Origin of the sequence: Micromonospora sp. C95 (assembly GCF_018070465.1) — a bacterium.
In the GTDB taxonomy this organism is placed as follows: Bacteria; Actinomycetota; Actinomycetes; order Mycobacteriales; family Micromonosporaceae; genus Micromonospora.
Map to the genome: position 1 here is coordinate 1 of NZ_JAGPXT010000036.1, position 41,662 is coordinate 41,662.

Below are 41,662 nucleotides of genomic sequence, written 5' to 3' on the forward strand. Positions count from 1 at the left end.
GGGGTGGGGCGGGGGCGGGAGGCTGTTTTGGCCTGTTCGAGGCGACCTGGTAACCTGGCTCTTCGCGCAGCGATGACGCATGCTCGTCGCGCGCAACAAGCTGACCAACCCGAGCTATCAAGACGAGGCTGTCGCGTGGCGAACATCAAATCCCAGATCAAGCGCAACCGGCAGAACGAGAAGCGCCGGCTGCGTAACAAGTCGGTCAAGTCGTCGCTGAAGACCGCCATCCGCAAGTTCCACGAGGCCGCTGAGGCCGGTGACGTCGAGAAGGCCACCGCCCTCATGCAGGACGCCACGCGCAAGCTGGACAAGGCGGCCAGCAAGGGCGTCATCCACGGCAACCAGGCCGCGAACCGCAAGTCCGCGATCGCCAAGCGCGTCGCGTCGCTCGCTTCCTGAGTTAGCGCCCCAGTCCTGACGGAAGCCCCGAGGCACCGCCTCGGGGCTTCCGCACGTCCGTCCGCGGGTTGTGCTCCGTCTTCGTCCGGCGATCGCCCTGATCAGGACCCGGGCTCGGTGGTACCCGGTCGAGACCCGGTGTCATCCCGATCCGCTGGCGGCCCGCCTCCCTCCGCCGGCTCGGACCGCACCACGACGCCGGGCACGCTGTGCCGCAACCAGTCCACCCGGGCACGCCCGACCACCGGCTCCATCTGCTGGCGGAACCGGTCCCGTTCCTGCTCGGGTACGGCTGCGGCGGAGCGCACCACGGCGGCGGCCACCAGGTCGTTGAGCTTGACCATCACGGCCACCGCGGCGGGTAGCACGAGCACCGCCCACCAGGTCACCAGTTCCGCGAGCGCGAGCAGCGCCGCCAGCGCGACCGACCCCTCGAAGAAGATGAAGCAGAGCACCCCGCCCGGGTTGACGAACCGCAGGCCGAGCGCCCGCGCGTAGAACGGCCGGTACCGCTCCTCGTCGGCCGGGACCGTGGCCCACGAGCCACGGAGGGCTCCGCTCACCTGGCGCCGCCCTGCCGAGCGGCCGCCACCGAGAAGACCGCCTTCTCCAGCGCGTACGCCCGGTCGTCGGAGCCGCCCTTGACCGCCGCGTTGCACTCCGCCGCCGCCCGCATGGCCAGGACCAGACCGTCGGGGCTCCAGCCACGGGCCTGCCGTTGGGCCCGTTCGACCTTCCAGGGTGGCATGCCCAGGCTGCTGGCGAGTTGGTACGGGCTGCCCCGGCCGGCCGAGGCGACCCGGGCGACCGTACGGATGCCGTCGGCGAGGGCGTCGGCGATCGGCACCGGATCCACCCCCACGTGCAGGGCCCAGCGCAGCGCCTCCAGGGCACCCGGGAGGTCACCGACCATCGTGGCGTCCGCCACCGTGAAGCCGCTCACCTCCACCCGGCCCCGGTAGTAACGCGCCACCGTGTCGGCGCCGATCCGGCCGTCGGTGTCGGCGATCAGCTGCGAGCAGGCCGCCGCGAGTTCACGCAGGTCGTTGCCGACCGCGGCGAGCAACGCCTCGGCGGCGTCGTCCGTGCACCGCCCGCCGGCCCGGCGGATCTCGTCGCGGACGAAGGCCACCCGATCGCGGTGGCCCTTCAGCCTGGCGGCGGGCACGACCCGGGCACCCGCCGACTTCAGGCCGTCGGCGAACGCCTTGCCCTTCGCACCGCCGAGATGCGCCACCACGAGCAGCACCTCGGGGTCGGGGTTCTTCGCGTACGCCAGCAGGGCGGCGACCAGGTCCTTGCGGGCGTCCTGACCGGACCGGAGCACCAGCACCCGACGCCCGCCGAACAGCGACGGGCTGAGCATCTCGTCGATCTCACCGACGGTGAGCTGGCTGGCCTGGTACTCACGCACGTCGGCGCCGGAATCGGCGGCACGGGCGGCGGCAACGGTTTCGGACACCGCGCGCGTGGCGAGCAGCTCCTCGTCGCCGAGGACGAGCACAATAGGAGCGGCACTGGCGGCGGTCACGCCGCCCATATTCGCACGCTCGGCCGGTCGGTCCAGTCTGCTCGTCCCTACTCTGTCGGCAGACCCCGCACTCAGCGCAAATCCAGACATACGCCTTATCTTCCGCTTTTCGCGGTAAATCGCCGTCGATTCATCACGGTGGACGGACCCGGTCCACACCAGCAATCACCACCGCCAGCCCTCGGGGCGACCGCACCACCGCCACGTCACCGCCGACATCGGTACGCAGCACCCGCGCCCCGCCCCGGGCCAGCCGGGCCAGCACCGCCTCGTTGGGGTGGCCGTAGCTGTTTCCCGCGCCGACCGGCACCAGCGCCACCGCCGGCCGCACCGCGTCCAGAAAGGCCGGATCCTGGTACGCGCTGCCGTGGTGGGCAACCTTCAGCACCTCGGCCTGCAGCCCGTTCGGTGGCAGCCGTTCCCGCAGCGCCCGCTGTTCCTCCACCTCGGCGTCGCCGGTGAGCAGGATCCGCACCCGGTCGACGGTGGCGAGCAGCACCAGGGAGTTGTTGTTCGGGTCCGAACGGGTTCCGCGCATCGGGTACGGCGGGCCGAGCACGGTCAGGTCGACCGCGCCGGCCCGGTAGCGCCAGCCCGCCGGTGCGGCGACCACCGGTGTGCCGTGTGCTGCGGCGGTGCCACGCACCAGGTCCCGGCCGGCCACCGGCTCCGGCCACTGCGGAACCAGCACCGTGTCCACCCGCCTGCCCCGGAATATCCCGGCCACCCCGCCGGTGTGGTCCACGTGGAAATGGCTGACCACCAGCAGCGACACCCGACGTATGCCGAGCCGACGCAGGCAGGCGTCCGCCGCCGCCGGATCCGGGCCGGCGTCCACCACGACCGCCCGACCGGCCGCCACCGGCAGCAGCACCGTGTCGCCCTGACCCACCGCGCAGGCCGTGACGACCCAACCGTCCGGCGGCCACCCGGGCGCGACCACCCGCACCGGCAGGGCACCCAGCACGACCGCGACGGCGCAGACCGCCACCAGGCGGCGTACCAGCGGGCGCCGGGCCGCGACCAGCAACGCCACGGTCAGCACCGCCAGCAGCAGTGCCCCGGACACCCCGCCGGGCCAGGGCAGGTTGCCCGCCGGCAGCCGGGCGCCGTACCGGGCGACAAGTACCAGCCACCACGCCGGCCAGTGGGCCAGCCAGGCGAGCAACTCCGCGCCGCCGGGCCAGATCGGCGAGAGCGTCGCCGCCGCCACGCCGAGCACCGTCGCGGGCGCGATCGCCGGCACCGCGAGAAGATTCGCCGGCACCGCAACCAGGCTGACCGTGCCCGTCAGGCCGGCGACCACCGGCGAGCAGGCGAGTTGTGCGGCGGCCGGCACCGCGAGCGCCTCGGCCGCCCCCGGCGGTACGCCCCTTCGACGCAGAGCGTCCCGCCAACCCGGTGCGAGCAGCAGCAGACCGCCGGTGGCCAGTACGGACAGCGCGAAGCCGGGATCGCCGGCCAGATCCGGGTCGACCAGCACCAGCACCGCCACGGCCGCGGCCAGCGCGGGTACTGCCGCCCGGGGTCGTCCGGCGGCCAGTGCGGCGAGCCCGATCGCGCCCATGGTGGCGGCGCGTACCACGCTCGGCGACGGCCGAACCAGAATGACGAAGCCCACCAGGGCCAGCCCGCAGAGACCGACGGCCAGCGCGGGACCGGCTCGGGCCCAGCGGGCCAGCAACAGCACCGCCCCGACGACGATCGCGACATTCGAGCCGGAGACAGCGTTCAGGTGAGTCATCCCGGTGGCCTGGAAGTCCTCCTCCACCGGGTCGGGCAGCCGACTGGTGTCCCCGACGACAAGGCCGGGCAACAGGCCACCCGGATCGTCCGGCAGCGGTGCACACGCCTGCTGGAGACCGGCGCGGAGCCGACCGGCCGCACGTTGCAGCGCCGAGGGGGTATCCAGTCGCACCGGCGCACCCACGGCCTTCACGACCGCCCCGGTGAGGTCGCCGCCGCGCGGCTGGGCCAGGCGGCCGTCGGCGGTGAGCCGTTGCCCGGGCAACAGCCCGCGCCACGCCGGATCGTCGGCGAGCACAAGTACCCGCGTGGGTACGGCGATCCGCTGACCCTGCGGCCCGGTCAGGGTCACCAGCCTGGCCGGCACCAGCAGGGTCGGTGGACGCCCCACGATGCCGCCGCGTACCGGCCGGGGATCGTCCCGGACGATCAACTCGGCGGTGACCCGGGCCCGCTCGTCCACCAGGGCACGCAGCGGGGCCGCGTCCCGTACGGTCAGCCGCGCCGAGGTGGCCGCCCCGCCACACACCACGCCGATCAGGATCGCCACCGCGACCCAGCCGTGGCGACGCACGGCCGGGCCGGGTCGCCCGACGAGACCGCTCAGGTGCAGTGTCGCCATCCCCGCGAGACCGGCCGCGACGGCGGCGAGCAGCAGCGTCCGTCGAGCATCGAGATGCAGTCCCGCCAGCGCGGTGAGCCAGGCCGCCACCGCCAGCCCTGCCGTGCGGAGGTCGGGTGCGCCCCCGCCGGTCACGACAGCGGGGATCCCGGCCGGCGGCGCGACCGGGGCGGGCGACGCCCTCACACCGTCACCAGGTCCTTGAGCTGTTCGTACCGCGCGTCGCCGATCCCGGTCACCTGACGCAGGTCGCCGACGGACCGGAAGCCGCCGTGCTGATCGCGATACTGGATGATCCGCTGGGCGAGCACGGGACCCACCCCGGGTAGCGACTCGAGCTGCGTCGACGTCGCGGTGTTCAGGTTGACCCGCCCACCCGGGCCCGGTCCGCCACCCGGCAGCGGGCCGGTGCCGACGCCGGGACCCGCCGCGCCCGACGGTGCTGGTACGCCGACCAGGATCAGTTCGCCGTCGCTGATCCGACGGGCCGGATTGAGCATCGCCACGTCCACCCCCGGCAACGCGCCTCCGGCGGCGTCGAGGGCGTCTGCCACCCGCGCGCCGGCCGCCAGCCGCACCAACCCGGGCCGGCGGACCTTGCCGGCGACGGCGACCACCAGTTCCCCGGGCGACTCCGCCGCCGGTCTGCCCGGCTCGTGGCCGGCCTCGACGGACGGATCCGGTGTCCCGGCGGCACCGGTCTCGGCGACGACCGGCTCCAGCTGAGGACGGGATCGCCAGGTCCAGATGCCGGCGGCCAGCACCACCAGCACGGCGACGGCCGCGAGCGCCCGCACTCCCCGCCGCCCCGGGTCGAAGGCACTCGGCCCCGGAAGGAGCTTCGGCGTCGCCTCGTCGACCGTCCGCCCCCGCCCGGCGTCGACCGGTACCTCGTCGCTGAACCGAAGCGGACCATCGGCCCGGGCCAGCCCGCCGTGGCTTACCGGACCACTGGGCCGGGTCGGCCCGCCATCGCTGACCGGACCACCGTCACCGACCCGGTCGGCGGCCTGGACCGGCAGCAGCACGGTCGGCCACTCCGCGGCCGGCGGCGGCCCGCCGGACACCCCGGAGGTCGGGGGCAGTTCGACGGACGGGGGCCGCCCGACGCGCGGGGGCAGGTCAACGGACGGCGGCCACCCGGTGAGGGCCGGCGTCCGGTCGCCGCCCGACAGCGGTGGTGCGGCAGCGTGCCCCGGCAGGTCTAGCGTGCCGGGCATCAGTTGCCACAGACGCCGCCGGACCACCATCTCCTCGTCCTCGTCCTTCGACACGGCGCGACGTTAGGGCGGCCAGGCCCGGTCGAGCGCGCCGCGCCGGGCCGTCTGTGGACAGCCCGAGGCACTGTGGACAACGCCCTGATCATGCACCCGATCTGCTATGGCCTCCGCGCGTTGCCGGGCCGCCGCCCGTCGTCACCGAGACGCCCGCACGGGCCCGATCCCACCGACACGTGCCACGCGGGTCCCCGAACCGCCGGTTCAGTCGGTGCGCGCCTGCGGATCCGGACCGAGGACGGCGCGCCCGCCGTCGACCGGCAGGGTCACCCCGTTGACGAAGCCCGCCGCCGGCGAGAGCAGGTACGCGACCGCCTCCGCCACGTCCTGCGGCTGCCCGATCCGGCCCACCGGGTGCAGCCGGGCCAACTCCGCCTCGATTCGCCGCGCCTGGTCCGGCTCGGCCTCGGCGAGAAACGCCTCGTGTCGCTCGGTGGCCACCGAACCGAGGGCGATCGCGTTGGCTCGGATGCCGTGCCTGCCGTACTCGACGGCCAGTGCCCGGGTCAGCCCCTCCACCGCCGCCTTGGCCGTGGCGTACGGCAGGCAGCCTGGCACCGGCCGGCTCGCCTGGTGAGACGAGACGTTGACCACGGCGCCAGCGGTGCCGGCGGCGAGGAAGCGGCGCACCGCGGTGGCGGCACCGACCACGGTCGGACGCAGGTTGCGGGTGATCAGGTCGACGACCTCGCCGACCGGCGCGTCGTGCACCGAGGCGTCGCGGAAGACAGCGGCATTGTTCACCCACCCGGTGAGCGGGTCGAAGCGCTCCGCCCGGTCCGCGGCCCGTCCGGCGACGCCCTCGTCACCGGCGTCACCGACCACCGCCGCGAGCTGGTCGGCCCGGTCATGGCCGTCCACCCAGGACAATGCCCCCGGATCGCGTTCGACCACCACCACCGTCCAGCCTCGGGCGAGCAGGCACTCCACGATGCCCCGCCCGACCCCGCGCCCCCCGCCGGTCACCACACAGGACATCCGCCCGCACCTCCCCAGCCCGGCCCACGATCAATCCTCGCCCACCGAGGCCACAAGCGGCGAGCGGGTCAGCCGGCAGGGTCCGCCGCACGGTGGATCACCACACAGGCGAGGCCGGGCCCGACGTGCACAGCGACGGCGGCACCGGCCTCCGAGACGTACGTGTCACGCAACCGGTCACCGAGCCGGGCGGCAACCGCGCCGACGAGTTCCTCGGCTCGCTGCGGTGCGTCGAGATGGTGTACGGCCAGGTCCACCGGGCCGTCGCCGGCCGCCTCGACGGCAAGGTCCACCAGACGCGCCATGCCCCGACTGGCGGTGCGGACCTTGTCCCGCAGCACGATGCGTCCCTCGGGCATGTGCAGGATGGGCTTGACCGACAGGGCGGTGCCGAGCAACGCCTCGGCCGCGTTGATCCGTCCGCCGCGACGGAGGAACTCCAGCGTGTCGACGTAGAAGTGGATGCTGGTACGGCCCACGGCCGCTGCTGCCGCGGCGCGTACGCCGGCCAGGTCGCCGCCCCGCGCGGCGGCCCGGGCCGCCGCGATCGCCGGGAAACCGAGACCCATCCCGCAGGAGCGGCTGTCGACCACGCTGACCCGGTCGTCCAGGTCGGCGGCGGCCAACTCGGCGGCCTCGACCGTGCCGGAGAGTCCGGCCGACAGGTGCACCGATACGACGCCCTCCGCTCCGGCCGCCAGCAGTTCCCGATAGGTGCGGGAGAACTGCTCGGGCGACGGGCGGGAGGTGCTCACCGACACCCGCCGCGCGCGAAGCGCCCGAGTGGCGTCCGCCGGGAAGGTCTCGACGCTCTCCAGTCCTTCGACGCCGGCCAGCACCACGGTCAGCGGTACCACGGTCAGCCGGTGCTCCCGCACCAGCTCGGGCGGCAGGTAGGCGGTGGAGTCGGTGACGACCGCGACTGGCATGCGGGCACCGTAGCGGATCAAGCTGGGCGGCTGCCTGACCGCGTCCGCTCAGACCGGCTCGGCGGAGACCGGGACCGCGGTCGCGCCGGCACCGGCCCCGGCGGCCGGAACGTCCATCGGGCCGACGTTGTGGGCGCGCAGGTGCCAGCCGCGGTCCACGTCGTGGCGCAGTTCCGTCCAGTGACAGTTGCGCAGCGAGCCGACGGCCCGCAGCACGGCGTGCTCCCAGCCGAGCAGGTGGCCGCAGCCCTGGCGGGCGGCGCCGCCGTGGGTGGCGATCACCACGGTGCCCCCGGGCAGTTGGTCGGCGGCCTCCTGCAACGCGGTGCCGATGCGTTTACCCAGCGTGTCAAGTGGTTCGACGTCCGCGCCCGGATCGGGGTCCCCGGCGCGCCAGCGGGCGTACTCCGCGGGGAACCGCTGCGCCACCTCAGTCAGCAGCAGCCCCTGCCAGGCGCCGAAGTGCCGCTCCCGCAGGCGGGCGTCGGAGCGTACCGGCAGGCCGGTGAGCGCGGCCAGCGCGGCGGCGGTGTCCGCGGCGCGAGTCAGGTCGCTGGCAACCAGGGCGTCCGGGCGCAGCGCGGCCAGCAGCGGCGCGGCCGTGCGCGCCTGTTCCCGGCCGCGATCGTTGAGCGGCACGTCGGTCTGTCCCTGAACCCTGCTGGCGGCGTTCCAGTCGGTGTTGCCGTGCCGCCAGATGATCAGCCTGGTCACTCGCCCGATCCGGCGGCGGCCTCGGCGCGGGCGAGGTCCCGCTCGACGAACGGGATGGTCGGGCAGTCCTTCCAGAGCCGGTCGAGGGCGTAGAACTCGCGTTCCTCGGTGTGCTGCACGTGCACCACCACGTCGACGTAGTCGAGCAGCACCCAACGGCCACCGCGCTCGCCCTCCCGGCGCACCGGCTTCGCCTTCTCCGGCAGGTCGAGCAGGGCTTCCTCGATGGCGTCGACGATGGCCAGCACCTGGCGCTCGTTCGGGGCCGCGGCGAGCAGGAACGCGTCGGTGATGGCGAGTTGGTCGCCCACGTCGATGATGACGATGTCCTGAGCCTTCTTGTCGGCCGCGGCCTGGGCAGCGACGATCGCCAGCTCGTGGGCGCGTTCGGAAACTGTCACCGTTCTCCTTCGATCAACCGTGCGAGGCTTCCAGCCTCTCACACGGCCCGGATTCCCGACTCACCAGTTTCAGCCGGAAAGAGGCATGAAACGGTCGAATCACGCCCGGTATAGGCACCGTTTCGCGATGTACTGCACCACACCGTCGGGCACCAGATACCAGACCGGTTCGCCCCGGGCGACCCGGGCCCGGCAGTCGGTGGACGAGATCGCCATGGCCGGGACCTGGACCAGGCTGACCGTGTCGGCGGGCAGGTGCGCGGCGGTCAGCTGGAAGCCCGGCCGGGTGACCCCGACGAAGTGGGCCAGCTCGAAGATCTCGTCGAGGTCCTTCCAGCTCAGGATGCGCTCCAGGGCGTCCGCGCCGGTGATGAAGAACAGTTGCGCCTTCGTCCCGTACTGGGCGCGCAGGTCACGCAGGGTGTCGACGGTGTAGGTGGGCCCGCCCCGGTCGATGTCGACCCGGCTGACCTGGAACCGGGGGTTGGACGCGGTGGCGATCACCGTCATCAGGTAGCGGTCCTCGGCCGAGCTGACCGGGACGTCGGCCTTCTGCCATGGCTGCCCCGTGGGCACGAAGATCACTTCGTCGAGGCCGAATCGGTCCGCCACCTCGCTCGCGGCCACGAGGTGCCCGTGATGGATCGGATCGAACGTGCCGCCCATGATGCCGATCCGCCGGATGTCTTCCTCCACCCCGTGATCCTAGGGCGTGCCCGCGCGGAGCCGGGCCGGGCCGACACCATGCGGCCCGGCACGGCTCCGGTCGTCATGCGGTGGTGGCGGCCACCGCCGTGCGCGCCACCAGGGCCCGACGCAGATCGTCGTCGGCGTCGGTGACCACCCGGCGCAGCCCTGGCGTGAGGTCGTCGCGGGCCAGCAACGCCGCAGCCGCCTCCCGGGTCGGCTGGGACACCGCGTGGCGGGGAAAGGCCAGCTTGGCAACCTCGTCGGCCACCCAGGGCGTACGCAGCCGCGCGGCAGCCGGCATGTCGGCGAAGTAGCTGTCGACGTAGCCGCTCGTCAGTTCCACCTGCTCGGGCTGCCAGAAGCCCTCCGCCGTCGCCTCGACCAGCCGATTCGACAACTCCGTGTTCGACACGATGATCTCCCACGCGGCCTGCTTGGCCGCGGGTTCGGGCAGGGCGGCCCGGCACCGGGCGGCCCGCTCGGCACCGGTGGCGCTGGGGTCGGCCGCCGCCTCGGCCGCGATCTCGGCCGCGCCGGCGGCATTGAGGACCACCAACCGGCCGAGCAGTGCCCACCGCAGCTCGGCGTCCACGGCCAGCCCGGCGGGGACGGCCCGGCCGGCGAGCCAACCGGCGAGCAACTCGGCGTCGGTGCTCGCGGCGATCAGCCCCCGAGCGGCGGCCAGTTGCAACGACTCCCCCGGCGCGGCGTCGTCCAGCAAGCGTCGGCAGGATTCGGCGACCCGGGCCAGGGCGGACTGTCGCGCCAGCGGATCGAGATAGCGATCGATGAGCGAGCGACTCATCGCCAGCACGTCCTCGACGATGATCACTTCCCGCTCGGTGGGCAACGCCGCGACGATCAGATCGACAAGTCCGGTGACCGGCCGGTCCCCGTCGGTCGCGGCGTCCATCGCCTCACCCCAGAGCAGGGCGCGGGCCAACGGGTCGGTCAGGCGGGGCAGCAGCAGTGGCACCGCGTCGGCCGAGGCGGCGTCGAGGCGGATCTTGGCGAAGGTCAGGTCGCCGTCGTTGGGCAGCAGCACGGCGGCTGCCGGTTCCCCGGCCAACCCGTCGAGCCGGGTACGGCCGTCGTCGGTCTTCGGATCGAGGTCGACCTCGATCCGCTCGGCGGTGCCGTCCACGGCGTACCGGCCCACGCCGATGCGGTGCGGGCGCAGCGCCGGGTGCGTCGGCGGCGCGGTCTGCGCGATCACGACCTCGTCGTACCGGCCCTCGGCGTCCACCGTCACCTCGGCCCGCAGCGTGTTCACCTGCGCGGTCCGCAGCCAGGACGCCGCCCAGTCGGTCAGCTCCCGGCCGCTGCTGGCGGCCAGACTCTCGAGCAGGTCGGCGAGGGTGGCGTTGCCGAAGCGGTGCCGGGCGAAGTGGTCGTTGAGGCCGGCCAGGAACGCCTCGTCACCGAGCCAGGCCACCAGCTGCCGCAGCACGCTGGCCCCCTTGGCGTACGAGATGCCGTCGAAGTTGAGCAGCCCCTCCGCGGCGTCGGTGACCTGCTCGGGCGCCACCGGATGGGTGGAGGGGCGCTGGTCGGCGGCGTATCCCCACGCCTTGCGGCGCAGCGCGAACGTCGTCCACGCCCGGTCGAACCGGGTCGCCTCGGCGGTGACCCGGGTGCCGAGGTACTCCGCGAACGACTCGTTCAACCACAGATCGTCCCACCAACGCATGGTGACCAGGTCGCCGAACCACATGTGCGCCATCTCGTGGGCGATCGTGGTGGCCCGCAGCTCGCGCTGGCTGTCGGTGACCGCCGAGCGGAACACGTAGTCGTCGCGGAAGGTGACCAGGCCCGGATTCTCCATGGCACCGGCGTTGAACTCGGGCACGAACGCCTGGTCGTACTTGCCGAACGGATAGCGCTCGTCGAACAGCTGGTGAAACCGGTCGAGACACTGCTTCGTGACGGTGAGGATCTCCGCCGCGTCGGCGTCGAGATGCTCGGCGAGGGAGCGCCGGCAGTACACACCGAGCGGAATTCCGTCGTGGGTGTCCCGGCGGACGTGCCAGGGACCGGCGATCAGGGTGAAGAAGTACGTGGCGATCGGCAGGGTGGGGGCGAACTCCCAACGACCCGGCTCGGGGTTGGCCGCCAGCTCCGCGTTGGCCGCCACCGTCCAGTGCTCCGGCGCGGTCACCGACAGCGTGACCGGTGCCTTGAGGTCCGGTTGGTCGAAGGCGGCGAAGACCCGCTGCACGTCGTCCAGGAACGACATCACGTACAGATAGGTCTCGCCGTCGGCGGGGTCGACGAAGCGGTGCATCCCCTCGCCGGTGTTCGTGTACGCCATCTCGGCGTCGACGGTAAGCGTGTTCCGCGCCGCCAGGCCGGTGAGCGGCAGCCGGTTGTCATCGAGGGTCGCGGGATCGACATCGGTGTCGTTGAGGCGTACGGCGAGCAGGGCCGCCGGCTTGACCTCGACGAAGGTCTCGGTGCCGGTGGCCCGGAACCGGACCGTGACATGGGATCGGAACCGCTCACCGTCCCCGGTCAGGTCAAGGTCCACCTGGTAGGACTCGACGGTGATCGACGCGCCACGCGCGGTCGCCTCTGCACGGCTCAGGCTCGGCATCCGCTTATCCTGCCCGATGAGGGAACGAACCGGCTTCCTCATTTCCCCTGGCACTGGAGGACGGGACCATGACAGCGCACCCCAAGGGTGACTTCGACCTCTCCCGGGCGGTCTGGCAGCGGGCCGAGGGCGACACCTCGGAGGCCGCCGTGGAGGTCGCCTTCGTCGACGATCTCATCGGCATGCGCAACTCCGCCGAGCCGGACGGCCCGGTGCTGGTGTTCACCCAGGCCGAGTGGGACGCCTTCGTCGCGGGCGCCCAGGACGGCGAGTTCGACCTGGATTGAGCGCGGGTGCGGCGGTGGCCGCGAACGTGTACCGGTCGCGCCCGGACCGAGCGACGACCGATGGCGTCCCCGGCCGCCGCGCTAGCCGCGGTCACCGTCGCCCCAGCCGAGGCCACCGGGGCCGGGCGCGTGATGGAAACCGGCGTGGCCGGCTACATCCACACACCGTTCGGCGTCCGGCCCGAGGGCACCGCAGAACAGCCGCTCGGCGTGCTGCCAGGCGTCGGCCGGCGACAGCGCGGAGGCACCGATCGCCAGCTCGGGCCGGAGCACGCTCAGCGCCTCGGCGTACCCGACCGCCACCTCGCGCGCGGCGACGAGATCGGCAGCGGTGAAGCCGAGATGGACGGTGAAGTGACGGTCGGGCCGAGCTGGCCGGCGCGGCTGCCCCACCAGCGGTAGCCGATCCCCGCCGGCCGCCCCGGCCTTCCAGCGGCGCCAGTACGCCGCACGGTTGTCCCGCATCCGTCCTCCCCGTGGCACGCCGAACCCCTGCTGTGGCGACGCACCGACCGTGCCGTTCGGGCCCGGTGGCTGGATCACCGCCGGACCGGTCGACGCCGCCCGATCAAGCAAACCAGGCTTCCCCGATGCGGGGAGGGGCCAGCAGCCGCTCCACCTGACCGGCCTGGCGTCACTGCCGCCCGTCAGCGCGGTTCATCGGCCCCTGACCTGGGTAGATATCACCTGCGACGGTTGGACGGCCGGTCGGCGACGGCCGCGCCCCGGCAGCAGGGACCCCGATGGCGACCATTCCGACGGACCGCAGTCCGGACAGCACCCTGGCCTTCCTGCGGGCCGGCTACCGGTTCGTCGGCACGCGGTGCGAGCGGTACGGCACCGACATCTTCCAGACCCGCCTGCTGCTGAAACCGACGATCTGCCTGCGCGGCAGCGCCGCCGCCGAACTCTTCTACGACACCGACCGGTTCGTGCGCGAGGGTGCCATGCCGGCTCGCGGTCAACGGACGCTCACCGGCCGGGGCGGCGTCCAGGGTCTCGACGGCGACGCCCACCGCGACCGCAAGGCCATGTACCTGTCGCTGATGACGCCGATCGCGGTACGGCGGCTCGGGCAGCTCTTCGCCGACGAGTGGCAGGCCCGGCTGCCCACCTGGGAACTGTCCGGCACGGTGAACCTGCACACCGAGGTCGCATCGATGCTGACCCGAGCTGTCTGCGCCTGGGCGGGGGTGCCGCTGAGCGGCGGCGAGCTGGACCGGCGTACCGCCGATCTCCAGGCCATGATCGACAGTGCCGCCGCGATCGGTCCCCGGCACTGGCGTGGTCGGCTGGGTCGTCGGCGCGGCGAGCACTGGGCCGGTGATCTCGTCGAGCGGGCACGCGGCGGGTCGCTGTCCCCGCCCGACGGCAGCGCTCTACGTGTGATCGCCGAGCATCGCGACGGCGCGGGGCATCGGCTGCCCCGCCGCGTCGCCGCGGTGGAACTGCTGAACGTGCTCCGCCCGACGGTGGCGGTGGCCCGGTTCGTGGTCTTCGCCGCGCTGGCCCTGCACGACCATCCCGCCTGGCGGCAGCGGGTACGCGACGACGAGGACGCCACGCAGTTCGTGCAGGAGGTTCGCCGCTACTACCCGTTCTTCCCGGTGACCACGGCCCGGGTCCGTCGGGACTTCGACTGGCAGGGTTACCACTTCCCGCAGGGCCGACGGGTGCTGCTGGATCTCTACGGCACCGATCATCACCCCGAGGTGTGGCCGGAGCCGGAGCTGTTCCGACCGGAGCGCTTCGCTGGCTGGTCAGGGGACCCGTTCACGCTGGTGCCCCAGGGTGGCGGAGGCCATCTCACCGGCCACCGCTGCGCCGGCGAGTGGATCACGATCGAGCTGATGAAGCGGGCGGTGACACTGCTCACCGAGGACATCCGCTACGACGTACCGCCGCAGGATCTCGCGGTGGACCTGAGCCGGATGCCGGCACTGCCGGCCAGCGGCTTCGTGGTCACCGCCGTGCGGCGCACCGGCTGAGCCCGGCTTAAGCGGTGACCGATTGGCCATTCTTCTGCGAAAACGCCGCCGACGCTCAAGGATTGGAGGAAGGTCGGCGTCTCACGGACGGTGATCGGTCACAGTCGGACGGATCGCCCGCGCATCCTCGGAGGTGACACCGATGTCACATCGGTCAGGCGACCGCACCGTACGCGCGCGGGTCCAGCTCGCCGCCATGATCGTGTCGGGGATCCTGCTGCTGTTCGGCGTGCTCGGCTTCGTGCCCGGCATCACCACCGACTACCACGAGCTGACCTTCGCCGGACCCCGGAGCCGGGCAGAACTGTTCGGGCTGTTCCAGGTGTCCGTGCTGCGCAACCTGGTGTTCATGATCAGCGGCCTGATCGGTCTGGTGCTGGCGCGGCGGCTGACCGGGGCGCGGGTCTTCCTCGCTGTCGGCGGCGCGCTGTATCTCCTGCTCTGGATCTACGGCCTGGCGACGGCCGACGAGAGCACCGCCAACTGGCTGCCGGTGAACGGCCCCGGTGACTGGTTGCATCTGGCTCTCGGCCTGTGCATGCTGGCCCTCGGCCTGCTGCTGTCCAACCGGGTCGGTACCGCTGGCCGACTGGACGAACCGATCGACAGTCCCTGATCGAGCTCAGGCCGGAACCGGAAGTCGCTTGGCGAAGCAGGCACGATACGGCCGGCCACCGGGCGCACCGTCATCGGCAACCAGCTCGTAGCCGCAGGCCCGGAACAGTGCCGCTGCGGGAAGATGCGAACCGGCCTCCACCCGCACCACCGAGTACCCCCGCTGGTACGCCAACTCCTCCAGCGCGGCGACCAATTGGCGGGCGACACCCCGGCGGCGGTAGGCCGGACGCACGTACAGCTGCGCCAGCTCGCCGGTGTCGTCGTCGCGCACCCGCATCCCACCGCACGCCACCGCCCGGCCGGCGAGTACGACCGTCAACCAGCAGGTGTCGCCGCGCGTGCCGACGTCCCGCCCGGCCCCGCCGGCGATGTCGCCCAGCTCGCGCTCACCGGCCGCGGCGAGTGCGGCGACCTCCGGATCCGTCAGCGGGCGGGACTCGATAAGCATCACCCCACGCTAGGGCGACGAAATTTCGCGAAGGTTTCCAACAGTTGTCCCCATTTCGGAGCGCATCGAGCTATTCGGCGTCAGTCCCGTCGGCGGGTGCCGACTCGACCTCGTCGGCCGGTCGCTGCCGGCGTGCCTTGCGGGCCGCCAGCCGCTCGGCCGCGCTGGCCCGGGTCGGCTTCTCCTCCAGCCGGACGTCACGGCCCCGGGTACCCGGGACGAACTCGGCACCGGCGTAGAGCGTGGGCTGCCAGTCGAACTCCCGCTCACCGATCCGAACCAGGTCACCGGGCTGCGCGCCCGCCTTGGCCAACTGCTCCTCGACGCCGAGCCGGGCCAACCGGTCGGCGAGGTAGCCGATCGCCTCGTCGTTGTCGAAGTTCGTCTGACGCACCCAGCGCTCGGGGCGGACACCGCGCACCGTGTACGAGCCGTCCTCCTCGGCCTCGATGGTGAAGCCGGCGTCGTCGACCGCCTTCGGCCGGATCACGATCCGCGTCGGTTCGACCGGTGGTGCCGCCGCTCGCGACTGTTCCACCAGTTCCGCCATCGCGTAGGTGAGCTCCTTGAGCCCTTCCCTCGTGGCTGCGGAGACCTCGTAGACCCGCAGACCACGCGCCTCCAGGTCGGGTCGGACGATCTCGGCGAGGTCGCGGCCGTCCGGCACGTCGACCTTGTTCAGCGCGACCAGCCGGGGGCGGTCGGCCAGCCCGCCGTACTCGGCCAGCTCCGCCTCGATGGTGTCGATGTCGGCCAACGGGTCCCGCCCCGGCTCCAGGGTGGCGGTGTCGATGACGTGCACCAGCACCGCGCAGCGCTCGATGTGCCGGAGGAACTCCAGCCCCAGCCCCTTGCCGGTGGCCGCGCCCGGGATCAGCCCGGGCACGTCGGCGACGGTGAAGGTGTGGTTGTCGAGCCGGACCACGCCGAGGTTCGGCACCAGCGTGGTGAACGGGTAGTCGGCGATCTTGGGCTTGGCGGCGGAGATCACCGAGATGAGCGACGACTTTCCGGCCGACGGGAAACCCACCAGGCCGACGTCGGCGACGCTCTTCAGCTCCAGCACCACGTCCAGTTGTTCGCCCGGCTCACCCAGTTCGGCGAAGCCCGGGGCCTTGCGGCGCGAGTTGGCCAGCGAGGCGTTGCCCCGGCCACCGCGACCGCCCCGGGCCACCTCGAAGGTGGTGCCGGCGCCGACCATGTCGGCCAGCACGGTGCCGTCGCTGGTCTGCACCACCGTGCCGTCGGGCACCTTGAGCACCAGGTCGGCGCCGTTGCCACCGTCCCGGTTCGATCCCGCGCCGCCTCGCCCGTTCTCCGCCTTCACGTGCGGTCGGAAATGGAAGTCGAGCAGCGTGTGCGCCTGCGGATCGACCACCAGCGAGACGCTGCCGCCGTGCCCGCCGTTGCCTCCGTCCGGGCCGCCGAACGGCTTGAACTTCTCCCGGTGGATCGAGACACAGCCGTGCCCGCCGTCGCCGGCCTGCAGATGCAGGACGACCCGGTCAACGAACGTCGTCACGACGTAATCCTTCCAGCGGGGCCCGGCCCCGCGTGAGAAAAGGCGAAGCGGGCCGGGACATCAGGTCCACGGCCCGCTTTCGCCGGACAGCTACTGCTGCGGCACGATGCTCACGGTCTTGCGACCGCGCCGGGTGCCGAACTGGACCGCACCGGCGGCCAGCGCGAAGAGCGTGTCGTCTCCGCCGCGGCCGACCAGGTCACCGGGGTGGAACTTGGTGCCACGCTGACGGATGAGGATCTCACCCGCGCTGACGACCTGACCACCGAAGCGCTTCACGCCGAGTCGCTGGGCCGCGGAGTCACGACCGTTACGCGAGCTGGACGCACCCTTTTTGTGAGCCATTGGAGGACGACCTACTTCCCGCTGGAGATGCCGGTCACCTTGACCTGGGTCAACGGCTGGCGGTGACCCTGGCGCTTGTGGTAGCCGGTCTTGTTCTTGAACTTGTGGATCCGGATCTTCGGGCCCTTGGTGTGCGCGGCGATCTCGCCGGACACCTCGACCTGAGCGAGCTTCGCCGCGTCGGTCACCAGGTCGTCACCGTCGACGAGGAGCACCGCGGCGAGCTTCACCGCGTCACCGGGGGCACCGGTGAGCTTCTCGACCTCGATCACGTCGCCCTCGGCGACCTTGTACTGCTTGCCGCCGGTCTTGACGATCGCGTACATCGGAGGCGGACTCCCTGTCGTTGAGGCTGCTAGCGTCTTTTCCCACCGTTGCCGGTCGGTCGTCCCCACGGCGGCTCGCCAGGCAGCAGAAGCACGGCGGCGCGGGCACGCGGGAACTCGGCACACCAAAGTGCGCCGCAGGTTAGCGTACGCCATCCTCGGGCCGGGACCCAAACCGGGCCTGGCCGGTCACCGGCCGCAGAGCCGGTCGAGGCGCTGCTGCAATCGGTCGAGCGAAGCGCCCTCAAGCGCCTCGATGTCGGTGCCGAGCCGGCCGACCTCGGTCGACAACTCCGTCAGCAGTTCCTTGAGCTGCCGGTCGTCGGCGCGGGCCGCCTGCGCTCTGAGCGCCTTCTCCCAGTCGGCCAGGGCTGCCTCGGCCCGCCGGCCGGCGGCCTGCGCGTCGGCGGTGTCGCCCGCACCGGTCGCCGTGACCATCGCGGCGAGGTGCTCGACGTACTTCTTGCCGGCCGCACCGCTCGCCTGTTGCGCGGCGGCGCAGACCTCCGGGGCGTTTCCGCCTGCCGCCCCGGGAGCGGGGGTCGCCACCGGCTGCTCCGGGGTGGGCGTCGCCGGACCGGCGGTGGCCTCGACGCGCGTCGAGGCCGGGGCGGTCGGTTCGGTCGGACCGCCGCGCTCGGCCGAGCAGGCGGTGCCGACAAGCAGTGCGGCGGCGGCGGCCACGGTGACGGCGAGCGGTCGGCGCATCGTGTCCTCCTTCGGGCGGCCGGGTCGAGGCGCCCAGTGCCCAGGGCACCCGGACGGACCCGCCGTGCCCGGACCGGTCCGGGCGGCCGCTCATCGACGATACGGGACGGCCCCGCCCGGCGGACATCACCACCGGACGGGGCTCGTCGACCGTCGAGCGCAGCTGGCCCTACCGGCCACCCCTAGGGCCGGGTACGGCGACGCGCACCGCCACGACGGGAACGACGCCGACCGTTGCCGCTCTCGCCACCGTCGTCCTCGTCGGTCTCGCCGAGTGCGTCCGGGTCGTCCGGGGCGGCGAGCCGGGCCGACTCACCCTGCTGGCTGTCGGCGACGTCCGGCGCGGCCGGGGTATCCGTCTCGTAACGCGACAGGTCGTAGCCCATGGTGTCGTGGAAGTCGGCGTCAGCGGTGCTCGTGGTGTCGGTCTCGGTGACCTCCACCACGGTCCGCTCCGCCGAGGCGGCGCCCTTACGCGCTCGGCGCCGGGACGAACCAGTCGTCTGCTCGGCCGCCGGGGCACCCGCCGAGGCGACCGCCTTGACCTTGTCCCCGCCACCGGAGCGCGGCTTCTCCGGCACCGGTTCGGTGTGGATGACCAGGCCCCGACCCTTGCAGCACTCGCAGGTCTCGCTGAACGCCTCCAGCAGCCCGGCGCCGATCCGCTTGCGGGTCATCTGCACCAGACCGAGTGAAGTGATCTCGGTGACCTGGTGCTTGGTACGGTCCCGGCCCAGGCACTCGGTCAGCCGGCGCAGCACCAGTTCCCGGTTCGACTCCAGCACCATGTCGATGAAGTCGATCACCACGATCCCGCCGATGTCCCGCAGCCGCAGCTGCCGGACGATCTCCTCGGCCGCCTCCAGGTTGTTGCGGGTGACCGTCTCCTCCAGGTTGCCCCCGGCACCTGTGTACTTGCCGGTGTTCACGTCGACCACCGTCATCGCCTCGGTCCGGTCGATCACCAGGTGGCCACCGGAGGGCAGGAAGACCTTGCGGTCGAGGCCCTTGAGGATCTGCTCGTCGATGCGGTACTCGGCGAAGACGTCCGCGGTGCCGACGTGCCGGCGCAACCGCGCGACCAGGTCCGGCGACACGTGCGACAGGTACGACTCGACCATGTCGTACGCCTCGTCGCCCTCCATGACCAGCTCGCGGAAGTCCTCGTTGAAAAGGTCGCGGACCACCCGGATCACCAGGTCGGGCTCCTGGTACAGGAGCACCGGCGCACCGCCCTCGGCGGCCTTCGCCTGGATGTCCTCCCACTGTGCCTGGAGCCGCTTGACGTCCCGGGCCAACTCGTCCTCGCTGGCGCCCTCGGCCGCGGTCCGGACGATCACCCCGGCGCCGTCGGGCACCAGCTTCTTCAGCACGTCACGCAGCCGCTTACGCTCGGTGTCCGGCAGTTTGCGGCTGATCCCGGAGGCATTGCCACCGGGTACGTAGACCAGGTGCCGGCCGGAGAGCGCGATGTGGCTGGTCAACCGGGCGCCTTTGTGCCCGATCGGATCCTTGGTGACCTGCACCAGCACCGAATCACCGGACCTGAGGGCCTGCTCGATCGAACGGGCCCTCCCCTCCAGGCCGGTGGTGTCCCAGTTGACCTCGCCGGCGTACAGGACCGCGTTGCGTCCCCGGCCGATGTCGACGAACGCCGCCTCCATGCTCGGCAGCACGTTCTGCACCTTGCCGAGGTAGACGTTGCCGGCCATCGTCCCGGCGGAACTGCGGGTGACGTAGTGCTCGACCAGGACGCCGTCCTCAAGCACGGCGATCTGGGTCCGGTCGCCGCGCTGGCGGACCGCCATGACCCGGTCGACCGCCTCACGGCGGGCCAGGAACTCCGACTCGCTGAGGATCGGCGGGCGGGTTCGGCGCTGCTCCCGGCCGTCCCGACGGCGCTGCCGCTTGGCCTCCAGACGGGTCGAGCCGGACACACCCTGCACCTCGTCGACCGTGCGACGCGGCTCCCTGATCTTCACCACGGTGGGCACACCGTCGTCGGCGGCGCCGTCGGTGTCACCCGCCCCCCGCCGACGCCGCCGGCGGCGTCGGCGGGTCATCCCGTCGCCCTCGGCCTCGTCGCTCTCCTCGGAATCGGACTCGGAATCGGACTCGGAATCGGAATCGTCCGTCCCGGCCTGAACGGCTTCCGCAGCCTCGCTCTCCTCGGCCTCCTCGCCGTCCTCGGCGCCACCCTTGCCCCGGCCCCGTCCCCGGCGACCGCGACGACGGCGACGCCGGCCGCCTGCGGTCTCCTCGTCGTCCTCGTCCTCGGTGGCCTCCTCGGCCGCCACCGCCGGTTCCTCCTCGACCTCGGTCGCCACCGCTGGCTCAGCCTCCCGCCGGCCCCGGCGACGCCGCCGGGACGGCTCGGCCGGCTCCTCGGTGGGCTCCTCCTCGGTGGGCTGCGCGGCGGCGGCGCGGGCGGCGACCACCTCTTCCGGCGCCATGAACAGCACCGTCGGCGCGGTGAGTGCGGCCTTACGACGGCGGGACCGGGTCTCTGGTTCGGCCGACGCAGCCTCCGTGCCCACCGGCCTCTCGGTGCTCTCCGGCGCGACGGCATCCGGCGGCTCAGCGGTCGCCGCCGCCTCGACCGTCTGCTCCGGGTCGGCGGCACCCTCGGCGGGCAGCGCCGCGGAGCCGAAGTCGGTGCCGGCCGCCGGTGCGAGCTCGACCTCGGCGGCGGGCTGCGTCGGCTCGGCCTCGGCGGGCGGCTCGATCGTGGCTTCGGCCGCCGGCTCGGCGGGCCCGGACGCGGACTTTCGGCGACGGGTACGGGTCACCTTGACCGGCGGGACCACATCGCCGTCGGCGGCCTCCGCCGCGGCCACGGCCAGCGGCTCCTCGACGGCCTTCTGCCCGGTGGTCGCCTTGCGCCGGCGTCGCGGCGTCTTCGCGGCCGGGTCGAGATCACCGGAGACCGGGGCGAACACCTCGGCCTGGGGCGCTTCGCCGCTGCCCACCGCCGCGGCTGCGGACGCTTCCACCGGCGCGTCGGTCTGCTCGGGCCGACTGACCGAGGTGGCCCGGCGGCGAGTCGTCCGGCGCCGCGGGGCCGGCTCGGCGTTCGGCGCACCAGCCAGGTCGGCGGTGCCACCCAGGTCGGCGGTGCCACTCACGGCACCGGCGATCTCCTCCGGCGGGTCTGCGACCGGGTCGGGTTCGGCCGCGTCCGGCGGCTGTGATCCCGTCGCCGCTGCGGTGCTGTTCTCGGCGGTGTCGTCGGCCGGGTTGATGCCGGCTCGTTCGCTGCCCTCGGGCTCGTTCTCGAGCATGGACGTTCTCCAGTTCTGGCTTCCCCGGGCGCGGGTGAGCGCTGCCACGCAGGGTTGCCGCAAAAGGTGTTTCCCCGGGCGCACGAGGTGCGCGCCGGCGAAGTCTGCCTGCCTGGACGCCGACCGTCGGTCAGCGCCCGCCGATGGTTGCCCCGTCGCGGTCCGCGTCCAGCGGGTCCACGATCGCGCCCTGCGCGGTCAGCGTGCCCTGAGCCAGCCGGATCACCTTCGGGGCCACCGGCGGCTCCAGGCCGGCCACCACGCGGAAGCCGGAAAGGACGTCATCGGGCCGCACGGACGGGGTGACCTGCCGCACGACCAGTTCGAGTATCGCACACGGTACGGCCGGGTCCCCGGAAGGCGTCGCCGAAGCGGGACTCACATCGATGTTCACGACTGCGGCGCGTGCGTCGAAGGTGCGCCGCCCCTGCTTGGTCATCCGCTCGACCAGCACCTCGTCGGCGGCGGTGAAGACGGCCACGGCCTTGGCCAGTACGTCGGGATCCACCTGCGGAAGTTCGATCCGCCAGCGGGACGCCTCGATCCGGTCGGGCAGGCTCGCGCCGCTGGCCACCACGGCGTCGAGCACGTCGAGGCCGGGCGAGAGTGCCGCGTCCAGCGCCAACCGCAGTTGCTCCGGATCGACCGGCTCACGCAGGCCGATCTCCAGATACTCGGCCTCGCTGGCCACCCCGGTCGGTGCCGCGCTGGCGTACGAGATCTTCGGGTGCGGGGTGAAACCCTGGGAGAAGGCCACCGGTACGCCGGCCCGGCGCAGCGCCCGCTCGAAGGCCCGGGCGAAGTCCCGGTGCGAGGTGAACCGCAGCGGGCCACGCTTGGCGTACCGGATCCGGACGCGCTGGACGACCGGTGCCTGGCCGCCCTCGGGCTGTGGTTTCCTACTGATCGTCGTGCTCCTCGGTGTCGGGCCCCACCCGTGCCGCCGGACTACTGGGCGCCGGCGGACAGCTTCATGCCGTTGACCGGGGTCAACGGGAGCAGCTTCCGGCCGGTCGGGCCGATCTGGATCTCGGTGTCCATCGCCGGGCAGACGCCGCAGTCGAAGCAGGGCGTCCACCGGCAGTCGTCCTGCTCGTACTCGCCGAGCGCGTCCTGCCAGTCCTGCCAGAGCCAGTCCTTGTCCAGGCCCGAGTCCAGGTGGTCCCAGGGCAGGACCTCCAGTTCGTCGCGCTCCCGGGTGGTGTACCAGTCGAGGTCCACCCCGAAACCGGGCAACACCTCGGCCGCCGCGTCGACCCAGCGCTGGTACGAGAAGTGTTCGCTCCAGCCGTCGAACCGTCCGCCGTTCTCCCAGACCCGACGGATCACCGCGCCGACCCGACGGTCACCCCGGGACAGCAGGCCCTCGATCAACGACGGCTCACCGTCGTGGTAGCGGTACCCGATCGCCCGGCCCAACGAGCGATCTGCGTTGATGGCCTGCTTGAGCAGCTTCAACCGGTGATCGATGACCTCCGGCCGCTGCATGGCCGCCCACTGGAACGGGGTGTGCGGCTTGGGCACGAACCCGCCGATCGAGACCGTGCACCGGATGTCCTTGGAGCCGGTCGCGGCGCGCCCGGCCCGGATGACCTCGTGCGCCATGTCGGCGATCTCCAGGACGTCGGCGTCGGTCTCGGTCGGCAGACCGCACATGAAGTAGAGCTTCACCTGACGCCAGCCGTTGGTGTACGCGGTGACCACCGTACGGATCAGGTCGTCCTTGGACACCATCTTGTTGATCACCTTGCGGATCCGCTCCGACCCGCCCTCCGGGGCGAAGGTCAGGCCGGTCCGCCGGCCGTTGCGGGACAACTCCTGGGCCAGCTCGATGTTGAAGGCGTCCACCCGGGTCGACGGCAACGAGAGCGAGACATTCGTGCCCTGGTACTGCTCGGCCAGGCCGGAGCACATGTCACCGATCTCCGAGTGGTCGGCCGACGACAACGACAACAGCCCCACCTCGTGGAAGCCGGAGAATTCCAGCCCCTGCTGCACCATCTGCCCGACCGTGGTGATCGAGCGCTCCCGAACCGGACGGGTGATCATGCCGGCCTGGCAGAACCGGCAACCCCGGGTGCAGCCCCGGAAGATCTCCACCGCGTACCGCTCGTGCACCGTCTCGGCCAGCGGCACGAGCGGCTTCTTCGGGTACGGCCAGGCGTCCAGGTCCATCGTCGTGCGCTTGTGCACCCGGAACGGCACGTCCGCCCGGTTCGGCACGACCCGCTGGATCCGGCCGTCCGGCAGGTAGTCCACGTCGTAGAAGCGCGGCACGTAGACACTCTCGGTACGCGCCAGCCGCAGCAGCAGTTCGTCCCGGCCCCCCGGGCAACCCTCGGCCTTCCACTCCCGGACGATCCCGGTGATCTCCAGGACCGCCTCCTCGCCGTCGCCGAGCACGGCGGCGTCGACGAAGTCGGCGATGGGCTCGGGGTTGAACGCGGCGTGCCCGCCGGCCACGATCACCGGGTCGGCGTCGGTGCGGTCGGCGGCGAGCAGCGGGATGCCGGCCAGGTCGATCGCGGAGAGCAGGTTGGTGTAGCCCAGCTCGGTGGCGAACGACACGCCGAACAGATCGAAGTCGCGGACCGGGCGGTGCGCGTCGACGGTGAACTGCGGCACGCCGTGGGCGCGCATCAGCTTCTCCAGATCCGGCCAGACCGCGTAGGTGCGCTCGGCGAGGGTGTCCGGCAGCTCGTTGAGCACCTCGTAGAGGATCTGCACACCCTGGTTGGGCAGTCCCACCTCGTACGCGTCCGGGTACATCAGCGCCCACCGTACGGTCGCCGCGTCCCACTCCTTGACCACCGCGCCCAGCTCACCGCCGACGTACTGGATGGGCTTGGTCACCTGGGGCAGCAGCGGCTCCAGGCGGGGCCACACGGAGTTGGCCGCCACGGGACGCGAAGTGGTGGACGGGACGCTCATGATGCCCAAGGGTACGCGGTGCTCCACCGCCAGCCGCGCCGACGGGGCGAGTGCGACCGGTCAGGTTGTCGTACGCAGACGCGACCGCCCCCGCCGGACACCCTCGCTCGTCACCGCGTGGAAAAAGATCATGACGCCGATGCCGACCAGTCCGATGACCGGGCTGACGAACCAGCCCAGCGCCCCGCCGATGAGATAGAGCGCCATGCCGACCACCGGCCGGATCCGTTGGCTGGACACGAAGGCCCGGCCGATCCCCTCCCCGAGCAACATCGGGTGCCGACGGAGGTAGGCGAAGAAGGCGAGCCAGGGTGCGGACATCGCGGCGGCGACGAGGGCATAGAGCAGCACGGCGACCCGGCGGTCGCGGTCGGTGCCGGCGTGGGCGAAGGCCTCGGCGAGCACCGAGGTCGGGAACGGGATGATCACCACGCCGAGCAATAGCCACAGGTTGATCCAGTTGAGGCCGAGCGTGGTTCCGCGGATGAGGCGCAACAGGGTGTGGTGGTTGAGCCAGAGCACGCCGACGTACCCGAAGGAGAGCAGGAAGGCCAGGTACGCCGCAGCCTGTTCGAGCAGGGCGTGGAGCAGTTCTCCCGGCGCATGGTCGGGAACCTGGAGTTCGATCACCAGCAGGGTGATCACGATGGCGAAGACCCCGTCGCTGAAGCCCGTCATCCGGCCGATATCGCTCACCGGTGACGTACCGGGCTTCGTCTGCGATTCGGACATAGGCCGAGACTAAGGGCATCCGTCCGACCACCATCGGTGAACGGCAGCTGCCGGCGCACCCGCTCGGATCAGCTGTCCTGTCATCCCGGGTCGGTCCCGGTGGCACACCGGTACTAACCTCGGACCGGCGCGAGAGGAGATTGCCGCGATGCCGGAGCCGCAGCCGGGAGCCGACCGGCCGGTCGACGGGAGCCGTCCGGATGAAAACCGGGGCGGGGAGCCGGCGGTCACCCACGAACTGCCCAACGACCCCGCAGCGGCCGACGGTCAGTCGGCCAGCTCGGACGAGACCAAGCAGGCCGACAACGAGCCCGTCGACGTGGCACCCACCGAGGCGGGCCCGCCCGCCGACGTCGCGGCACCCACCCGGATCGACCCACCCGCCGACGCCGACCCCGACGGCAGGCAGCCCTCCGTCCCGCCGGAACCGCCTGTCGGTCCGCAGGGCACCCGCGTGCTGCCCGAGTCCGCGCCGGAGACGGCGACCCCGCGCTGGAGCGGCTCGGCACCGGTACCGCCGGCAACACCGCGCCGACGGGGCTGGGGCGAGTCGGCCGAACCCACCCCGGCGCCGGCCCCCCCGGTGCCGCAGCCGGAGCACCAGACGCCTGTGGATCCGTGGGCCGGCGTCGACACGAGCGGCTGGGATCTTCCCTCGACCGATTTTCCCGCCCTGCCGCCGACGCTGTCCTACCCGAGCCCACCGCCGACCCGGCCGTACTCCGGCCCCCCGACGCCGGTCTCGCCGGTTCCGCCGCCCCAGCCCGCGCCACAGCACCAGCCCGCGCCACAGCACCAGCCCCAGGCCGCGCCGCAGCACCAGCCCCAGGCCGCGCCGCAGCACCAGCTCCCACCCGGGGTCGGGCCGCGGCAGCAGCCACAACCGCCCGGCCCCTACCCGCCCGGCCCGGCCGGCCCACCGGCGTCACCACCGCCGCGTGGTCGGCGGGGCAGGAAGAAGGCCAAGGCTGGACCGGTCGTACCTCCCCCGGGTTGGCAGCCACCCGCGGGGTACGTCCCGGTGCCGGTCCGCAAGCGTCGTCGTTGGCCCTGGTTGCTGCTGTTGACCCTGGCCTGCTGCTGCGGCTGCCCGGCCTACTACGGCGTGCCGATGGCCAGCCAGTACCCGGCCAACGCCGCGTTGCCCCAGCAGGTGGCCGACCTGCGGCTGCGCGAGGACCCGCGCAGCACCCGCGACGCGCGGCAACTGGAGACCCAGATGCGCCAGTCGCACTGGCTCGCCGAGGACACCTTCGCCGGGATCTACCACACCAGCAACGGCAAGCGGGTGACCGTCTTCGGCGGCACCGGCTTCCGGTTCACCCCGTCGGCGGATGCCGACGCCGAGATCGAACGACTCAGAGACCAGTACGCACTCGGCGAGAAGCAGATCATGGAGACCGGCGTCCGGGGTCGCCACGAGCGTTGCGCCGTGGGCCGCACCGACGGTGTCGGCGCGGTGGTGTGCACCTCGGCCGACCACGGCAGCATCACCACCGGTGTCTTCACCGGGCTCTCCGTGGACGACAGCTCCCGGCTGCTGGGCACCCTACGGGACCAGATCGTCACCACCGACGGTTGACCGAGGTGGCCGGCCACCCGCCCCAGCCACGTGTCAACCGGCGGGCGGCGGCTCGGGCGCCGTCGGCTCAGCCGGCGTCGGTCTCTCCGCTGACCGGCGGATGGGCCCGCGGCGGGGCGTAGCGAGGCACGTACTCCTGGCCGGTGAGCTTCTGGATCTCACCCATCATCTCGTCGGTCAGCTGTCGCAGCGACAGTCGGTCGTCGGAGCGACCGGTGTAGTCGAGCGGCTTGCCGAACCTGATGGTGATCTCACCGGTGAAGGGGCGCGGCACCCGGGCACCGATCGGCTGTACCTTCTCGGTGCCGATCATGCCCACCGGGATGATCGGCACGCCGGCCGCGATGGCGAGCCGGACCGCTCCGGTACGCCCCCGGTACAGTCGCCCGTCCGGCGAACGGGTGCCCTCCGGGTAGACGACCACCAGGTCCCCGCCCTTGAGCGCCGGGATGGCGGCGTCGAACGCGGCCAGCGCGGCCCGCCCGCCGGCCCGCTCCACCGGGATCGCGCCGAGACCGGTGAGGACGAACTTGGAGAAGCGGCCCTTGACGCCAGTGCCGGTGAAGTACTCGGACTTGGCCCAGAACGCCAGGTGCCGGGGCACCACCGTGCCGAGGAACAGCTCGTCGGCCACCGACAGGTGGTTGCCGGCGAAGATCGCGCCGCCCTGGTCCGGGATGTGCTCCAGCCCCTCCACCGTCGGACGGAACGCCAGCCGCATCGCGGGCCCCACGGTGAGCTTGCCGATGGTGTAGAGCAGCGGCACTGGTCCTCCGGGCGGATCGAGTGAGGTAAGAGGCGGTGTCACCGTAGCGGACCGCCCCACGCCGGCGAGCGTGAGGTCGGCCGCGTCCGCTGGCTGAGTGCGGGGGCCCTTCCGGTCGGAAGGGCCCCCTTCGGACAACTCAGACCCGACGCACCACCACGGTCACGGGTACGCCCTCGCCGACCTCACCGGCGAAGCCGTCGATCCCCTCGGCGAAGTCGACGCTGTCGGCCAACACCTCCCGGACCACGAAGTCACGGTGCCCGGCCACCGCCGTCCGGACCTCGTCGGAGCCCGACGCCGTCACCACGATCCGGTCGGACACGTCGAGATCGGCGTCCCGGCGCGCCTGCTGCACCACCCGGACGAAGTCCCGGGCCAACCCCTCGGCGGCGAGTTCGGCGGTGACCGTGGTGTCCAGCACCACCACCCCCTCGCCGCCGGGCAGCGGCGCCGAGTGCTCGGCGTCGGCGGCGACCAGGCGCAGCTCGTACTCGCCGTCGGCGAGGGTGACGCCGGCGGCCACCGGGGCACCGTCGACCAGCTCCCACTCGCCCGCCTTGACCGCCTTGATCACCTGTTGCACCTGCTTGCCGACCCGGGGCCCGAGCGCTCGCGGCACCACCGTCAACACCTGCTGGCAGTACACCGACACCTCGTCGGTGACCTCGACCTCCTTGACGTTGACCTCGTCGGCGAGCAGGTCGGCGAACGGCCGCAGCTGCCCGGCCGCCGGGCTGGCCACGGTCAGCTTCGCCAGCGGCAGCCGTACCCGCAGCCCCTTGGTCTTGCGCAGCGACAGCGTCGCGGAGGCCACCGCCCGCACCGCGTCCATCGCGGCGACCAGCTCGTGGTCGGCCGGAAACTCCTCGGCCACCGGCCAGTCGGTCAGGTGCACCGACCGCTCGCCGGTCAGCCCGCGCCAGATCTCCTCGGCGGTGAGCGGCGCCAGCGGCGCCACCACCCGGCAGAGCGTCTCCAGCACGGTCCACAGCGTGTCGAACGCGTCCGCGTCGCCCGCCCAGAACCGGTCTCGGGAACGACGCACGTACCAGTTGGTCAACGCGTCCAGGTAGGACCGGACGGTGGCGCAGGCGCCCGAGATGTCGTACGCGTCCATCTGCGCGCCGACCGTCGACACCAGCTCGTTGGTCTTCGCCAGCACGTACCGGTCGAGCAGGTTGCCGGCGGCTCCGCCGCCACCAGCCGGCGCGGTGTCGGTCTTCCGCTTCGCCAGGTGCGAATCGGCGTTGGCGTAGAGCGAGAAGAAGTACCAGACGTTCCACAGCGGCAGCAGCACCTGCCGGACAGCGTCGCGCACGCTCGACTCGGTGACCGGCATGTCCCCGCCCCGCAGCACCGGCGAGGACATCAGCATCCAGCGCATCGCGTCCGACCCGTACGAGTCGAAGACGTGGTAGACGTCCGGGTAGTTGCGCAGGCTCTTGGACATCTTGCGCCCGTCGGAGCCGAGCAGGATGCCGTGGCTGAGGCAGTTGCGGAACGCCGGTCGGTCGAACAGCGCGGTGGCCAGCACGTGCATGGTGTAGAACCAGCCCCGGGTCTGCCCGATGTACTCCACGATGAAGTCGCCCGGGTAGTGGTGCTCGAACCACCCGGCGTTCTCGAACGGGTAGTGCACCTGGGCGAACGGCATCGAGCCGGACTCGAACCAGCAGTCCAGCACCTCCGGCACCCGGCGCATCATCGACTTTCCGGTCGGGTCGTCCGGGTTGGGGCGGACCAGGTCGTCCACCGCCGGCCGGTGCAGATCCGTCAGCCGTACCCCGAAGTCCCGCTCGATCTCCGCCAGCGACCCGTACACGTCGACCCGCGGGTAATTGGGGTCGTCGGACTTCCACACCGGGATCGGCGAGCCCCAGAACCGGTTACGGCTGATCGACCAGTCGCGGGCGTTGGCCAGCCACTTGCCGAAAGAGCCGTCCTTGATGTGCCCCGGCGTCCAGTTGATCTGCTGGTTCAGCTCGACCATCCGGTCCTTGAACTGCGTCACCGCGACGAACCACGAGGACACGGCCTTGTAGACAAGCGGCGTGTCGCAGCGCCAGCAGTGCGGGTACGAGTGGGTGTAGGTGTCCTGCTTGAGCACCACCCCCCGCTCCTTGAGCTGACGGATCACCGGCTTGTTGACGTCGAAGACCTGCTCACCCTCGAAGGGCGGGACCAGCCCGGTGAACCGGGTGTGATCGTCGACGGTGACGATGGTCGGGATGCCGGCCGCGTTGCAGACGTTCTGGTCGTCCTCGCCGAACGCGGGGGCCAGGTGCACGATCCCGGTGCCGTCCTCGGTGGTCACGAAGTCCGCGCCGAGCACCTGATAGGCGTTGTCACCGGCGTGGGCGACCAGGAAGTCGAACAGCGGCGTGTAGCGGCGACCGACCAGGTCCGCGCCGCGCACCGTGCCGACCTGCTGGTACCCGTCGAGTTCCGTGGCGTACGCACCGAGCCGCGCCGCGCCGACCAGGTGCCGGACGCCGTCACGCTCCAGCACCGCGTACTCGATGTCCGGGCCGACGGCGAGCGCCAGGTTCGACGGCAGGGTCCACGGGGTGGTCGTCCAGACACCCAGCCGCACCGGCCCCCGGAGCAGTTCCGGTGCCGAGTCGTCGGCGGTCAGCTCGAACCACACCGACAGCGTCGGGTCGTGCCGGTCGCGGTAGACGTCGTCCATCCGGGTCTCGGTGTTCGACAGCGGCGTCTCACACCGCCAGCAGTACGCCAGCACCCGGAAGCCCTCGTACACCAGACCCTTGTCGTGCAGGGTCTTGAAGGCCCACATGACGCTTTCCATGTAGTCCAGGTCGAGGGTCTTGTAATCGTTCGTGAAGTCGACCCAGCGGGCCTGGCGGGTGACGTAGCGCTCCCAGTCCTGGGTGAACTCCAGCACCGAGGCGCGGCATGCGTCGTTGAACCGGGCCACGCCGAGGTCGAGGATCTCCGCCTTGCTGGTGATGCCGAGCTGCTTCTCGGCGACCACCTCGGCGGGCAGGCCATGGCAGTCCCAGCCGAAGCGCCGCTCCACCCGTCGGCCTCGCATGGTCTGGTAGCGCGGCACCACGTCCTTGACGTACCCGGTGAACAGGTGGCCGTAGTGGGGCAGACCGTTGGCGAACGGCGGGCCGTCGTAGAAGACGTACTCGTTGTCGCCGTTGCGGCCGGCCTCGCGGCTGTCGACGCTGGCCTCGAAGGTCTTGTCGGCCGTCCAGTGCTCAAGGACCCGGCGCTCGACCGCGGGCAGGTCCGGGCTCGCCGGTACGCCGCCGGCGGTCGGGTCGTGCAACGGATAGGCCATCGCCTGTCGCTCTCCTCGCTGACGCTCACTGTCGTGGGTCTGCGAGGACGAGCCCTCCGGTACGCCGTCACCGGCGCCCCGGGTCGGACCCGCGGTACCACCCCGCTTGACGGTCAGGATCGACCGCCCGCTCGTTAGGTCGGCGATAACGGGCCGCCCCGTCCGGTTCTACTGAGCCGGTCGCCCGGCCGTTCTTCCGGAAGCTCCCCGGTGATAGCCGGATCATCGCCGCCCTCCCATGATACCCACCCCACCTCCCACCCCTCCCCCCAATAACCCCGACGCTCCCGCCCTCCGCGATCTTGCAGTTCTGGTCCCCCATTCACGGCTTCTACACCGTTATGCGCGGACAGAAAGTGCAAGGTCGCGGCGGGCGGGGAGCGGGGGTGTGGTCAGGGGGTGGGGAGGGTGGTGGTCCAGAGGGAGTGGCCCTGGCGGTTGCGGAGGTGGACGGTCAGGGCACGGGTGTCGGCGTCGATGTGGACCTCGCCGAAGTGTTGGAAGCCCTCCGCCGGGGACGTGTTGGCCCGCGGCGGGGCGTTGACGAAGACCGCCTTCGGGCCGAAGGTGCCGTCCAGGGCGTTGGGGCCGAACGCGCCGGCGTGCGCCGGCCCGGAGACGAACTCCCAGAACGGGGTGAAGTCGGCGACCGCCGCCCGGGCCGGGTCGTAGTGGTGCGCCGCGGTGTAGTGCACGTCGGCCGTGAGGAAGACGATGCCGGTCACCCCGGCCCGGTGGGCCGCGCCGAGCACCTGGGCGAACTCCAGCTCCCGGCCGGCCGGCGCACCCGGGTCGCCCTGCGCCACGCCCTCCTGCGCGTCGGATCCGTCGGGCCCACCAGTCCGAGCGGCAGGTCGATGGCGATCACCTTCCAGGTGGCCCGGGACCGGGCCAGCTCGCGGATCAGCCAGGCCCGCTGCTCGGCGCCGAGCAGGCCACGCTCCCGGTCGGCGTAGGTGTTGCCGTCGTTGGGGTCCTTGTAGGTCCGCATGTCCAGCACGAAGAGATCCAGCAACGGGCCGTACGACAGCCGTCGGTAGCCCGGTCCGCGTGGCGGCGTGGGCAGCCACTCGTCGAAGGCCCGCCGGGCCCGCGCGGCCAGCACGTCCACCCGCCGCTCGGTGTAGCGGCTGTCGGTCAACACCTCGCCCGGGTACCAGTTGTTTGTCACCTCGTGGTCGTCCCACTGGTTGACCTGGGGCACCTCCGCGACGAACGCCCGCAGATGCTCGTCGAGCAGGTTGTACGCGAACTGCCCACGGAACTCGGCCAGCGACTCGGCGACCTTGAGCTTCTCCGGCACGACCAGGTTGCGCCACTCCCGCCCGTCGGGCAGCGTCACCGTCTCGGTGAGCGGATTGTCGGCGTAGACCGTGTCGCCGCTGCACAGGAAGAAGTCCGGCCGACGCTCCCGCATCGCCCGGAAGATCTCCATGCCACCGAAGTCCGGTGCGATGCCCCAGCCCTGTCCCGCGATGTCCCCGGTCCAGACGAACCGCACGTCACGACGGTGGCGCGAGGACGGCGCGGTGGTCAGTGATCCGGTCGACGGCGCGCTGGCCAGGCCCGGCCGGTCCAGGCTCTCCACCCGCACCCGGTAATGCAGCCGCTCGGCGCCGGGCAGCCCGCGCAGCCGCACCTTGCCGGTGAAGTCGGTGCTCGGGGTCAGCAGCGGCCCGCGTACCTGACGGGCACCGCGGAAGTCGGGCCGGCGAGCCACCTCCACCAGCATCCGGCCCGGACGGTCGGCTCGGGTCCAGAGCACCGCGCAGTCCGTCGTGGCGGCCCCGCTCTGCACACCGTGGGTCAGCATCGGCCGCCCGGAGGGCCGCCAGGCCGGTCCGGCGAGCGCGCCCGGTCCGCCCAGCAGCGCACCGCCGGCGACACCGGCACCAGCGACCAGACCGGCGCGCAGCAGGGTACGTCGATCGAGTTCGGTCATCGTTCCTCCTGGAATGAGGGGACTGACCGCTTCGGTCTACCGGGCGGACGTGGCCATCGACGTCTGCGCGGATGACCGCCACCGGAACGGTGCATGGCCGCCGTCACATTCCCCGCCTGTCACGCGGCGACCCCGGTGATCCGTCGTGGTGGTGTCATACCGATCTACCGGGAGGTTGTCATGCAGCGGATCAACGTGGCCGAGGTGGCGCCGGAGGCCTTCAACGCCGTGCTGGGGCTGGAGAAGTACGTCCGGGCCAACGTCGAGCACACCGTGCTGGAACTGGTGAAGCTGCGCGCGTCGATGCTGAACGGCTGCACGTACTGCGTCGACATGCACAGCCGGGAAGCGCTCGGCACCGGCGAGTCGAGCCGGCGGCTGTTCGCGGTGGCCGCCTGGCGGGAGGCGCCCTTCTTCGACGAGCGGGAACGCGCCGCGCTCGCACTGACCGACGCGGTCACCCGGCTGGGCGAGCATGGCGTGCCCGACGACGTCTGGGACGCCGCGTCGAAGGTCTGGTCGGAGAAGGCCCTCGCCGACCTGGTTCTGGCAATTGCCACAATCAACGTGTGGAACCGGATCGCGGTGACCTTCCGCAACGAGCTGCCGACGGACGTGTGAGTCCGGTCGAGGCGGCGGAGGCGGCCGGTGCGCTCGACGCGCACCGGCCGATGCTGCTCGGGCTGGCCTACCGTCTGCTGGGCAGCCGGCACGACGCCGAGGACGTCCTCCAGGAGGCGTACCTACGCTGGTTACGGGTCGACCGCGCCGAGGTGAGCGAGCCACGTCGCTACCTGTCCCGGGTGGTGACCCACCTGTCGATGGACCGGCTGCGGGCCCGACAGGCCGCCCGCGAGACGTACGTCGGGCCGTGGCTACCGGAGCCGGTGCCGACCGCGCCGTCGCCGTTCGGGCCGCTGGAGCGTGCCGAGTTGCGCGACTCGCTCTCCACCGCGCTGCTGCACCTGCTGGAGCGGCTCACCCCGCCGGAGCGCGCCGTCTACGTGCTGCACACCGCCTTCGAGCTGCCCTACGCGGAGATCGCCGAGCTGCTGGACCGCTCCGCGGAGGACTGCCGTCAGTTGCACCACCGGGCGAGCGTGCGGATCGGGGGCGACAAGCGCCGGTTCACCGCCGACCGGGCGGAGCAGGAGCGGCTGCTGGAGGCGTTCATCGCCGCCGCCACCGAGGGTGACCTGGCCGCGCTCACCGATCTGGTCGCCGCGGACGCGACCGCGTGGAGCGACGGCGGCGGCCGGGTGCGGGCCGCCCGCAACCCGGTCACCGGCGCCGACCGGGTGGGCCGGTTCCTACTGGGCATCCGCGACAAGAGCTGGCCACTCACCGTGCGGCGCACGGAACTCAACGGCCAGCCGGCCGCCGTGGTGACCACCGCAGGCGGTCTCGCGTACGCGGTCACCCTCGGCACGGCCGGCGGCCGGATCACCGACATCTTCCTGGTGGCCAACCCGGACAAGCTGCCCTGGGCGGCCTGAACCGACCGGCCGGCTCAGCCCAGCTCGGGGAACCAGAGCGCCAGCTCGCGCTTGGCGCTGTCGGCCGAGTCGGAGGCGTGCACCAGGTTCTCCCGGTTGGACAGGGACAGGTCGCCCCGGATGGTGCCGGCGACGGCCTTACGCCCGTCGGTCGCACCGATCAGGCCACGCACCACCTCGATGACCTGGTCGCCGGAGAGCACCAACGCGACCAGCGGACCACCGGTCATGAAGGCCTTCAGCGGCGGGTAGAACGCCTTGTCGACGTGCTCCGCGTAGTGCTCGTCGGCCAGCGTGGCGTCCATCGTCCGGGACACCATCGCGTCGATCCGCAGCCCCTTACGCTCGAACCGGGAGATGATCTCGCCCACCAGTCCTCGACGAACCGCGTCGGGCTTGATCAGGACGAGCGTGCGGTCGTCCGGGCTGCTGCTGGACACGCTGGGTTCCTCCTCAGAGCGGAAGCCGGTCGGGCTGGGTACGGTCAGCCTAGCGACCCGGTCCCGGCGCCGGCGCGGTGGCCGGCCTTCCCCCGGCCCCCGATCCGGCCTAGCCTGGCCCTGACCCCCGGGAGGTCCACTGTGGCGAATGGTGGCGGCAACCGACCCATCGCACCGGTACGCAAGTTGATCGCCGCGGTGCTGGGCACCGTGGCCACCTTCGTCATCCTCTTCGGCCTGGGCATGACCAGCTGGGCGATCGTCGCACTCGGTGCCGCCCTGCTCGCCCTGGCGATCGCGCTGGCCACCGTGCGCGGCGGCGGCCGCACCTGGGTCGTCGGCGCCGGCCACGTGCACAGCGCCTCCGAACCACCGACCCAGTACGCCTTCGGTCGCTGCGAACTCCAACTGGTGATCGACGCACCCGGGCTACCGCCCCGCTCGAAAAAGATCATCGAGCCGAGGGTTCCGGTGTCGAAGTGGCCGTCGCTGGGGCAGACCCTGCCGATCCGGGTGGCGTTGGACGACCCGCGACACGTCCGGGTGCTCTGGGACGAGGTGCTCACCCATACCGAGGCCGGCAGCACCGCCGACCTGCCTCCCGAGTTCGCCACGGTGCCGCCGGACGAGGTGCTGATCGGGCAGGAGGCGCCGCCCTGGGCCGGCCGGACGCCGGAGGACGACTTCCACGACCCCTCGGCCGATCCGCCTGACGGCCCGCCCGGCGGTCCGCCGGACAGCCAACCGCACGACGCCCCGGTCGAAACCGTGGAGCACGTGGAGCGCCACGAGACGGTGCGGGTACGCCAGCGGCCGGGCCGTCCGGTCGTGCTGGAGGGGACCGTGGTGGAGCGCTCCGACGAGCATCGGCTGCCCCGCCGAGCCACGCCCGCCCCACGTACACCGGCCGAGGAACGACTCGCCACCGCGGCGACCTCCGTCGGCGACGAATCCGCCGACCCGATAGCCGATCCGGTGACCTCGGGGCGACCCCCGCAGCCACCGACCGGCCCGAGCACGGGCCTGACCGACCCGATGGCTCCCCTCGACCCGCTCGACCTGCCACTCGACGACCCGGAACCGGGCCCGGCGGCCGCCGCCGACCTGCCGGCAAGCGGCCACCCGCAGCCGGCGGCCGATCGGACGGGCACGGTCGACGCGGGGGAACTGGACGAGGCGATTTTCGGCTTCGATCCGGACGCCGCGGATCCGGCGGCCCCGATCAGCGGAGTGGGCATCACCCTGCTGGTGACAGATTTGTCCCGTTCCCTGGAGTTCTACCGGGACCGGCTCGGTTTCACCGAGGTCGACCGGGGCGCCGCCAATGCGGTGCTCTCCTCGGGGACGACCCGCCTGGTACTACGCGAGGTGACCGGGGCCCAGCCGATCAGTCGCCGGCTGGTCCACGTCAACCTGGACGTGGACGACATCCAGCCGGCGTACGAGCGACTGCGGGAGTCCGGCGTCCGGTTCACCTACCCACCTCGGGTGGTCAACCGTGGCAGCAAGCTGGAGGTGTGGGCGGCGGCGTTCCGCGACCCCGACGGACACGGCATCGCGCTGACCCAGTGGCGGGAACTCGCCGAGGCCTGACGGCCTCGGCCTGCGGGAGGAGCCTGACGCACCCGCCGAAGCAGCCGGGTCAGCCCAGGATCACCCGGCGCACGTGCAGCGCGTACGCCCACACCAGTGCGAACATCACGCCGAGCACGAACAGCGACCAGTGCAGCAGGCCGGACAGTAGCAACAGCCCCTGCACCACGGTGCCGGCGTGCCAGGCCCACGGGCGGCGCATCAGGCCGGCGAGCACGATGGCGACCACGGCCAGCGCCACGATCACGGCGATTACCGCACCGCCGAGGTCACCGCCGACGGCCCGGATCGGCTGGATCGCCAGCAGCAGCACCAACGCCTCCAGGGCGAGAGCAGCCGCACCGAGACCGCGTACCGCCCGCTGCGGGTCGCGCAGACCGGACCGGCGCGGCTGGCCGTCGCCGTCGCCGGTCATCGCTTCAGCAGCCGGCGGGCGTCGGCCACGGTCACCACCGAACCGGTGATGAGCACCCCGACGCCGGCCAGCTCGCCCGGCACGTCCTCCTCGGCCAGCGCGACCGCAGCCTCGATGGCGTCCGGCATCTCCTCGGCCACCTCGACCCGGTCTGGGCCGAACACCTCCGCGGCCAGCGCGGCCAGTTCCTTGACCGGCAGGGCCCGGGGTGAGCTGTTCCGGGTCACCACAAGCTGGTCGACCACCGGTTCCAGCAGCTCCAGCAGGCTTGCGGCGTCCTTGTCGGCGAGAGTCCCCAGCACCGCCACCAACTTGCTGAACGCGAACTCCTCCTGCAACGCGGTGACCGTGGCCGCCATGCCCTGCGGATTGTGCGCGCCGTCGAGCAGGATCGTCGGCGCGGTACGCACCCGCTCCAGCCGCCCCGGGGAACTGGTGGCGGCGAAGCCTTCCCGTACCGCCTCCACGTCGAGCTGCCGGCGGGCACCCGCACCGAGGAATGCCTCGACGGCGGCCAGCGCCACCGCCGCGTTCTGGGCCTGGTGGGCACCGTGCAGCGGGACGAAGACCTCCTCGTACACCCCGCCCAGCCCCTGCAGGGTGAGCACCTGGCCGCCGACCGCGACGGCCCGGCGCAGGACGCCGAACTCCGAGCCCTCCCGGGCCACGGTGGCGCCCACCTCCGCGCAGCGTTGCAGGATCGGCCGGGCGGCCTCCTCCTCCTGCGCGGCGGCGATCACGGTCGCACCCTGGTGAATGATGCCGGCCTTGGCCACCGCGATGTCCTGGAGCGTGTCACCGAGCCACTCCGTGTGGTCGAGCCCGATCGGGGTCAGTACGCACACCCCCGCCTGGATGACGTTCGTGGCGTCCTCGGCGCCACCGAGACCCACCTCGACCACGGCCACGTCGACCGGAGCGTCGGCGAAGGTGGCGAAGGCCAGAGCAGTGGTCATGTCGAAGTAGGTGAGCGGCTCGGCCGATCGGTCGTCGACCAGCTCGGCAAGCGGCTTCACCTCCTGGTACACGGCGGTGAACCGGGCCTCGTCCACCGGCTCGCCATCCAGGCTGATCCGCTCCCGCACCGTCTCCAGATGCGGGCTGGTGTACCGCCCGGTGTGCAGCCCGAAGGCCCGCAGCAGCGAGTCGATCATCCGGGCCGTGGAGGTCTTGCCGTTGGTCCCGGTCAGGTGGATCGACGGGTACGCCCGCTGCGGGCTGCCCAGCAGGTCCAGCAGGGAGGAGATGCGGTCCAGCTCGAAGACCATCCGGGTGAAGCCGCGCGCGGCCAGCTCCGCTTCCACCTGCGCGAAGGCGGCGTGCTCCGCCCGGCCGACGCGCTCACCGCGCGCGCCCGCCCGATCGTCGGTACGGGCGCGTTCGGTCCGTTCGCCGGCTGCTGCACCGGCCCGCTCGTCACGGCGGCGATCGGTGCGGTCGGTGCCATCGGTACGGTCGGTCACGAGGAAAGCGCCTCCAGGGCGGCGTCGATGCGGGCCAGGTCCGCCTCGGCGACCGCCAAGCGTTCGCGGATCTTGGAAACGACGTGCTCGGGGGCCTTGCCGACGAACGCCGGGTTGCCCAGCTTCGCCCGGGCCTGCCCCGCCTCCTTCTCCGCCGCCGCGCGGTCCTTGGTCAACCGGGCCCGCTCGGCGGCAACGTCGATCGAGCCCCGGGTGTCCAACGCGACACTGACCTCACCCGGCATGGCCAGCGTCGCGCTGGCCTGGAAATCGTCGCCGGCCGGGTCCAGCCGGGCCAGCGACCGGATCAACGGCTCGTGCGCCGACACACCGGCACCGGACAGCCCGTCCAGCCGGGCCGCGACCCGCTGGGCCGGGCGCAGGCCCTGGTCCGAGCGGAACCGGCGAACCTCGGTCACCACCCGCTGGAGGGTCGCCACCTCCGTCTCGGCCGCGTCGTCGAGCAGCGCCCGGTCGGCCGTGGGCCACGCCGCCGTCAGTACGGTCTCCCCGCCGGTGAGCGCCGTCCACAGCTCCTCCGTGACGAACGGGATCACCGGGTGCAACAGCCGCAGCAGCCGGTCCAGCACGTGGCCGAGGACACGGCGGCTGACCTCGGCCGGTTCGCCGCCGCCGGTCAGCACCGGCTTGCTCAGCTCCACGTACCAGTCGCAGACGTCGTCCCAGGCGAAGTGGTACAGCAGGTCACAGACCTTGGCGAACTCGTACGCCTCGAACTGCTCGTCGACCTCGGCGGTGACGTGGGCCAGCCGGGACAGGATCCACCGGTCGACGGTCGACAACCGCCCGGCGTCCGGCATCGGGCCGTCGGTGTGCACACCGTTGATCAGCGCGAACCGGGTGGCGTTCCAGAGCTTGTTGCAGAAGTTGCGCGAGCCCTGGCACCACTCCTCGCTGACCGGCACGTCGCCGCCGGGGTTTGCGCCCCGGGCCAGGGTGAACCGGGTGGCGTCGGCGCCGTACCTGTCGATCCAGTCCAGCGGGTCGACCACGTTGCCGAACGACTTGGACATCTTCTTGCCGTGCTCGTCGCGGACCATCCCGTGCAGGGCGATCACGTCGAACGGCTGCCGGCCATCCATCGCGTACAGGCCGAACATCATCATCCGGGCGACCCAGAAGAACAGGATGTCGTACCCGGTGACCAGCACGCTGGTCGGGTAGAACTTCGCCAGATCAGGAGTCTGCTCCGGCCAGCCGAGCGTGGAGAACGGCCAGAGGCCGCTGGAGAACCAGGTGTCCAGCACGTCCTCGTCCTGATGCCAGCCCTCGCCGGCAGGCGGTTCCTCGTCGGGCCCGACGCAAACCACCTCGCCGGCCGGGCCGTACCAGACCGGGATCCGGTGGCCCCACCAGAGCTGCCGGGAGATGCACCAGTCGTGCATGTTGTCGACCCAGGCGAAATAGCGCTTGGCCAGCTCCGCCGGCTCGATGCGCACCCGGCCGTCGCGCACCGCGTCGCCGGCCGCCTTGGCCAGCGGCGAGGTGTTGACGAACCACTGCAGCGACAGCCGAGGCTCGACGGTGGTCCGGCACCGGGAGCAGTGGCCGACGGCGTGCACGTACGGCCGCTTCTCGGCGACGATGCGTCCCTCGGCCCGCAGCGCGGCCACGATCGCCGGACGGGCCTCGAACCGGTCCAACCCCTCGAACGGCCCGTGGGCGGTGATGACCCCCCGCTCGTCCATGATCGTCAGAGCGGGCAGGTCGTGCCGCTGCCCGATCTCGAAGTCGTTCGGGTCGTGCGCCGGAGTCACCTTCACCATGCCGGTGCCGAACGACGGGTCGACGTGGGAGTCCCCCACGATCGGGATCCGCCGCCCGGTCAGCGGCAGCTCGACCTCGGTGCCGATCAGGTGGCGGTACCGCTCGTCGTCCGGGTGCACGGCGACCGCCGTGTCACCGAGCATCGTCTCCGCCCGGGTGGTGGCCACCACCACGTCGTCGCTGTAGCGGATCGAGACCAGCTCGCCGTCGTCGTCGGTGTGCTCCACCTCGATGTCGGACAGGGCCGTCAGGCAGCGCGGACACCAGTTGATGATCCGGTTCGCCCGGTAGATCAAGCCGTCGTCGTAGAGCTTCTTGAACATCGTCTGCACGGCCCGGGACAGGCCCTCGTCCATGGTGAAGCGTTCCCGGTCCCAGTCGACCGAGTCGCCGAGCCGCCGCATCTGGCCGAGGATGGCGCCGCCGGACTCCGCCTTCCACTGCCACACCCGCTCGACGAACTTCTCCCGGCCCAGGTCGTGGCGGGACAGCCCCTGCGCGGCGAGCTGCCGCTCGACCACGTTCTGGGTGGCGATCCCGGCATGGTCCATCCCCGGCAGCCAGAGTGCCTCGTAGCCCTGCATCCGCTTGCGGCGGACCAGGGCGTCCTGCACCGTGTGGTCGAGCGCGTGCCCCATGTGCAGGGAGCCGGTGACGTTCGGCGGCGGGATGACGATGGTGAACGGTTCCCGGTCACTGTCCGCGGCGGCCCGGAAGCGACCGTCGGCTACCCACTGCTCGTACCGTCGCTGCTCTACCTCGCCCGGCTGGTACTGGCCGGCGAGGGTCGGGGCGTCGGGGCGTCGGGCATCCAGTCTCTCGGTCACCCTGAAAGTCTACGGAGCGCTTCGACGGACCCGACGTGCGCCACCTGTCGTTCGCGTACGGTGTCGGCTATGTCCGACGCACATCTCAGTCCCCGTCAGCTCGACGAGGGCGCTTCGCTGGTCGAGCTGACCGACGAGCCGATCGAGCTGGGCGACCGTGAGCCGACCGACGACACCGACCGGCGCCACGTGCGGTCCCGGCGGCGGCGCCTGGTCGTGGTGGTGCTCGCGATCATCGCGCTGGTGGGTGTCGGTGCGCTCGGCACCTGGGCTTGGCGGATCGTGCAGCAGAAGGACGCCCGGATCACCACCCCCGACCAGGTCGCCGGTCTTCGGCTGGACAGCAGCGACCGGGCGGCCAGCACCGCCGACTACCTGCGGAGCGGGCTGGCCGCCGACATTCAGCTCGACAGCAGCTTCGGTGCCGTCTACCAGGACCCGGCCGACGCACAGCGATCGGTACTGATCTTCGGAGGCACCACCCTGCTGTGGCAGCCGGAGCAGGATCTGGAGAGCCTGTTCGAGTTGATGGCCGACGAGACCGCAGCCGTGACCGGGCTTCACGGCGTGTCACCGGGCCGGCTGGGCGGCGTGATGAAGTGCGGCAGCACCGGCGGCGAGGGCGGGGATTTCGCGGTCTGCGGTTGGGCCGACCACGGCAGCGTGGTGCTGGCCATGTTTCCCGCCCGTTCGGTCGACGAGTCGGCCGGCCTGCTGCGGCAGATCCGGGAGAGCATGCAGACCCGCGACTGACCTCGCTGCCCACAGCAGCACAGTTGCCGGCCGGGCCCGGGCCGACCGGCCGATCAGTCCAGGAGCGTCCGCTGCCGGACCGTAGCGCGCACGGTGATGCTTGTGGAAACGCGTTCAGGGCCACCCTGTGGGTGGCCCTGAACGGGAAGTGTGTCCGGCGGTGTCCTACTCTCCCACACCCTCCCGGGTGCAGTACCATCGGCGCTGGAGGGCTT

35 protein-coding genes and 1 pseudogene are annotated in these 41,662 nt (G+C 72.1%); 9 read left to right on the forward strand and 27 right to left on the reverse strand.

The genetic code is table 11. The features are described 5' to 3' along the window. Positions 1-135 precede the first annotated feature (135 nt). Positions 136-402, forward strand: coding sequence for a 30S ribosomal protein S20 (rpsT, locus tag KBX00_RS26410; protein WP_210830771.1), 267 nt, complete (start codon positions 136-138; stop codon positions 400-402). A gap of 101 nt (positions 403-503) precedes the next feature. On the opposite strand, the gene KBX00_RS26415 is transcribed toward rpsT, so the two are convergent. The 10 genes from KBX00_RS26415 to pepN form a co-directional block, all read right to left on the reverse strand. Then, the gene (locus tag KBX00_RS26415; protein WP_210830772.1) at positions 504-965 is read right to left on the reverse strand and encodes a hypothetical protein; all 462 of its coding nucleotides are present in this window, start codon (positions 963-965) and stop codon (positions 504-506) included. After that, complete coding sequence (gene holA / locus KBX00_RS26420) at positions 962-1,942, reverse strand: DNA polymerase III subunit delta (protein WP_210830773.1); 981 nt, start codon at positions 1,940-1,942, stop codon at positions 962-964. The genes KBX00_RS26415 and holA overlap by 4 nt, the downstream gene beginning before the upstream one ends. Positions 1,943-2,066: 124 nt before the next feature. Continuing rightward, positions 2,067-4,487: a ComEC/Rec2 family competence protein gene (locus tag KBX00_RS26425; protein ID WP_374225369.1), complete on the reverse strand. Its 2,421-nt coding sequence runs from the start codon at positions 4,485-4,487 to the stop codon at positions 2,067-2,069. Next, positions 4,484-5,329 (reverse strand): ComEA family DNA-binding protein, encoded by an 846-nt coding sequence (locus KBX00_RS26430; RefSeq protein WP_374225370.1) that lies wholly within the window; start codon positions 5,327-5,329, stop codon positions 4,484-4,486. The genes KBX00_RS26425 and KBX00_RS26430 overlap by 4 nt, the downstream gene beginning before the upstream one ends. 453 nt (positions 5,330-5,782) lie before the next feature. After that, positions 5,783-6,556 (reverse strand): SDR family NAD(P)-dependent oxidoreductase, encoded by a 774-nt coding sequence (locus KBX00_RS26435; RefSeq protein ID WP_210830774.1) that lies wholly within the window; start codon positions 6,554-6,556, stop codon positions 5,783-5,785. Positions 6,557-6,624: 68 nt separating this feature from the next. Continuing rightward, positions 6,625-7,485, reverse strand: coding sequence for a DegV family protein (locus tag KBX00_RS26440; protein ID WP_210830775.1), 861 nt, complete (start codon positions 7,483-7,485; stop codon positions 6,625-6,627). A 48-nt stretch (positions 7,486-7,533) separates the two neighbouring features. Beyond that, on the reverse strand, positions 7,534-8,199 hold the full coding sequence (locus KBX00_RS26445) for a histidine phosphatase family protein (protein ID WP_210830776.1): 666 nt from the start codon (positions 8,197-8,199) through the stop codon (positions 7,534-7,536). Continuing rightward, complete coding sequence (rsfS, locus tag KBX00_RS26450) at positions 8,196-8,600, reverse strand: ribosome silencing factor (protein WP_210830777.1); 405 nt, start codon at positions 8,598-8,600, stop codon at positions 8,196-8,198. Before rsfS ends, KBX00_RS26445 begins: the two co-directional genes overlap by 4 nt. A 99-nt stretch (positions 8,601-8,699) precedes the next feature. Next, positions 8,700-9,296 carry a nicotinate-nucleotide adenylyltransferase gene (nadD, locus tag KBX00_RS26455; RefSeq protein WP_210830778.1) on the reverse strand — a complete coding sequence of 199 codons (597 nt, stop codon included), beginning with the start codon at positions 9,294-9,296 and terminating at the stop codon, positions 8,700-8,702. Positions 9,297-9,369: 73 nt separating this feature from the next. Then, positions 9,370-11,883 carry an aminopeptidase N gene (gene pepN, locus KBX00_RS26460; RefSeq protein ID WP_210830779.1) on the reverse strand — a complete coding sequence of 838 codons (2,514 nt, stop codon included), beginning with the start codon at positions 11,881-11,883 and terminating at the stop codon, positions 9,370-9,372. 68 nt (positions 11,884-11,951) lie between these two features. Here pepN and KBX00_RS26465 point away from each other — a divergent pair, with 68 nt between their 5' ends. Continuing rightward, on the forward strand, positions 11,952-12,170 hold the full coding sequence (locus KBX00_RS26465) for a DUF397 domain-containing protein (RefSeq protein WP_093407559.1): 219 nt from the start codon (positions 11,952-11,954) through the stop codon (positions 12,168-12,170). 81 nt (positions 12,171-12,251) lie between these two features. On the opposite strand, the gene KBX00_RS26470 is transcribed toward KBX00_RS26465, so the two are convergent. Then, a complete protein-coding gene (locus tag KBX00_RS26470) occupies positions 12,252-12,635 on the reverse strand; it encodes a hypothetical protein (protein ID WP_210830780.1) in 384 nt (127 codons plus the stop codon). Positions 12,636-12,913: 278 nt separating this feature from the next. Here KBX00_RS26470 and KBX00_RS26475 point away from each other — a divergent pair, with 278 nt between their 5' ends. Then, entirely contained in the window at positions 12,914-14,158 is a 1,245-nt protein-coding gene (locus tag KBX00_RS26475; RefSeq protein ID WP_210830781.1) for a cytochrome P450, read from the forward strand. Between the two features lie 142 nt (positions 14,159-14,300). Further along, complete coding sequence (locus tag KBX00_RS26480) at positions 14,301-14,774, forward strand: DUF4383 domain-containing protein (RefSeq protein ID WP_210830782.1); 474 nt, start codon at positions 14,301-14,303, stop codon at positions 14,772-14,774. A 6-nt stretch (positions 14,775-14,780) separates the two neighbouring features. Here KBX00_RS26480 and KBX00_RS26485 read toward each other — a convergent pair whose 3' ends face one another. From KBX00_RS26485 to KBX00_RS26525, 9 genes are all read right to left on the reverse strand, one after another. After that, on the reverse strand, positions 14,781-15,224 hold the full coding sequence (locus tag KBX00_RS26485; protein WP_210830783.1) for a GNAT family N-acetyltransferase: 444 nt from the start codon (positions 15,222-15,224) through the stop codon (positions 14,781-14,783). A 70-nt stretch (positions 15,225-15,294) separates the two neighbouring features. Beyond that, on the reverse strand, positions 15,295-16,746 hold the full coding sequence (gene obgE / locus KBX00_RS26490) for a GTPase ObgE (RefSeq protein ID WP_210830784.1): 1,452 nt from the start codon (positions 16,744-16,746) through the stop codon (positions 15,295-15,297). Positions 16,747-16,836: 90 nt separating this feature from the next. Continuing rightward, positions 16,837-17,091, reverse strand: coding sequence for a 50S ribosomal protein L27 (gene rpmA, locus KBX00_RS26495; protein WP_091197044.1), 255 nt, complete (start codon positions 17,089-17,091; stop codon positions 16,837-16,839). Positions 17,092-17,102: 11 nt separating this feature from the next. After that, positions 17,103-17,417, reverse strand: a complete 315-nt coding sequence (rplU, locus tag KBX00_RS26500; RefSeq protein ID WP_093407572.1) for a 50S ribosomal protein L21 — start codon at positions 17,415-17,417, stop codon at positions 17,103-17,105. Positions 17,418-17,606: 189 nt separating this feature from the next. Beyond that, positions 17,607-18,125: a hypothetical protein gene (locus KBX00_RS26505; RefSeq protein WP_210830785.1), complete on the reverse strand. Its 519-nt coding sequence runs from the start codon at positions 18,123-18,125 to the stop codon at positions 17,607-17,609. A 182-nt stretch (positions 18,126-18,307) separates the two neighbouring features. After that, positions 18,308-21,406 carry an Rne/Rng family ribonuclease gene (locus KBX00_RS26510; protein ID WP_210830786.1) on the reverse strand — a complete coding sequence of 1,033 codons (3,099 nt, stop codon included), beginning with the start codon at positions 21,404-21,406 and terminating at the stop codon, positions 18,308-18,310. Positions 21,407-21,536: 130 nt separating this feature from the next. Further along, positions 21,537-22,256, reverse strand: coding sequence for a TIGR03936 family radical SAM-associated protein (locus KBX00_RS26515; protein WP_210830799.1), 720 nt, complete (start codon positions 22,254-22,256; stop codon positions 21,537-21,539). Positions 22,257-22,354: 98 nt separating this feature from the next. After that, complete coding sequence (locus KBX00_RS26520) at positions 22,355-24,337, reverse strand: TIGR03960 family B12-binding radical SAM protein (protein ID WP_210830787.1); 1,983 nt, start codon at positions 24,335-24,337, stop codon at positions 22,355-22,357. Positions 24,338-24,397: 60 nt separating this feature from the next. Further along, the gene (locus KBX00_RS26525; protein ID WP_210830788.1) at positions 24,398-25,069 is read right to left on the reverse strand and encodes a TMEM175 family protein; all 672 of its coding nucleotides are present in this window, start codon (positions 25,067-25,069) and stop codon (positions 24,398-24,400) included. Positions 25,070-25,217: 148 nt separating this feature from the next. Between KBX00_RS26525 and KBX00_RS29500 the strand changes: the two genes are divergently transcribed. After that, the gene (locus tag KBX00_RS29500) at positions 25,218-26,651 is read left to right on the forward strand and encodes a hypothetical protein (RefSeq protein ID WP_301548667.1); all 1,434 of its coding nucleotides are present in this window, start codon (positions 25,218-25,220) and stop codon (positions 26,649-26,651) included. 67 nt (positions 26,652-26,718) lie between these two features. Here the strand turns inward: KBX00_RS29500 and KBX00_RS26535 are convergent, their stop codons facing one another. The 3 genes and pseudogenes from KBX00_RS26535 to KBX00_RS26545 form a co-directional block, all read right to left on the reverse strand. Continuing rightward, positions 26,719-27,417 (reverse strand): 1-acyl-sn-glycerol-3-phosphate acyltransferase, encoded by a 699-nt coding sequence (locus KBX00_RS26535; protein WP_210830789.1) that lies wholly within the window; start codon positions 27,415-27,417, stop codon positions 26,719-26,721. A gap of 139 nt (positions 27,418-27,556) precedes the next feature. Then, positions 27,557-30,730, reverse strand: a complete 3,174-nt coding sequence (ileS, locus tag KBX00_RS26540) for an isoleucine--tRNA ligase (RefSeq protein ID WP_210830790.1) — start codon at positions 30,728-30,730, stop codon at positions 27,557-27,559. A 392-nt stretch (positions 30,731-31,122) separates the two neighbouring features. Continuing rightward, positions 31,123-32,672, reverse strand: a pseudogene (locus KBX00_RS26545) (alkaline phosphatase). Between the two features lie 180 nt (positions 32,673-32,852). Between KBX00_RS26545 and KBX00_RS26550 the strand changes: the two are divergent. Beyond that, on the forward strand, positions 32,853-33,293 hold the full coding sequence (locus KBX00_RS26550) for a carboxymuconolactone decarboxylase family protein (protein WP_210830791.1): 441 nt from the start codon (positions 32,853-32,855) through the stop codon (positions 33,291-33,293). After that, entirely contained in the window at positions 33,290-34,168 is an 879-nt protein-coding gene (gene sigJ / locus KBX00_RS26555) for an RNA polymerase sigma factor SigJ (protein ID WP_307869087.1), read from the forward strand. Before KBX00_RS26550 ends, sigJ begins: the two co-directional genes overlap by 4 nt. A gap of 14 nt (positions 34,169-34,182) precedes the next feature. Here sigJ and ndk read toward each other — a convergent pair whose 3' ends face one another. Then, positions 34,183-34,608, reverse strand: a complete 426-nt coding sequence (ndk, locus tag KBX00_RS26560) for a nucleoside-diphosphate kinase (protein ID WP_210830792.1) — start codon at positions 34,606-34,608, stop codon at positions 34,183-34,185. A 141-nt stretch (positions 34,609-34,749) separates the two neighbouring features. Between ndk and KBX00_RS26565 the strand changes: the two genes are divergently transcribed. Further along, positions 34,750-36,201 (forward strand): VOC family protein, encoded by a 1,452-nt coding sequence (locus tag KBX00_RS26565; RefSeq protein ID WP_210830793.1) that lies wholly within the window; start codon positions 34,750-34,752, stop codon positions 36,199-36,201. A gap of 49 nt (positions 36,202-36,250) precedes the next feature. Here the strand turns inward: KBX00_RS26565 and KBX00_RS26570 are convergent, their stop codons facing one another. From KBX00_RS26570 to KBX00_RS26580, 3 genes are all read right to left on the reverse strand, one after another. Next, a complete protein-coding gene (locus tag KBX00_RS26570; RefSeq protein ID WP_210830794.1) occupies positions 36,251-36,616 on the reverse strand; it encodes a DUF4233 domain-containing protein in 366 nt (121 codons plus the stop codon). Beyond that, the gene (locus tag KBX00_RS26575; RefSeq protein WP_301548674.1) at positions 36,613-37,884 is read right to left on the reverse strand and encodes a folylpolyglutamate synthase/dihydrofolate synthase family protein; all 1,272 of its coding nucleotides are present in this window, start codon (positions 37,882-37,884) and stop codon (positions 36,613-36,615) included. Before KBX00_RS26575 ends, KBX00_RS26570 begins: the two co-directional genes overlap by 4 nt. Before the next feature lie 191 nt (positions 37,885-38,075). Next, a complete protein-coding gene (locus KBX00_RS26580) occupies positions 38,076-40,694 on the reverse strand; it encodes a valine--tRNA ligase (RefSeq protein WP_210830795.1) in 2,619 nt (872 codons plus the stop codon). A gap of 69 nt (positions 40,695-40,763) precedes the next feature. On the opposite strand from KBX00_RS26580, the gene KBX00_RS26585 reads away from it, so the two are divergent. Beyond that, complete coding sequence (locus KBX00_RS26585; protein WP_210830796.1) at positions 40,764-41,447, forward strand: hypothetical protein; 684 nt, start codon at positions 40,764-40,766, stop codon at positions 41,445-41,447. The last annotated feature ends 215 nt before the right edge of the window (positions 41,448-41,662 follow it).

Coding starts and splice junctions, on each gene's coding strand:
- holA (WP_210830773.1), bottom strand. CDS start 1,942: ATGGGCGGCGTGACCGCCGCCAGTGCCGCTCCTATTGTGCTCGTCCTC.
- KBX00_RS26435 (WP_210830774.1), bottom strand. CDS start 6,556: ATGTCCTGTGTGGTGACCGGCGGGGGGCGCGGGGTCGGGCGGGGCATC.
- KBX00_RS26440 (WP_210830775.1), bottom strand. CDS start 7,485: ATGCCAGTCGCGGTCGTCACCGACTCCACCGCCTACCTGCCGCCCGAG.
- pepN (WP_210830779.1), bottom strand. CDS start 11,883: ATGCCGAGCCTGAGCCGTGCAGAGGCGACCGCGCGTGGCGCGTCGATC.
- KBX00_RS26465 (WP_093407559.1), top strand. CDS start 11,952: ATGACAGCGCACCCCAAGGGTGACTTCGACCTCTCCCGGGCGGTCTGG.
- KBX00_RS26470 (WP_210830780.1), bottom strand. CDS start 12,635: ATGCGGGACAACCGTGCGGCGTACTGGCGCCGCTGGAAGGCCGGGGCG.
- KBX00_RS26475 (WP_210830781.1), top strand. CDS start 12,914: ATGGCGACCATTCCGACGGACCGCAGTCCGGACAGCACCCTGGCCTTC.
- KBX00_RS26480 (WP_210830782.1), top strand. CDS start 14,301: ATGTCACATCGGTCAGGCGACCGCACCGTACGCGCGCGGGTCCAGCTC.
- KBX00_RS26485 (WP_210830783.1), bottom strand. CDS start 15,224: ATGCTTATCGAGTCCCGCCCGCTGACGGATCCGGAGGTCGCCGCACTC.
- rpmA (WP_091197044.1), bottom strand. CDS start 17,091: ATGGCTCACAAAAAGGGTGCGTCCAGCTCGCGTAACGGTCGTGACTCC.
- rplU (WP_093407572.1), bottom strand. CDS start 17,417: ATGTACGCGATCGTCAAGACCGGCGGCAAGCAGTACAAGGTCGCCGAG.
- KBX00_RS26505 (WP_210830785.1), bottom strand. CDS start 18,125: ATGCGCCGACCGCTCGCCGTCACCGTGGCCGCCGCCGCCGCACTGCTT.
- KBX00_RS26510 (WP_210830786.1), bottom strand. CDS start 21,406: ATGCTCGAGAACGAGCCCGAGGGCAGCGAACGAGCCGGCATCAACCCG.
- KBX00_RS26520 (WP_210830787.1), bottom strand. CDS start 24,337: ATGAGCGTCCCGTCCACCACTTCGCGTCCCGTGGCGGCCAACTCCGTG.
- KBX00_RS26525 (WP_210830788.1), bottom strand. CDS start 25,069: ATGTCCGAATCGCAGACGAAGCCCGGTACGTCACCGGTGAGCGATATC.
- KBX00_RS29500 (WP_301548667.1), top strand. CDS start 25,218: ATGCCGGAGCCGCAGCCGGGAGCCGACCGGCCGGTCGACGGGAGCCGT.
- ileS (WP_210830790.1), bottom strand. CDS start 30,730: ATGGCCTATCCGTTGCACGACCCGACCGCCGGCGGCGTACCGGCGAGC.
- KBX00_RS26550 (WP_210830791.1), top strand. CDS start 32,853: ATGCAGCGGATCAACGTGGCCGAGGTGGCGCCGGAGGCCTTCAACGCC.
- KBX00_RS26570 (WP_210830794.1), bottom strand. CDS start 36,616: ATGACCGGCGACGGCGACGGCCAGCCGCGCCGGTCCGGTCTGCGCGAC.
- KBX00_RS26575 (WP_301548674.1), bottom strand. CDS start 37,884: ATGGTCTTCGAGCTGGACCGCATCTCCTCCCTGCTGGACCTGCTGGGC.
- KBX00_RS26585 (WP_210830796.1), top strand. CDS start 40,764: ATGTCCGACGCACATCTCAGTCCCCGTCAGCTCGACGAGGGCGCTTCG.